This window comes from Shewanella sp. Sh95, from assembly GCF_001308045.1.
Lineage (GTDB): Bacteria > Pseudomonadota > Gammaproteobacteria > Enterobacterales > Shewanellaceae > Shewanella > Shewanella xiamenensis.
The window spans coordinates 1-57,671 of sequence record NZ_LGYY01000108.1 but is presented as its reverse complement, the minus strand read 5'-3'; the positions used below and the strand labels follow the sequence as shown (position 1 = coordinate 57,671).

Annotated in this window: 46 protein-coding genes (1 of these 46 running past the window's edge); 18 read left to right on the top strand and 28 right to left on the bottom strand. The window is 47.4% G+C overall.

All coding sequences use genetic code 11. The features are described from left to right. Positions 1-134, top strand: partial view of an alkyl hydroperoxide reductase subunit C gene (gene ahpC, locus AEA42_RS07835; protein WP_011621596.1) — the final stretch only. The gene continues 436 nt to the left of window position 1, outside the view; only the last 134 of its 570 coding nucleotides appear in the window; its start codon lies beyond the left edge, outside the window; it ends in the stop codon at positions 132-134. Between the two features lie 108 nt (positions 135-242). Further along, positions 243-1,820 carry an alkyl hydroperoxide reductase subunit F gene (gene ahpF, locus AEA42_RS07830; protein WP_055647420.1) on the top strand — a complete coding sequence of 526 codons (1,578 nt, stop codon included), beginning with the start codon at positions 243-245 and terminating at the stop codon, positions 1,818-1,820. Positions 1,821-1,893: 73 nt separating this feature from the next. On the opposite strand, the gene AEA42_RS07825 is transcribed toward ahpF, so the two are convergent. The 6 genes from AEA42_RS07825 to brnQ form a co-directional block, all read right to left on the bottom strand. Continuing rightward, positions 1,894-2,313 carry a GNAT family N-acetyltransferase gene (locus AEA42_RS07825; RefSeq protein ID WP_055647419.1) on the bottom strand — a complete coding sequence of 140 codons (420 nt, stop codon included), beginning with the start codon at positions 2,311-2,313 and terminating at the stop codon, positions 1,894-1,896. Between the two features lie 13 nt (positions 2,314-2,326). Then, positions 2,327-2,656, bottom strand: a complete 330-nt coding sequence (locus AEA42_RS07820; RefSeq protein ID WP_011718131.1) for a hypothetical protein — start codon at positions 2,654-2,656, stop codon at positions 2,327-2,329. 38 nt (positions 2,657-2,694) lie between these two features. Continuing rightward, complete coding sequence (gene recJ, locus AEA42_RS07815) at positions 2,695-4,419, bottom strand: single-stranded-DNA-specific exonuclease RecJ (protein ID WP_055647418.1); 1,725 nt, start codon at positions 4,417-4,419, stop codon at positions 2,695-2,697. A 91-nt stretch (positions 4,420-4,510) separates the two neighbouring features. Then, complete coding sequence (gene dsbC, locus AEA42_RS07810; protein ID WP_011621591.1) at positions 4,511-5,236, bottom strand: bifunctional protein-disulfide isomerase/oxidoreductase DsbC; 726 nt, start codon at positions 5,234-5,236, stop codon at positions 4,511-4,513. A 150-nt stretch (positions 5,237-5,386) separates the two neighbouring features. Next, on the bottom strand, positions 5,387-6,289 hold the full coding sequence (xerD, locus tag AEA42_RS07805; protein ID WP_055647417.1) for a site-specific tyrosine recombinase XerD: 903 nt from the start codon (positions 6,287-6,289) through the stop codon (positions 5,387-5,389). 82 nt (positions 6,290-6,371) lie between these two features. Continuing rightward, a complete protein-coding gene (brnQ, locus tag AEA42_RS07800) occupies positions 6,372-7,787 on the bottom strand; it encodes a branched-chain amino acid transport system II carrier protein (RefSeq protein ID WP_055647416.1) in 1,416 nt (471 codons plus the stop codon). Between the two features lie 526 nt (positions 7,788-8,313). On the opposite strand from brnQ, the gene AEA42_RS07795 reads away from it, so the two are divergent. Beyond that, positions 8,314-9,039: a methyltransferase gene (locus AEA42_RS07795; RefSeq protein ID WP_055647415.1), complete on the top strand. Its 726-nt coding sequence runs from the start codon at positions 8,314-8,316 to the stop codon at positions 9,037-9,039. Positions 9,040-9,096: 57 nt separating this feature from the next. Here the strand turns inward: AEA42_RS07795 and AEA42_RS07790 are convergent, their stop codons facing one another. Together AEA42_RS07790 and AEA42_RS07785 are read right to left on the bottom strand one after the other, a co-directional pair. After that, the gene (locus tag AEA42_RS07790; protein ID WP_055647414.1) at positions 9,097-10,092 is read right to left on the bottom strand and encodes a two-component system response regulator; all 996 of its coding nucleotides are present in this window, start codon (positions 10,090-10,092) and stop codon (positions 9,097-9,099) included. Between the two features lie 2 nt (positions 10,093-10,094). After that, positions 10,095-13,448: an MHYT domain-containing protein gene (locus AEA42_RS07785; protein WP_055647413.1), complete on the bottom strand. Its 3,354-nt coding sequence runs from the start codon at positions 13,446-13,448 to the stop codon at positions 10,095-10,097. Positions 13,449-13,848: 400 nt separating this feature from the next. Here AEA42_RS07785 and srmB point away from each other — a divergent pair, with 400 nt between their 5' ends. The 5 genes from srmB to AEA42_RS07760 all read left to right on the top strand — a co-directional run bounded on the left by srmB (position 13,849) and on the right by AEA42_RS07760 (position 23,058). After that, positions 13,849-15,108, top strand: a complete 1,260-nt coding sequence (gene srmB, locus AEA42_RS07780; RefSeq protein ID WP_011718139.1) for an ATP-dependent RNA helicase SrmB — start codon at positions 13,849-13,851, stop codon at positions 15,106-15,108. Between the two features lie 267 nt (positions 15,109-15,375). Next, the gene (locus AEA42_RS07775) at positions 15,376-16,593 is read left to right on the top strand and encodes an efflux RND transporter periplasmic adaptor subunit (RefSeq protein ID WP_055647412.1); all 1,218 of its coding nucleotides are present in this window, start codon (positions 15,376-15,378) and stop codon (positions 16,591-16,593) included. Beyond that, positions 16,593-19,796, top strand: coding sequence for an efflux RND transporter permease subunit (locus AEA42_RS07770; protein WP_055647411.1), 3,204 nt, complete (start codon positions 16,593-16,595; stop codon positions 19,794-19,796). Before AEA42_RS07775 ends, AEA42_RS07770 begins: the two co-directional genes overlap by 1 nt. 189 nt (positions 19,797-19,985) lie before the next feature. After that, complete coding sequence (locus tag AEA42_RS07765) at positions 19,986-20,690, top strand: TatD family nuclease-associated radical SAM protein (protein ID WP_055647410.1); 705 nt, start codon at positions 19,986-19,988, stop codon at positions 20,688-20,690. Positions 20,691-20,823: 133 nt separating this feature from the next. Then, positions 20,824-23,058: a PAS domain-containing protein gene (locus tag AEA42_RS07760; RefSeq protein WP_055647409.1), complete on the top strand. Its 2,235-nt coding sequence runs from the start codon at positions 20,824-20,826 to the stop codon at positions 23,056-23,058. Here AEA42_RS07760 and AEA42_RS07755 read toward each other — a convergent pair. The 3 genes from AEA42_RS07755 to AEA42_RS07745 form a co-directional block, all read right to left on the bottom strand. After that, positions 23,042-24,439 (bottom strand): hypothetical protein, encoded by a 1,398-nt coding sequence (locus AEA42_RS07755; RefSeq protein WP_055647408.1) that lies wholly within the window; start codon positions 24,437-24,439, stop codon positions 23,042-23,044. The two genes, AEA42_RS07760 and AEA42_RS07755, sit on opposite strands and share 17 nt — an antisense overlap. An 84-nt stretch (positions 24,440-24,523) precedes the next feature. Next, positions 24,524-25,054: a hypothetical protein gene (locus AEA42_RS07750; RefSeq protein ID WP_011627108.1), complete on the bottom strand. Its 531-nt coding sequence runs from the start codon at positions 25,052-25,054 to the stop codon at positions 24,524-24,526. After that, positions 25,047-25,790 carry a helix-turn-helix domain-containing protein gene (locus AEA42_RS07745; RefSeq protein WP_011621578.1) on the bottom strand — a complete coding sequence of 248 codons (744 nt, stop codon included), beginning with the start codon at positions 25,788-25,790 and terminating at the stop codon, positions 25,047-25,049. The genes AEA42_RS07750 and AEA42_RS07745 overlap by 8 nt, the downstream gene beginning before the upstream one ends. A gap of 444 nt (positions 25,791-26,234) precedes the next feature. Between AEA42_RS07745 and AEA42_RS07740 the strand changes: the two genes are divergently transcribed. Both AEA42_RS07740 and AEA42_RS07735 read left to right on the top strand, forming a co-directional pair. Next, positions 26,235-27,056, top strand: a complete 822-nt coding sequence (locus tag AEA42_RS07740; RefSeq protein WP_041408969.1) for a hypothetical protein — start codon at positions 26,235-26,237, stop codon at positions 27,054-27,056. A 10-nt stretch (positions 27,057-27,066) separates the two neighbouring features. Then, on the top strand, positions 27,067-27,591 hold the full coding sequence (locus tag AEA42_RS07735) for a hypothetical protein (RefSeq protein ID WP_055647407.1): 525 nt from the start codon (positions 27,067-27,069) through the stop codon (positions 27,589-27,591). Between the two features lie 61 nt (positions 27,592-27,652). On the opposite strand, the gene AEA42_RS07730 is transcribed toward AEA42_RS07735, so the two are convergent. The 8 genes from AEA42_RS07730 to tkt all read right to left on the bottom strand — a co-directional run bounded on the left by AEA42_RS07730 (position 27,653) and on the right by tkt (position 37,407). Beyond that, the gene (locus tag AEA42_RS07730; protein WP_055647406.1) at positions 27,653-28,201 is read right to left on the bottom strand and encodes a hypothetical protein; all 549 of its coding nucleotides are present in this window, start codon (positions 28,199-28,201) and stop codon (positions 27,653-27,655) included. Beyond that, positions 28,194-28,943 (bottom strand): helix-turn-helix domain-containing protein, encoded by a 750-nt coding sequence (locus tag AEA42_RS07725; protein ID WP_055647405.1) that lies wholly within the window; start codon positions 28,941-28,943, stop codon positions 28,194-28,196. The genes AEA42_RS07730 and AEA42_RS07725 overlap by 8 nt, the downstream gene beginning before the upstream one ends. Before the next feature lie 166 nt (positions 28,944-29,109). Beyond that, positions 29,110-30,579, bottom strand: coding sequence for a sodium:proton antiporter NhaD (gene nhaD / locus AEA42_RS07720; protein ID WP_055647404.1), 1,470 nt, complete (start codon positions 30,577-30,579; stop codon positions 29,110-29,112). Positions 30,580-30,819: 240 nt separating this feature from the next. Continuing rightward, positions 30,820-31,557 (bottom strand): DUF481 domain-containing protein, encoded by a 738-nt coding sequence (locus AEA42_RS07715; RefSeq protein ID WP_037414718.1) that lies wholly within the window; start codon positions 31,555-31,557, stop codon positions 30,820-30,822. 136 nt (positions 31,558-31,693) lie between these two features. Further along, entirely contained in the window at positions 31,694-32,761 is a 1,068-nt protein-coding gene (gene fba, locus AEA42_RS07710; RefSeq protein WP_011071213.1) for a class II fructose-bisphosphate aldolase, read from the bottom strand. A 198-nt stretch (positions 32,762-32,959) separates the two neighbouring features. Next, positions 32,960-34,135, bottom strand: a complete 1,176-nt coding sequence (locus AEA42_RS07705) for a phosphoglycerate kinase (protein ID WP_055647403.1) — start codon at positions 34,133-34,135, stop codon at positions 32,960-32,962. Positions 34,136-34,261: 126 nt separating this feature from the next. After that, positions 34,262-35,284, bottom strand: a complete 1,023-nt coding sequence (gene epd, locus AEA42_RS07700) for an erythrose-4-phosphate dehydrogenase (RefSeq protein ID WP_055647402.1) — start codon at positions 35,282-35,284, stop codon at positions 34,262-34,264. 128 nt (positions 35,285-35,412) lie between these two features. Beyond that, positions 35,413-37,407 carry a transketolase gene (gene tkt / locus AEA42_RS07695; RefSeq protein ID WP_055647401.1) on the bottom strand — a complete coding sequence of 665 codons (1,995 nt, stop codon included), beginning with the start codon at positions 37,405-37,407 and terminating at the stop codon, positions 35,413-35,415. A 476-nt stretch (positions 37,408-37,883) separates the two neighbouring features. Here tkt and metK point away from each other — a divergent pair, with 476 nt between their 5' ends. Together metK and AEA42_RS07685 are read left to right on the top strand one after the other, a co-directional pair. Then, positions 37,884-39,035: a methionine adenosyltransferase gene (metK, locus tag AEA42_RS07690; protein WP_055647400.1), complete on the top strand. Its 1,152-nt coding sequence runs from the start codon at positions 37,884-37,886 to the stop codon at positions 39,033-39,035. Between the two features lie 130 nt (positions 39,036-39,165). Continuing rightward, a complete protein-coding gene (locus tag AEA42_RS07685; RefSeq protein WP_055647399.1) occupies positions 39,166-39,612 on the top strand; it encodes a hypothetical protein in 447 nt (148 codons plus the stop codon). A 6-nt stretch (positions 39,613-39,618) separates the two neighbouring features. Here the strand turns inward: AEA42_RS07685 and AEA42_RS07680 are convergent, their stop codons facing one another. The 3 genes from AEA42_RS07680 to AEA42_RS07670 form a co-directional block, all read right to left on the bottom strand. Further along, positions 39,619-39,963, bottom strand: coding sequence for a hypothetical protein (locus AEA42_RS07680; RefSeq protein WP_055647398.1), 345 nt, complete (start codon positions 39,961-39,963; stop codon positions 39,619-39,621). Continuing rightward, positions 39,953-41,965 carry an EAL domain-containing protein gene (locus tag AEA42_RS07675; RefSeq protein WP_231570533.1) on the bottom strand — a complete coding sequence of 671 codons (2,013 nt, stop codon included), beginning with the start codon at positions 41,963-41,965 and terminating at the stop codon, positions 39,953-39,955. The genes AEA42_RS07680 and AEA42_RS07675 overlap by 11 nt, the downstream gene beginning before the upstream one ends. 125 nt (positions 41,966-42,090) lie before the next feature. After that, complete coding sequence (locus AEA42_RS07670) at positions 42,091-42,651, bottom strand: GNAT family N-acetyltransferase (RefSeq protein WP_055647433.1); 561 nt, start codon at positions 42,649-42,651, stop codon at positions 42,091-42,093. A 153-nt stretch (positions 42,652-42,804) separates the two neighbouring features. On the opposite strand from AEA42_RS07670, the gene AEA42_RS07665 reads away from it, so the two are divergent. Further along, entirely contained in the window at positions 42,805-43,818 is a 1,014-nt protein-coding gene (locus AEA42_RS07665) for a GGDEF domain-containing protein (protein WP_055647397.1), read from the top strand. Between the two features lie 15 nt (positions 43,819-43,833). Here the strand turns inward: AEA42_RS07665 and AEA42_RS07660 are convergent, their stop codons facing one another. Beyond that, positions 43,834-44,064 (bottom strand): hypothetical protein, encoded by a 231-nt coding sequence (locus tag AEA42_RS07660; RefSeq protein WP_037414628.1) that lies wholly within the window; start codon positions 44,062-44,064, stop codon positions 43,834-43,836. A 70-nt stretch (positions 44,065-44,134) separates the two neighbouring features. Here AEA42_RS07660 and AEA42_RS07655 point away from each other — a divergent pair, with 70 nt between their 5' ends. Further along, complete coding sequence (locus tag AEA42_RS07655; RefSeq protein ID WP_047539874.1) at positions 44,135-44,551, top strand: META domain-containing protein; 417 nt, start codon at positions 44,135-44,137, stop codon at positions 44,549-44,551. A gap of 68 nt (positions 44,552-44,619) precedes the next feature. On the opposite strand, the gene AEA42_RS07650 is transcribed toward AEA42_RS07655, so the two are convergent. Then, complete coding sequence (locus AEA42_RS07650) at positions 44,620-45,942, bottom strand: dicarboxylate/amino acid:cation symporter (protein WP_055647396.1); 1,323 nt, start codon at positions 45,940-45,942, stop codon at positions 44,620-44,622. A gap of 162 nt (positions 45,943-46,104) precedes the next feature. Further along, positions 46,105-46,401 (bottom strand): DUF4234 domain-containing protein, encoded by a 297-nt coding sequence (locus AEA42_RS07645; RefSeq protein ID WP_037414621.1) that lies wholly within the window; start codon positions 46,399-46,401, stop codon positions 46,105-46,107. A 218-nt stretch (positions 46,402-46,619) separates the two neighbouring features. Here AEA42_RS07645 and AEA42_RS07640 point away from each other — a divergent pair, with 218 nt between their 5' ends. Further along, positions 46,620-47,063: a GNAT family N-acetyltransferase gene (locus AEA42_RS07640; protein WP_037414619.1), complete on the top strand. Its 444-nt coding sequence runs from the start codon at positions 46,620-46,622 to the stop codon at positions 47,061-47,063. A 58-nt stretch (positions 47,064-47,121) separates the two neighbouring features. Here AEA42_RS07640 and AEA42_RS07635 read toward each other — a convergent pair whose 3' ends face one another. Further along, entirely contained in the window at positions 47,122-48,414 is a 1,293-nt protein-coding gene (locus AEA42_RS07635; protein WP_055647395.1) for an HAAAP family serine/threonine permease, read from the bottom strand. 448 nt (positions 48,415-48,862) lie between these two features. Then, positions 48,863-51,430 (bottom strand): acylase, encoded by a 2,568-nt coding sequence (locus AEA42_RS07630; RefSeq protein WP_055647394.1) that lies wholly within the window; start codon positions 51,428-51,430, stop codon positions 48,863-48,865. Between the two features lie 267 nt (positions 51,431-51,697). Here AEA42_RS07630 and yjjX point away from each other — a divergent pair, with 267 nt between their 5' ends. From yjjX to AEA42_RS07615, 3 genes are all read left to right on the top strand, one after another. Beyond that, complete coding sequence (gene yjjX / locus AEA42_RS07625; RefSeq protein WP_055647393.1) at positions 51,698-52,237, top strand: inosine/xanthosine triphosphatase; 540 nt, start codon at positions 51,698-51,700, stop codon at positions 52,235-52,237. Between the two features lie 151 nt (positions 52,238-52,388). Then, positions 52,389-53,318: a bifunctional helix-turn-helix transcriptional regulator/GNAT family N-acetyltransferase gene (locus AEA42_RS21770; RefSeq protein WP_082389620.1), complete on the top strand. Its 930-nt coding sequence runs from the start codon at positions 52,389-52,391 to the stop codon at positions 53,316-53,318. 267 nt (positions 53,319-53,585) lie between these two features. Beyond that, entirely contained in the window at positions 53,586-56,036 is a 2,451-nt protein-coding gene (locus AEA42_RS07615) for an ankyrin repeat domain-containing protein (protein WP_055647392.1), read from the top strand. Positions 56,037-56,194: 158 nt separating this feature from the next. Here AEA42_RS07615 and AEA42_RS07610 read toward each other — a convergent pair whose 3' ends face one another. Then, positions 56,195-57,388 carry a serine hydrolase domain-containing protein gene (locus AEA42_RS07610; protein WP_055647391.1) on the bottom strand — a complete coding sequence of 398 codons (1,194 nt, stop codon included), beginning with the start codon at positions 57,386-57,388 and terminating at the stop codon, positions 56,195-56,197. Positions 57,389-57,671 lie beyond the last annotated feature (283 nt).

The window sequence follows — 57,671 nt, the reverse complement described above, 5'->3', positions numbered from 1 at the left end:
GCGCTCAAGAACTGGTTCGTAAGATCCAAGCGGCTCAATACGTTGCGACTCACGATGGTGAAGTTTGCCCAGCTAAATGGCAACCAGGTGACGAAACCCTAGCACCATCTTTAGACCTTGTTGGCAAAATCTAATCTCGCCTAAAGGTCAACCCCGCCAATCTGACTCCCCCCTGCATGAGTCAGATTGGCACCCTCGCGTTTTTCAATATTTTTCAATTTTTACGCTGATTTGGAGTCATCATGTTAGATGCGAATTTAAAAAATCAACTGCAAACCTATCTGCAAAACCTCAAGAGACCAGTTGAACTTGTCGTGTCAGCAGATGAAAGCAAGAAGTCTCAAGAATTAAAAAGCTTAGCCAATGACATCGTTAGCCTTTCAACGTTCGTGAGCCTCAAAGAAGCTCAAGGCCAACGCACGCCAGCGATGACAGTGGTAAACCCAGAACTCAATACTCAGATTAGCTTTGCTGGTCTGCCTATGGGTCACGAATTTACCTCACTCGTGTTAGCCCTGCTGCACACGGGTGGACACCCCATCAAACTCAGCGACGAAATTATTGAGCAGATCCGTAATCTGCCTGGCAAATATGAGTTTGAAACCTATGTGTCACTCACCTGCCAAAACTGCCCTGATGTGATTCAGGCGCTGAATATGATGGCGGCGATTAATCCGAACATCACCAACGTGATGATCGACGGCGCCCTGTTCCAAGATGAAGTTGCCAGCCGCAATATCATGGCCGTACCCTCTGTGTACTTGAACGGTGAAGTGTTTGCCGCGGGTCGCATCAGCATTGGTGAGATTTTAAATAAACTCGATACTGGCGCAGCCAGCCGCAAAGCGGAAGAACTCAGCCAAAAAGCCCCATACGAAGTCTTAGTCGTCGGTGGTGGCCCCGCTGGTGCTGCGGCAGCGATTTACGCTGCCCGTAAAGGTCTGCGTACCGGTGTGGTGGCCGATAAATTCGGTGGTCAAGTCGCCGAAACCGTCGGGATCGAAAACTTTATTTCGGTTAAAGCGACCGAAGGTCCAAAACTGGTGGCTAACCTTGAAGCCCATGTGCGTGACTATGAAGTCGATATCATGGATAACCAAAAAGCCGTTAAACTGGCGAGCGATGGTTTATTCGAACTCGAACTGGCAAGCGGCGCTAAACTGCGCAGCCGTACCATACTACTGGCAACCGGTGCCCGCTGGCGCGAAATGAATGTCCCCGGCGAGAAAGAATACCGCGGTAAAGGCGTAGCCTACTGCCCACACTGTGACGGCCCATTATTTAAAGGCAAACGTGTTGCAGTGATCGGTGGCGGTAACTCAGGTATCGAAGCGGCAATCGACTTAGCCAACATCGTTGAGCATGTCACAGTACTCGAGTTCGATAGCAAACTGCGCGCCGATGATGTGCTGCAACGTAAAGCGGCCTCTATGGGTAATATCCATATCATAACCCAAGCGATGACCACTGAAGTGACTGGTGACGGTACCCGTGTTAACGGCCTGAACTACACCGACCGTGCAACGGGTGAAAGCCACCATATCGCGTTGGCAGGTATCTTCGTCCAAATCGGTTTAGTGCCCAATGCCGAATGGTTAAAAGGCACTGTGGATTTGACTCCTCGCGGCGAAATCATTGTCGATGAGCGCGGCCAGACCTCAGTACCAGGCGTATTTGCCGCAGGTGACGTGACTAACTCACCTTACAAGCAAATCATCATCGCCATGGGTAGCGGTGCCAATGCCTCACTGGGTGCATTTGATTACTTAATTCGCCATAGCGATGACAGTACCGAAACCACAGCGACTAAAGCGGCTTAATCGTTAACGATTAATCCCTTCACTAAAAAGCCAGCTTATGCTGGCTTTTTGTTTTAGCGCCAACAATCCTGTTCTACAGGTAAGCATTCTCAAGCCGAATTTGCATTAGGGTTTCTGGTGTATCGACCACTTTAAAACCAAACTGCGCATAGAGTCCATGGGCATCGCGGGTGGCGAGTATTATGCGTCTTAATCCTTGCAGATCAGGATGTTCCATAATTGCAGCCATCATCATCTTACTTAAACCTAAGCCACGGTGAGATTCGAGGACAAACACATCGGCAAGGTAGGCAAAGGTGGCTTTATCAGTAATCATGCGCGCAAAGGCAAGCTGTTGATTATCCCTATTAAACACTCCAAAACATAAACTGTTGCCAAGCGCCTTGCGTAAGAGTTCAGGCGGCATACCCTGTGCCCAATAACTGTTGGAAATAAAACCATGGATAAGCTCAAAATCCATTTCCGTTTGCGCTGTGCTGACCCGGTATTCCATCACTCGCCTCGATTTAGCTGTTGTTGACGCTTACCAATAGCATGAAAGCCATGGCAAATAACACTAATTTAGCTAATGAATACAAGGCTCCCGCGAGCGTGCCACCGCCATGGTTAGTAAATGCCAAGTGGCGATTGATTTCATATTTAAATAAATGGGCGAGATGACGATAAGCCAAAAAATAAAGCAGTGAAGCCGCAGGCCAAATGCCGATAATCAGCATTTGGCCCTGTTCCTTGGTCGTCAAAAGCGCTGACAGAAAGGGGATACTCAAACATGCCGCGTATATCCAAGCGAAACGCTTGAGTAACTGACGAATTTTTTTATCCGATAACGGCTTCAACTGAACTCCTTTTCATCTTACCTCCACGCAATCACTGACTACATTGGCTCGATTTGCTCGACCATCAACTGCAGGGTGAAATTACCGCGATATTCGTTCACATCCAACTTATAGACGATGCGCGCATGTTGAATCGTCGCATCGGGCCAAGTGTGTAAATCCACATTAAAGGCAATCGCATCTAACATCACGGTACTGCATGGGGTTTCAAGCACTAATTTAAGGTGGCGCTCCCCCACAATCCGCTGCTGGATAATCTTAAAATAACCATCGAATAATGGCTCCTCGAAGGACTGACCCCAAGGTCCCGCATTACGCAGTAACTGGGCGATTTCGAGGGTAAGTTCCGTCGGCGTTAATTCGCCATCAGACCAAAGCTCACCCGTGAGCTGCTCAGGCTTTAACAGTTCACGCACCGCATCATCATAGGCTTTAGCAAAGGTTGCGAAGCCACCGGACTTTAAAGTTAAGCCTGCCGCCATTGCATGGCCGCCAAATTTGCTGATAAGCCCAGGATGGCGCGAGTTAACTAGCTCCAGCAGATCGCGCATATGCAAGCCTTTGATGGAGCGCGCCGAGCCTTTAATTTCATCATTACCCGCATCGGCAAAGGCGATAACGGGTCTGTGGTATTTATCTTTAATCCGCGAAGCAAGAATACCGATAACCCCTTGGTGCCAATCCTCTTGAAAGAGGGCAATGCCCCACGGAAGTTGCTCTTCATTAAGTTTTAGATATTCAAGACTTTTCAGCGCCTCTTGCTGCATCCCGACCTCAAGCTCACGTCGCTCTTGGTTGAGACTATCGAGCTCTGCCGCCATCCGCCTTGCATACATGATGTCTTCGCACAGCAGGGTTTCAACGCCTAGCGCCATTTCATCCAGCCTACCGGCGGCATTAAGCCTTGGGCCTACGGCAAAGCCAAAATCCGAGGCAACAATGCGAGCTGGATTACGTTTGGCCACTTCGAGTAAGGCGGTAATGCCTACGCGGCATCGACCACTGCGTACCCGCTGCAATCCCGCCTCGACTAGAATACGATTGTTGGCATCGAGCGACACCACGTCGGCCACAGTGCCAAGGGCAACAATATCCAGCAGAGTGCCGAGGTTAGGCTCGGCAATGCCGCGGGCTTGATACCAATGACGAGCGCGCAGCTCTGCCCTAAGCGCCGTCATCAGATAAAAGGCAACCCCGACGCCAGCAATGGATTTACTGGCAAACTGACAACCGGGCTGATTGGGATTCACTATGGCATCGGCCGCCGGTAACTCATGGCCGGGTAAGTGATGGTCAGTGATCACCACCTGCATGCCAAAGGCTTTGGCGGCGGCTACACCCTCAATCGAGGAAATGCCGTTATCAACAGTAATCAGTAATTCTGCCTGTTTGGATGCCACCACGGCGACAATCTCAGGGCTTAGGCCATAACCGTAATCGAAACGATTGGGGATCAGATAATCGACCTTGCTCGCGCCCATCATCCGCAGCGCTAGCAAACACACACTGGTAGAGGTAGCGCCGTCGGCATCAAAATCGCCGACGATCAGTATCGACTTATCCTGCTGCATCGCATCGGCAATTAGCTTAGCTGCTTGTTCTAAGCCCTTCATTGTATCGGGTCTTAACAGGCCTTTGAGCACCAGTTCGCATTCGTTGGGCATAACACCACGGCGGGCGTAAAGCTGTCTTAATAACGGCGGAAGGTGAGCGGGTAAATGGCTATCATCAACGGTTGGACGACGGACTATCTTATGGATCAAGGGAGCAAACTCTTAAGCAATCATGGGGCTAAGATAACAAAAAGGTGAGCCTTAAGCTCACCTTTAATGGGATAAATTTATCCGAAATGGATTATTTGCGAGCTTCTAAGGTACGCAGTAGATCGGCAGGTGGTTGATATCCTGGGATCATATTACCGTCTTCCAATACGATTGCAGGCGTGCCGTTAACGCCAAAGCTGGTGCCTAGCTCGTACTGCTCAGCAATCTTGGCATCACAGGTCGCGGCGGATACTTTTTTGCCAGCCTTAGCTTCTGTCATGGCCTTTAATGGGTCCTTAGCACACCAAATAGCCTGCATCTCATCGGCATTGGCAGATGGTACACCAGCACGTGGGAAGGCTAAGTAACGCACGGTAATACCGAGCTTGTTGTAGTCGGCCATTTGGCTATGTAACTTACGGCAGTAGCCACAGCTCACATCGGTAAACACAGTCACAACGTGTTTTTCATCCTTGGCTTTATATACCAACATATGATCTTCAAGCGGCTTCATCATCGCCAGACGAGGTCCTGCAAGCGCCGCTTCCGTCAGGTTTTTCATGCCCTTATCAATATCGTATAAATTACCGTGGAACAGTTTTGAACCATCGCGGCTGATATAGAGCACGCCACGGTTGGTCATGGCTTGATATAAACCTTCGATCGGTGAATCCTGCATTGAAATCACTTCAACGTCTAACATCTCGCTGAGTTTTTGCTTAATCGCAGCTGTGTCGGGAGTGGTCGCCGTAGCGGCGCTGGCCAGAGGCGCAACAACAAGCGCGAAAACTAAAGATAATGCTCGGGTCAACTTCATGGGACTTCCTATTAAGTAAATCGCTACTGCGACATATGGGTCATCTTATTAGACCCTGTATGGGGGCAAAAAGTTACAGACAAGCTAGATAGAATGCAAATTTATACTGTAACTAAATTCAACCATTCGCGGTTTTGTGAAGGATACAACTTAACCGCGAGGATGATGCTGTTGGTGCAACTCTTGTAATCTCGCTCGCGCCACATGGGTATAAATTTGAGTTGTCGATAAGTCACTGTGACCTAAGAGTAATTGTACCACCCTAAGGTCGGCGCCATGGTTGAGTAAGTGGGTGGCAAAGGCATGACGCAGGGTATGGGGTGAGAGTTCGGTTTCGATGCCGGCGCGGCTCGCATAGAGCTTGATCCGATGCCAAAAGGTTTGCCTCGTCATCATCTGTGCTCGCTTCGAAGGAAATACCACATCGGACTGGATATTGCCCAAGAGTTCGTGGCGTGCAAAGCTTAAGTAGTGCTCAACCTCGGTAATGGCCAGCTCGCCCATGGGCACTAACCGCTCTTTACCGCCCTTACCCACAATCCGCACTAAACCTTGGCGCAAACTCATCTGCTCCAGGGTAAGCCCAACCAGCTCACTCACCCGCAATCCTGTGGCGTATAAGAGTTCAAGCATGGCTTTATCACGGCACTCGACGGGGTCGTCCACATTGGGCTCGGCCAGCAATCTATCGACCTGTGACTCACTTAAAGAATCGGGCAACTGCCGACTCAATTTGGGCGATTCAATCAGCGCCATAGGATCGCCAGCAATCTGTTTGGTCTGCAATAAATAAGTATAAAAGCGCCGTAAACTGCTAAGTAGGCGTGCGCTACTGGTGCGGGCAAATTGTTGTTCGACGCGGTAGGCTAAGTAAGCGCGCACATCGGCTTGCCCCACCTCGATTAACCGCAGGCCTTGGCTTTGCAGATAGCGATCAAAATGGCGTAAATCGGTGCGATAGGCACTCAAGGTGTTATCACTTAAGCCCTTACTGGACCAAAGTTCATCGAGAAAGGCATCGATAAGCGGATCGCACTGATAGGTTTTAGCCACAAAAACTCCATAAAAAAACGGCGTATTCTAAGGATACGCCGTTGATATTAACTCAATTGTTCTGCTTGTGGCAGCGTCTTGTTTATGCCGCGCTGACCGCTTTCGCACCGCCGCGGCCAAACAATAAACACAGCACGATCACGACTAAGGTGGGCAGTAACCACGCCATGCCTTCTTCGTACAGTGGCAGGATAGACAGTGTCGGAGACATACCGCTGACGAGATCGATAAAGCTCTGCGCCGCTTCGGTGATGCCTTTACCGTCTTCACCAGTGAGGCCTTTCGCTGCGACTTTCATCCCATCGAAAATACCAAATAGCAGGGCTACAGACAGTGCTGCACGGTGGGCAAACTGTGGACGCGGGAAGTGTTCGGTCAAGAAGGTCACCGCCACTAAGGCAATCGCCACAGGGTAAACCGCCATTAACACTGGAATACTGATAGCAATTAACTGAGACAGGCCCACGTTTGCGATCAAGGCGCAGATGGCGCTCAGCAAAACCACTAAGAAACGGTAAGACAGCTTTGGCATCAGCTCATTGAAAAACTCAGAGCAGGCACTCACTAAACCGACCGCCGTGGTTAAGCAGGCTAAGGTCACAACGGTAGACAGTAATACCGTGCCTAAACTGCCAAACTCACGAGTCACATAGTTAGTTAAAATCTCGCCACCGTTTTTAGCACCTACGGCAATATCACCCGCCGTCGCACCTAAAAAGAACAAAGAAACATAAACAAAGGCCAGACCTGCCGCCGCAATAAAGGCTGCGCGGATCAAGTATTTAGTCTGCGCGCTAGGTTGGTCGATCCCCTTTTTACGCAGCAGATCGATAATCAACATACCAAACATCAAAGATGCTAGGGTATCCATGGTGTTGTAGCCTTCGAGGATACCTTTGGTTAGCGGATGGTTTTGGTAGTCACCCACGGCCACGCCAACTTCTGCAGCGGGCAAAAACACCACAGACAGGGCTAAACCCACCAGCAATAACAACAGGATAGGCGTTAGTACTTTACCGACGCTGTCGAGTAATTTACCGGGGAACAATGCCAGCAGCATAGTCACAGTAAAGAAGCACAGGGTATAGATAAGTTGCGACAAATTAAGCGACAAACTGCCGAGCATAATGGTCGCGCTAGTGTTGTCGATAAAGGGCTTAGCACCGATTTCATAGGCCACAAGGCCCGTACGTGGCGCCGCAAACGCAGGCCCAATAATGATATAAATCGCGATGGCCAATGCGGTTGCCGCAAACACTGGTAGCATTGCCATAACCTTACCTTGAGCCTTAGCAACAGCAATGAGCCCGACTAAAGGTAAACCTACGGCAGTGATGAGAAAACCTAACATGGCAAGGGGCATATTCTCCCCGGCCAACATGCCCGCAAAGGGTGGAAAAATTAAGTTACCCGCCCCCAAAAAAAACGCGAAGGTCATAAAACCTAAGCCTAATGTATCCCCGATACTCATCTGATTGTCTTGCACGGAAAGCCCCATCTTGTCTTATTGTTTTTAATAAACTTAAGTGATTATGTGTCGATTAGCCATAGCTAAAACAAAGCCCATCCGGAGTGCAAATCTATGTTTACACAATTCCGTGGTAAATATGTGCGATATCTGCTGAGTTTATAAACAAAAATGAACTAAAAATTGGCTTCACTGCCGATTTATTCACCTAAAAACCCGTTCACCTATCCGTTAATCATAAAATTGATTAAAAATGGGGGCGAAACTAATATCAGAATTTAAAAACCAATACAACAGACAAGATTGTTTTCACCTAAAAAAGCCCTGCAATGCTAATTAACTGCTAACAATGCGTTACCGGGGTAATAAATTAAACCGTTAATTAAGTGAACTTCGACTCAAAACAGCATAAAAAACACAAAAACTAGATCTAAATGGAAGAATGAACTTATTTGTATCAGGCACAAAAATCTTAGCGAATATGCGTTATGCCCTTTAAAATAACGCCAGCCCTTATGGGCAAGCTCTTTATTATTCACTTAATGATGTAATTCCCATGGCATTTACCTTTAAACAATTCCACATTGACGACCTTAATTGCGGCATGCCCGTCAGCACCGACGGCGTGATATTAGGCGCATGGGCTCCCCTATCGCAGGCTAAGCATATTCTCGATATTGGTGCGGGAAGTGGATTGTTAAGTTTAATGGCGGCGCAGCGTAGCCAAGGGCAAATCATCGCTGTCGAGTTAGAAGAAAACGCCGCAGCGGCCTGCAAATACAATATGACGCAAAGTCCGTGGGCGCAGCGCTGCCAGCTTATACATGGCGATATTCAGCACGTTTGTCAACAACCTGAGTATCAAGGGCATTTCGACCATATCATCTGCAACCCGCCCTACTTTGAGCATGGCCCCAAGGCAAACGAGCAACATAGGGCAATGGCGCGCCACACTGACACTTTAGGCTTTACGCCCTTACTCGAAGCGATAAATCAGTGCCTATCGCTTGAGGGTTACGCCAGCCTTATTTTGCCCATCCAAAGCCTGACGCGCTTTAAGGCTTGCCTAGATCAGACTGAATTTTATCTTGCGGAGGAAGTGAGGGTTAGCAGTGTGGAGAATAAGGCCGCCAATCGCGTGTTACTGCTGTTGGCTAAGACTGCGCAGACTAGAAGTCACGATGAACCTTGCCAGCACACAGAGCTCACTCTACGCCGAGAAGATGGCCGCTATACCGAGCAAATGATTGCCCTGACCAAAGATTTTTATCTAAAACTGTAATTCAAACGAGTGATAAGGCTCCCAGCAAGAGCCTTATCTTTTGTCGCTAATCTAATATCAGCTATCTATCCATTTATTTTTAATCTCTAGCACTTTATCTAAGTTATCGGTAAATAAGCGCACCAACTCAGGGTCGAAATGCACCCCGCTCTGCTCCTGGATATAGTCCATGGTCTTCTCAACTGACCAAGCCTCTTTATAGGGGCGTTTACTGGTCAGGGCGTCAAACACATCGGCGAGGGCAACTATGCGTCCTTCTAAGGGAATGGCTTCGCCTTTCAATCCATTAGGATAACCAGTGCCGTTCCATTTCTCGTGGTGAGTTAAAGACACGGATTTCGCTAACCGTAGCAGCTCAGAATCCGCCTCACCGATAATCTCGGCGCCGATATGGGGATGGGTTTTCATAATGGCAAACTCTTCATCGGTCAACTTTCCCGGTTTGAGCATAATGCTATCGGGAATACCAATCTTACCAATATCATGCATAGGTGCTGCATGTAATAAGTCATCCGCCTGTGCCTCACTAAGACCATAGGCCAACGCCAAGATTTGAGCATAGTGGCTCATGCGCATTACATGGGTGCCGGTTTCGTTGTCCTTATATTCGGCGGCGCGACCTAAACGTTGGATCACTTGCAAGCGAGTGCGGCGCAATTCATCGGCCTGCACTAAGGATAAATGGGTTTTCACCCGCGCCTTGACTACGGTGGCCGAAATCGGCTTCACAATATAATCCACCCCGCCCACGGCAAAGCCCGCCGCTTCATCGTGCTCATCATTCAAAGCGGTGACAAAAATCACAGGGATCGACTGAGTCTCTGGGATATTTTTCAGCAACTGACAGACTTCTAACCCCGTCATATTGGGCATCATAATATCCAGTAGGATCAGCGATGGCAGCTCAGTTTGCGCGAGGCGCAGGGCTTCTTCGCCACTTTTGGCAAAGATAAGATGGTAATCCTGATGTAAAACTTGCTTGAGCACCCGTAAGTTAACGGGCTCATCATCCACCAACAATAAGGTTTTCTTATGTTCAGATGTAGACTGCATTGCTACTCCTTATTCGCGGTGATAGAACGCCGTAACTCGGTCAATTCGTTATGGGCAATATCAAAATCAAAGTTGTCTAAGGCTTCGGTAATCATGGCCACATGAAGGCGCAGATGCTCATCAATACGAGCGGTAAGCGCCTCAAGATCAGACTCTTCAAAACTATGGTGCGCAATCGATGCTAGCAAGGCATCAATATGCGCTAATAATTCTGCGGGATCGCTTGTCCCCACATGGACGGCGGATACGCTGGCCGATGGCATTGTGGTGCCCTCGATATAATCCCCAATCTCGACGAGGGAGTCGCTTACCTTAGCAACAATGGCCTCCATGGCTTCACGCGAAGGTGACTGAGCTTGCGCCAACTGCTCTAACTGTCCAAAGTGCGCCATCCACTGCAATAGACCCAAATTCCCACTGACGCCTTTCAAACTATGGCTTAGGAGCTTAATGGTCACAGTATCTTGGTCACTTATCGCCTGTTGTAGCGCTTGATTTTTCTCTGGCCATTGGGCAATAAACTTCATCAACTCTTTGATAAATTGCGGTTTAGAACCCCACAATTTCACGCCCTTGGCTTCATCGACTAATTGCGTGCTAGCAGGCTGCGAAGAGACAAATTCGGCCTGAGGCGGATTAAGCTGCAACACTCTGGCAATTTCCCGCGTCAGCAGCGCAAAATCGATGGGCTTATTCGCAAAGCCATCCATACCGGCTTGCTCGGCGGCGCTCTTATCTTGCTCTAGCACGCTCGCGGTTAACGCAATAATTGGCATTCGGGGTAATTGAGATGCGACTTCTTGCTCGCGCCGCATCTTCGCCGCCGTCAGACCATCCATGACAGGCATTTGTAGATCCATCAGCGTGATATCGATGTCGGCTTTTTGCATCCGCAGCAGCGCCTGTTCACCATCGCGGGCGGTGATCACTTTATGCCCTTGGCGGGTTAACCATACGGACAGGAGATCGATATTCTGCTGAATATCATCGACCACTAACATCGTCAGTGGCGGTAATGACCAGTTATCGTCGTGCTGGCTCGATAGCGGCTCAAAGCTAGGTTGCAAGGGAATAGTAAAGCGGAATGTACTGCCTTGGCCGAGGGCACTTTTCGCCTCAATCTTACCGCCCATCAACTCAACCAACTGTTTACTGATAGTCGTGCCAAGCCCTGTGCCACCGTATTTTCGGCTCATGGACACATCGGCCTGGGCAAATGCCTCAAAGACCCGATTTAGCTGCTCGGGTGACATACCAATTCCGGTATCGACAATCTCGAAGCTAACCAGAGACTCATCCTGCGGGAAAACGTTGACCGTGACTTTGCCTTCGCAGGTAAATTTTACCGCATTACCAATTAAGTTGATCAGCACTTGGCGGATGCGCTCCGGCGAGCCAATAAAGTTCGCCGCCATCGTCGGCGCGATATTAACCTCGAGGGATAAGCGCTGTTTTTTCGCCTGCAACCACAGGGTTGAAATCACAGTATCGATTTCATCGGTTAAACAAAACACGCGGTTTTCTAACTCGAGTTTGCCCTTGTCGAGCTTGGCGCTGTCGAGCACATCGTTGAGTAGATGCAACAAGGATTTGGCGGAGCGATTGATGGTGGAGAGCTGTTTTTGCTGATCAACATCTAATACTGACTCCAACAGAATATCGCTAAAGCCGATGATGGCATTCATTGGCGTGCGGATCTCATGGCTCATGTTGGCTAAGAAGGCCGCGCGGGCCGCAGCCGCCTGCTCGGCATTATTCTTCGCCGTCACTAGGTCCTGCTCCATCTCCTTACGCTCGGTGATATCCATCAGGAAGCCGTCAATCCACACCTCTTTGCTGGTTTCATCGAGAATATAATTGCCGTGCTCGAACAACCAACGCACCCCGCCATCTGCGCGGATAATGCGATATTCCATCGAAAAGGTCGGCGGCTGCGCTTGGGCGTAAATGGTTTCAATATCGTCCGGATGATAGAGATCCGAGAAGAAACGTTTCGGATGGGGAAGCTCGAAATCCTCAGCGGGATAGCCAGTGATGTTTTGCACCGCGTCGCTGATAAACACCATGGGCCAGCCCTCAGTGCTTTTACAGCGATAGGCAATGCCTGGAATATTAGTGATCAGCGAGCGAAACTTGGCCTCATTGTTTTTAAGCTCTTGTTCCATCTCATTACGTTGGCTGAGATCGGAAATAAAGCCGACAAAGTAATGGGCTTTGCCCTGCATCATATGCCCAATACCGAGGCGGACGGGCACTAAATGGCCATTTTTATGCTGCGCCAGCACCTCTCGTCCCGTACCAATAATCTGTGCATCACGGGTTTTAACATATTGAGCGATATAACTATCATGCTGGGGGCGAATGGAGGCAGGCACAATTTTTTTGACATTGCTACCAAGTAACTCTGTCGAGGGCCACCCCAAGATACGCGTCACTGCTTGGTTTACGCTAACGATAATACCTTGACCATCGATGGTGATAATGCCATCCACTGCGGTATCCATCATAGCCAGCATTCGATCTTCGTTTGATTTAGCGAGTAAAGACAGATCTTTATATTTAAAGATCACATTCACAATCAGCACTAAGCAGATAATGACGACGGTAATAATCGATACCCCGAGCGCAAGATAAAACGAAATTTCAGACGTTTGTTCGCTAAGCTCTAGTCCAGCGGGTTTAACGAATCGCGCCGCCGCCATGCCAGTGTAATGCATGCCCGAAATCGCCAGTCCCATCACGATACTGGCGATAAAATTACAGCTAATGCTATTCATGTTGGAGGAAATAAGCTGATTCAGCCCAGTGCGCACCCACAGCGCAATAATGGCGAGTAGCACGGCGACTACGATAGACAGCGCAAAAATCCATGGGTCATAACGCAGTAATGGTGCCATCTCCATGGCCGCCATCCCCACATAGTGCATAGTGCCAATCCCAGCGCCCACTAAGATGCCGCTAATCAGCACTTGGGAAAGTTGAAAACTCGGCTTAGAGAGCAAATTCAGCGCCACCCATGAGGCACCAATACTAGGCAAAAGGGATAGTACCGTGAGCCCAAAGTTATAGGTCACGGGCGAACATAAATCGAAGGCCAACATACCGATAAAATGCATCGACCAGACACCGCCGCCAAGGACTAAACTCCCTGTCAATAACATGATCTGCTGGCGTGCTCTCGATTGGCTCTGCGCCGCTTGAGTCGTCACCTGAAAGGCCATAAAGGCTGCAAAAATCGCAATCAGAATAGAGATAGTGACTAACAGGGGATTGTAGTAGACATTCAGCAATAGGCTGTCGTGGGAAAAAATAAAAAACTGCGATAACCAATCAAAAGCCATATGTTCCAAGCCCATGTTTTAGAAACGTAAAACCTAATCGTAACCAACATTTTGTACGCTAATCCAAGCAGGGCTAACACTTGGGTACTATGGGATGACGCTCATCAACCATCAGCACAATTTATTGTTAAGACTCCAGCTAACATCCCATCAATCCTTCGAACTCTCTCAACAAAAGCCAATATTTTTACAATATTCTCTTTATCTTATACATCTTTTGCAAAATGTCTGCCTTCAAATGCAATCGAGTACGGTAAAATCCACTCCCAACGGCAACTGTTAACGGCCTTGAAGTAGACAGACCCGTACTGCATCGGCCAAACCGCGTAAAAGTAAAGCCACTTCCGATTAAATTATTTAAGTTAACGGTTATAACCTTTATAATGCTTGGCTATTATTCGTCGAGACGCCGCGCATGCAATTTGAAGATTTTCAGCTTGACCCTAGCTTATTAGAGTCACTTAAAGCCATGGGGCACCTGTCGCCCACCACCATCCAGCAAGAAACCCTGCCTCATGCCCTCGAGCAGCGGGATATTTTGGCGCGCGCCCCGACGGGTACAGGTAAAACCGCCAGCTTCTTATTGCCAGCACTGCAACACTTAATCGACTTTCCCCGTCGCTATTCTGGCCATGCACGAATTTTGATCCTGACGCCAACCCGCGAGTTAGCCAGCCAAATTCACCGTTATGCCTGCCACTTAGCCACAGGCCAAGGGCTGAATATCGCCATTATCACCGGCGGTGTGCCCTATGGTCCGCAGGAAGAAGCCCTAAAAGACAATATCGATATTCTGGTGGCGACCCCAGGCCGTCTGATGGAATATTTAGATAAAGGCAAATTCAGTGCGGAATCGGTCGACATACTGATCATCGACGAAGCCGACCGCATGCTCGATATGGGCTTCTCCGCCGTAGTTAAAGCTATTGCCCTCGAAGCCCAAGGTCGTAAGCAAAATATGCTGTTTTCGGCTACCCTCGAAGGCAGTGGCGTTATCCGTTTTGCCCGTGAAGTACTTAACGATCCAATCGAAATCGATGTCGACGCGCCGCGTAAAGAGAAAGCCAAGATCCACCAATGGATCCACCTTGCCGACGATAAAGAACATAAGATTGCTCTGCTGTGCTATCTGCTCAAGCAAGAAGATGTTAAACGCGCCATCGTATTCGTGAAGACTCGCGATGTGGTTTCTAGCCTCGAAGGCCAACTGCTTAAAGCCGGTATTCCCTGCGCCTTTATGCGTGGCGATATGGAACAGAAGAAACGCTTCCAAGCCTTAAGCCGCTTTACCAAAGGTGAAGTGAATGTGTTACTCGCGACCGATGTGGCTGCCCGTGGTATCGATATCGACGATATCAGCCATGTGATTAACTTCGACATGCCACGTTCTGCCGATAGTTACATCCACCGTATTGGTCGTACTGGCCGTGCGGGTGCAAAAGGAACGGCAATTTCATTGGCCGAAGCCCACGATATGCGGATTGTCGGTAAGATTGAGCGTTATATAGAGCAGCCACTTAAACGCCGTATCATTGAGGAACTGCGTCCAAAACATAAAGAGGCGCGCGTGCCGACCAAGAAAAAGGCCAAAGTAAAAGCCAAGGAAGCCGCGAAGCGAACCAGCAAAAAAGAAGCAGCTAAAAAGGCCAGTAAAATTGCACGTAAGAAGCAATAATACAGGTACGAGAAAAGCCGCATAATGCGGCTTTTTTTATGGGCTGATGGCACAACGCTCTTGTGACTACGATGGAACTCACAACCGCCAAACCTCTCTAATCACAACAAATTAAGGTGGTAACTCGGGAAGTCACCAAACTCGATAAGCCCTACGCCATTCGATATCACCTTTAGACACATTTTATTTACAAAAATAAATTTATTGCGCTGCCTGACTCTGATATTTTAGGCGCATTAAGCGATTTAGCACGGATGTAACAATCATATGATGAAAACTTTACTCAGGAGATTATCTCCTCTGTTTATACTGCTGTTATTTGTTGTTGGCGCGATAGCACTGATGTCAACCAAGGAAGCCCCCGAACAAAAGCCAGAAGAAATGCCCGTGCCTATCGTGGATGTGACTCAGGTTGAGCAGCAAACGGTATCGCTTAATCTTCCTTCCTACGGCGTGGTTACCCCTAAATATAAGACGCAACTGGTCACCGAAGTCCAAGGGCGGATGCTGAGCATTTCCCCGCAATTTGTGGCCGGTGGCATAGTGAAGAAAGGCGACCAATTAGCCCAAATCGAACCTTCGGATTACGAAGCCGATTTAATGCAAGCCGAAGCGACATTGGCTCAAGCAACCGCAGCACTCAATGAGGAAATCGCCCGCGGCGAAGTTGCCAAAATTGAGTTTAAGGGTTACGACAAAGGATTGCCGCCTGAACTCGGTTTGCGCATCCCTCAATTGAAAAAAGAACAAGCTAACGTTAAATATGCGCAGGCGGCTTTAGCTCGCGCCCAGCGTAACTTAGAACGTACCGTTATTCGTGCGCCCTTTGATGGCATTATCAAGGCGAGAAATGTCGATTTAGGTCAGTACGTTACATTAGGTACTAACCTAGGCGAGCTTTACGACACTAGCATTGCCGAAATTCGTCTGCCTATCTCTAACGATGATTTAGCCTATTTAGAATCCGTCGATCACCCCGATACCCAAGTCACCTTAAGCGCCTCTTTGGCGGGTAAGGAAAACACTTGGATGGGTAATATTATTCGTAGCGAAGGCGTGATTGATGCCGATAACCGCATGGTTTACCTCGTGGCCGAGATTAAAGACCCTTACCTGCGTGAGCACAAAACCCAAGGCAGTTTACCGCTGAAATACGGCAGCTTTGTCAACGCCGTAATTAAGGGGCGCACCGTCGATGGCATAGTCAAGTTGCCTCGTCACGTGGTGCGTAATGAGCATGTTGCCTTGGTTAACGAGCAAAATATTGTCGAGATGCGCCATGTGAATGTGGTGCGTAGCGATCTTGAAAATGTGTTTATCAAGGACAGTTTAAAAACCGGTGAGCGCGTTGCCATCACTCACTTTAGCAATATGGCGAATGGCCAGTTAGTCAAAATCATAGGTGAAGATGCCAAGCCAGTGCAGACCCCCACGCCTAAGGAAGATGCTCCTGAGTCGAGTCTTGCGGCCGCTGGAGTAAACTAATGGATACACAAAAAGGGATCTTAGCCTGGTTTGCCCGCAATAGCGTGGCAGCCAACCTGTTGATGTGGGCGCTGCTGATTGGCGGTCTATTTAGCACGGTGTTGATTAATAAAGAGGTCTTCCCCTCTTTTAACCTTAACTTATTGAGCATTACCGTTGCTTATCCCGGTGCTGCGCCGCAGGAAATCGAAGAAGGCATCAACATTAAGATTGAAGAAGCCATCCAAGATATCAACGGCATTAAAAAAGTCACCTCGGTTGCCAGTGAAGGCGTCGGCGCCATCACGGTCGAAGTCGAAGATGACTACGACGTGCAAACCGTACTCGACGAAGCCAAGTTGCGATTGGACGCCATCTCCACCTTTCCGGTAAACATCGAAAAACCGCAAATCTTTAAAATCGAACCCGAAAACAACGTGATTTGGGTGTCGGTCTACGGTGATATGTCGCTGCACGATATGAAGGAACTGGCCAAATCGGTACGTGATGATTTGACCCAACTCCCTTCTGTGACCCGTGCGAAGGTCACAGGGGTGCGCGACTATGAAATCGGTATCGAAGTCTCGGAAGATAAGCTGCGGGAATACGGCTTGACCTTCTCGCAAGTCGCCTTGGCGGTGCAAAACTCTTCTATCGACTTGCCGGGCGGCTCGATCCGCGCCGAAGATGGCGATATTCTGCTGCGCACTAAAGGCCAAGCCTATACTGGCGATGATTTTGCCAATATCGTCGTCACCACGCGCACCGATGGTAGCCGAGTGATGTTGCCTCAGGTGGCAACCATTAAGGATGATTTTGAAGAACGTTTAGAGTACACCCGCTTCAACGGCAAGCCTGCGGCGATTATTGAAGTGACCAGCGTTAACGATCAAAACGCCCTCGATATTGCTCAACAGGTTAAAGACTACGTCGAGAAACGCCGTGCCACCCTGCCAGCCAATGCACAATTAGACACTTGGGGAGACTTAACCCACTACCTCAAGGGCCGCTTAAACATGATGATGTCGAACATGTTTTACGGCGCTCTGTTAGTGTTTGTAATTTTAGCCCTGTTCCTCGACCTCAAACTCGCCTTCTGGGTAATGATGGGGTTACCCGTTTGTTTCCTCGGCACTATGCTGATCATGCCGCTGGAACCTTTCTCCATGACCATTAACATGCTGACATTGTTCGCCTTTATTCTCGTCTTGGGGATAGTCGTCGACGATGCAATTGTGATAGGTGAAAGTGCCTACAGCGAGGTTGAACGGCACGGACACTCGATTGATAACGTGATCCGCGGTGCGCAAAAGGTGGCTATGCCAGCCACCTTCGGGGTGTTAACCACTATCGCCGCCTTTATCCCTATGTTGATGGTCTCTGGCCCAATGGGGATTATTTGGAAATCCATCGGCATGGTGGTCATCATGTGTCTGGCATTTTCACTGGTGGAATCTAAATTTATCCTGCCAGCGCACTTAGCCCATATGAAGTTTAGAAAGCCAGGGGAACCCACGGGTTTCTTTGGTCGCTTCAAGGACAGATTTAATAATCGCGTTCAACACTTTATTCACCATAGTTACCGCAACTTCCTCGAGCGCTGTATCCAACATCGCTACAACGTAGTCGCGGCCTTTATCGGTGTGCTGATTTTATCCATAGCCTTAGTCGCCAGCGGCAAAGTGCGTTGGGTGTTCTTCCCCGATATTCCATCGGACTTTATCCAAGTACAGCTAGAGATGGATGAAGGCAGCTCAGAGCAAAACACCCTCAAGGTGGTACAGGATATTGAAGAAGCCCTGTACAAGATGAACGCCAAAATGGAGAAGGACAACGGCAGCGAAGTAGTGAAGCACAGCTTTATCAACATGAGCTCGCGCACCTCCGCCTTTATCTTTGCCGAACTGACCAAGGGTGAAGACCGGGATGTGGATGGTGAGACGATTGCCGCCGCGTGGCGCGAACAATTGCCAGAATTACTGTCGGTGAAGAAGCTCGATTTCAACGCCAGCGGTAACGGCGGAGGCGGTGGTGACATCTCCTTTAGATTGACTTCGAGCGATCTCGAAGAGTTATCCGCAGCCGCCCGTGAGCTTAAGCAAAAGCTCGCCACCTACGAAGGTGTGTACGACATTGCCGATAACTTCTCCTCGGGTAGCCATGAGATCCGCTTAAAGATCCGCCCCGAGGCCGAAGCGCTGGGCTTAACCTTGTCTGATTTAGCACGCCAAGTCCGTTATGGCTTCTATGGTTATGAAGCACAACGCATTTTGCGTAATAAAGAAGAAATCAAAGTCATGGTGCGCTACCCCTTAGAGCAGCGCCGTACCGTTGGCTACCTCGAGAATATGTTAATCCGCACGCCGCAGGGCAAGTCGGTGCCATTCTCAACTGTGGCTGAGGTCGAAAAAGGCGAATCCTACGCCTCAATCACCCGTGTCGATGGCAAGCGGGCAATTACCATTATTGCCAATGCCAACAAACACAAGGTGGAGCCTTCCAAGGTTGTGAATGAAATCCAACAGGATTTCCTGCCGCAGTTACAGGCCAAGTATCCGAAGATCCAAACCACCCTCGATGGCGGCAGTTTGGATGAGCAGAATGCCATGGTCGGTCTAATGCAGGGCTTCTTCTTTGCGCTGTTTACCATTTATGCCTTAATGGCGGTACCGCTCAAGTCATACAGCCAGCCGCTGATCATTATGTCGGTCATCCCCTTCGGGATTATCGGCGCCCTGTTTGGACATTTGATCCAAGGCCTTGCCATGAGCGTCTTGAGTCTGTGTGGTATCGTCGCGCTCGCTGGGGTGGTGGTAAACGACTCCTTGATCTTAGTGGACTTTGTTAACCGGGCGCGGGAGCAAGGGCAATCGGTCAGACAAGCGGCGGTGGATTCAGGCTGCTATCGTTTCAGGGCGATTATCTTGACTTCATTGACCACCTTCGTCGGTCTTGTGCCTATTATTCTTGAGCGCAGTTTACAGGCGCAGATTGTGATCCCTATGGCGACCTCCCTCGCCTTCGGGATCCTGTTCTCGACTGTGGTGACCTTAATTTTGGTGCCTTTGCTGTACATCATTCTCGATGATGTTAAACGTACTTCTAGCCGCTTTTATCATTGGTGGTGGCGCCCCAAAACATCGCAGGAAAGGCATTTACCTGCCAATGAGAGTCACAAGGTATCCTTAGATGCCTTTAATGCTCCTGACTATAAACAGGATTAGTGGTCGTACAGTCATCATCCTAACCCCATAAAAAAGAGAGCCTAGGCTCTCTTTTTTATCTCTAGCCTGCCCTGACGAGTAAAGCGCGTTGTGCGATCTAGGTGGCAGTTATCAAGGATCGCATTCGTTACACTCAACCTAAGTGACCGCCAAGATGCCAATAAAGTCGATAGTATGAAAACAGATCGGATGCCACACTCACATTCTGCTTCAATCCACCCTGCACCACTCAAAGCCACTGAAACCTTAGCCAATGGCAACACAACGGCGGAAGTGTGCACCAATGAAACCTGCGCCAACGAAACCTTAGTCTATGATATTCGCAGGAGTCGTTATCTGAATATCACCGGCCGCTGCACCCTACGCTGCGCCTTCTGCCCGAAACATAATGGCAGTAAACAAATTCACGAGTATCAATTGGCATTGACCCACCAGCCTAAGCCAGAGGAAATCATCCCGCTGTTAGGCAAGGTGGAAGACTTTGAGGAATATGTGTTCTGCGGTTACGGCGAACCGACGATGAATCTGCCGACCCTGCTGGCCGTTGCCAAGGAAATCAAACGCCTTGGCGGCCGTGTGCGGGTCAATACCGATGGGTTAGGCAACCTAGTTCACAGGCGCAACATTCTGCCCGAGTTAGCGGAGTGCGTGGATGGATTATCCATTTCCCTCAACGCCGACAATGAGGCCGCCTATAACCAACATTGCCGCCCAAAACTGGCGGGCTCCTACGCTGCAGTGAATGCCTTTATCGCCCTCGCCCCCCACTATATTGAGCGCGTTCAAGTCTCGGCGATTGAGGGATTAGAAGGGGTCGACATCGATCTTTGCCGCGAACAAGTACTCGCCTCGGGCTGCGAGTTTAAGCACAGAGTGCTGGGCGCGCTCGGTTAATAGATCCGCAGAATAGCCGTTGGGTTGATGCATTGCTCGGCATAACAGAGTCGCCGAGCAACTTGCCACTGTCGTAACATTTCATTCGTGTTAACATAGCCTAATTAACAGTTAATCAACCCCAAATCGGCCCATGCTGAAAAAGAACCCTAACCTACACCCACTCGCGCCATTACTTTCATTGACCCAAGGGCTGCATTGGTCTCACCAACGCCTCTTGGCTGTCGCGAGCCAGTTATCGATGCTGGTGATAGGTATGATTATTTTAACTAACTTAATCATTACCTTAGGTGAACGTAGGTTACAAGAAGAATGGGCAACCCAAAGATATAGCGAACTACAAACGATAGGCACGCTGATCACAGATAAGGTCGCCTTCCAGCAATTTCGCACTCAGCTATTTGCCAAAGACGAATTACTCAAGCAGTACCTCAAAAATCCAACGGCCTCGTCTCAACAAAAATTACAGGCAAGTTGGCAGGAGCTAGTACAGCATATTCCCGAACTCCTCGGGATTGCCCTGTTCGATCCCCAAGGTAATTATAAGTTTGCGACACCTTCAAACTTCAGTCAGGACGCGCTACCTGCCGCCCTGTTAGGCTCAAGCCGCAACTTAGGTGGCAAAGAAGTCTTTACCTCGCCCTTAGAGTTTGTGCCCCTTAATGGCATGCTCGAACCCTATATGTATCAAATGACTTGGCTTGAGAAACCCGATCAAAGCTCCATGGGTTATTTGATTACCTATAACTCGATTGTGCAGATGCTAGAAGCGATAAAGCCTGCATTTTCAAGCAATAAATCACCGATGCTAGTGTTAGATACCCAAGGGTTACTCTATGCTGGAGTGAGTGAACTCGCGCCCTTAACCCATATTCCCGATACCTTAGGCGCCAGTTTGCGCCAGAGTTATCCGGCGCTGTGGCGGGAAATGTCGATGAGCAACTTTGGCCAATTCCATGGTGAAGATGCCACCTTCGTGTACCTCAAAGTCGAGTTAACTAACCAGCCTGAACTGCGCCGCGAGTACTTTTTACTCTCTTATATTCGTAACGATGATATCGCCTCTAAGTTTTCCCAGTGGCAAAACATCGTCATCGTCGCCGCGCTAATTCTGACCTTACTGGCCGCTTGGGTGATCTTACTCAGCCATATGTATCGCCTGCAGTATCGCTCGCGCCAATACAGTATCGATGTGGCTAATGCATTATTTAACAATGATATCGGCTTTATCCTCGCCAATGAGCAGGCACGGATTATCAGTGCTAACCCTAAGGCGGCCGAGGCGACTCAAGTGCCGCAGGATGAGCTCACTGACCGCAGCCTGCAGCGCGCCCTTAATCTCGATGACTTGACCCTAGCGCAAATGCTCGACCAGGTGCATCGACAAGGTGAATGGCAAGGCAAGCTGTCGCTAGACAATGATAAGGGCTCAAGACTAAGAGTGTGCGTACGCCAAGCGCCAAGATTGGGGCGCGGTTTACCGCATCTGCTAGTCTCCCTTGAAGATATTAGCGCCATGATCGATTGCCAGAATCAAGCCTTCTTAAGCGACTTACTCTGCGATACGACTGTGGCCACGGCGTTGACGGATGCCAATGGTAAGCTGATAAAAATCAATCCAGTATTCGATCAGTTGATGCAACTTAATGGCGATTTGAACCATGATTTAGCCTCACTGCTCGCCAACGATCTGGGTAACCAGTGGCAGCGGATCACCGCCCAAATCAGCATGCAGGGTCAATGGCAAGGGCAGATCCTCTGCTCGCCCAATCTGCGCCATTCCAATTGTTTACAGGCCACCTTGAAGGGCCATATGGCTTCTGACGGTGAGATTGACTACATCATCTGTACCTTAGAGCAAGCCGCCGATAGCCTAAGGGGCACCGAGCCGCGCAGCTTTGTTCCACATCGCAGCACCATTTTGCAGCATCTCTCCGATTTGGAACGCTATTTTGCTTCGCTATCGCCCCAAAGCCGCAATCACTCAAGCTTGCTGGTGATGGATATCAACCCTGAGGGCTTACTCAGTCATATGAGTGATATCGACCAACTCGAGACACGCCAGCAAGAAGTGGAAGTACAGCTCTTGCTCGAAATCCCAACCCATTACCAAATCCTTCACTGGCAACTCGGTAAACTGTTGTTATTACTGCCTGATACCGATGCCACGGCGGCACATCACTTCGCCCTCAATACCATAGAAAAGCTCAACAGCAATGGCTTAGGTGAAGGGATTAGCATTGGGATTGCCAGCTATCAGGAAGGACAAAGCCTAGAGCAATACCTCAGCAATGCCGAGGTGGCGCTCAAACGGGCAAAGCAGAATAACGATCAGAATATCGGCCAGGCCTTTACTCGTCAGCCTTAGCGGGCGGATTAAAGGAATCGGGTAACTGACTTTGGGTGATCTCGATAATGGCCGAGCGATTCATAGTGATTTTGTAGCGCGCGTATTGCGGTTCTTCGCGGCCATCACGCAGCACTAAAATCAGATTCACTTGGTAGCGACGCTCGACCGACTCGTGGCTGATCTTGCCCTCAATTTCCTTATAAATCTTTGCCTTGCCCCGCTCTAAGTAGCGGGCAAAGGGCACAAAACTAAAGTTTACTTGCTCTTGTATCGTCGAATATCCCGCCTGAAACTCGCCATGGTTTACCCGAGTGGCAATCTTGTAATGCAGGACTTCGGCATCGACCTTATTCTGGCTATGCCGTTGTTTTAGAATTTCGTTAACCTTTTCTGGCAAATCCTGTTGCCGCATAAATTCGAGCCAAACTAATTGTTTAGCGATTACCGACTGACTGGTGGTATCCCTTAAGATACGGCTCCAACGCGGCCGACCACGCTGAATAAAGCGCCAGAGGGCATTACGCACATCGTCCTTAAAGATTTCACGAAATCCGTAAATGACCGCCAGCGTCAGCACCAACGCTATGGTAAAGCCACTAAAGACGCCCTGCGCCTCGATGATCAGCGCCGATACCACCAACATCACCAACGCGGTCGCAAGTCCAGTCGTAAACTTTTTAAGGCCGATGCCTAAGGGTTTTAGCTCTTCTTTGAGTACCACACCTTGCTGAATTAAGCGCCGCAATAACAGCATCTTATTCGAAATTCGGTTGGGATCTTGCTTGGTCTGCGCCGAGTTATAGTTGTTGGCATCGCGGTAAGCACATTCGTTGCGGCACAGGGTCAAGACTCGTTCTTGGATGTCGGCAAAATCACTGGTGCGCGTGGCGTGGGCGAGCACTTTTAGCAGTTGCTGCTCGCAGAACCAAGAGAGATAGTTATCGGCATTCTCGAAATAGGATTTCCATTTCGGATCGCCTGGCTCATTACGGCGAAACTTTTTCAGCAATTGCGTCACTTGCTCGCACAGCTCATCGAGCGCCAGATAGAAGTGCGCCACATCGGCGATGCGATTGAGTTCTTTGACATCGTTTTCAACCGCGACGGCAAACTGGTAGGCAAACAGGTTTAAGTACAGCCGGAATTCTTCCACCGTGCGACGGTTCATACTGGCGAAACGCCCTTGCACCAGTGGCAAATGCAGCCCTTCGGAGTAGTAGGAGCGTCGTCCAACAATCGCGCTGTGGTAATACTCTTCTTCGTTTAAAGTGTGCGCGCCTATGCCCATTTCCTTTGGTAAAAAGAAATAGAGATCGAGCTGACGATTATCGCCCTTTTCCATCTGATGGCTGAACTTAATCGACAGGGATTCTTCTTGTTTGACACGTATCTTAAACACAACAACCTTATGATTGAGATGGAAGAGTCGGCATTAACACCATGGAAAATATAATCTAAACCGAAAGCGCGGCAAATTCACTGATTAAATTCGGCTATTGACGATTCTGCAGCCACAAACGGTATTACTCGGCTGAAACAAGACAACCGCGTAGTCTTGGTTGGCATCGCTGTCTAACACTTCAATACTGAGATTGTGTCGACCGGACTCACTGAAGTGCAAACTGCTGATGTAAGAAAGGTACTTCATGTGTTCGGGCCAATACTTTTTATCGACGTCTTCGGACTCAGTCTTGGTTTTGACCGACACATTGTAGGTCATGCGATTTAGCTCCATGCTCTTGACCTCGCCCTGCATCAAAATCGCCCCCGCGCTTGAGCCGTCGAGGTTAAAGTAGCGGTAATTGATCTGTGCATTGCCCGCCGAGATCAACACATCGACCAAGAGGTAAAATTTCCCCTCATCTACTTGTTGGCTATGGCGGTCAAACAGCTCGGAGCTGCAATTTAAGATCACCGCCTTATTGGAAACGGATTGCAGGTAAATTACCCCGCAGGCGACGATTAGCGCCGAGAGTATGGTGAGATTTATCGTCCACTTGAGCCACTTAGCCACAGATCCCGACCTCCAGCAGCCAGTTTGCATCAATAAATTCCTTCGGCCGTCTAAAGTCGCTGATCTTCAAGTTGCGGATCACCGATTGCCCGAGTTTATAACCTCGCATAGTAATGTTGAGCACCTGCTTATCGTGGGAGAGCGAGGAGTACACTTCGGACCAATCACTGTGGCCGCAGCGACTCAGCCCTTGGCCCAAGCGGTCGCCTAACTCAAACAACAGGGTGTTATTGGTTTTCGAATTGGCATACAAATGCAGCCGAATATGTTGCCCCGAGGCTAAGGGCAAATCGGTAGAGAGCAAAGGTTGAGTCGGTACGCTGTGGTCGATTCGGCTAAGATAAAAGCCTGAAATCGCGAGCATAAATCCAAAGACAAGCAACACACTCCACCAAGGTAAGGATTGCAGCCTAGGGTAGCGCAAACTTTTAAACCTTTGTCCTTGGGTGCTGTGCAGCAGATAGCCCTGACCTTTGACGGTTTCAATCAGCCCCTCATATTGGGGCCCGAGGAAGGAGCGGATCATAAAGACCGCCCGCGCTAACGAAGTGTCTGTAAGAGGAGGATGCGCCCCATCGCCAGTCTTCAGCTCATGCTTGGAGACCAGTTTGCCTTGATGTTCAACCAACAGGCTCAACACTTGCAACTCGGCACGGGGAAGGTGCCAAGATTCATCACGAGCCTGTTCGACAAGTAAGCCACGCTCACGGTCAAACCAACAGCCCCCCACCTGCATAACTCAAACTCCAACCTGTAAAATCATCGAATTAAGTCTATGCAAGCCTGCTAATGATTACTGTGATCCCGTTAACCCAAGGCGGCAAATAGTTAAATTTCGTGAACCAGCCCGCAAGCGGATCGCCATAAAACAAAAATCTGCGTTAGCTCACAGCGATAAATGCCATTTGCAGCGGCTTAGCTTGGTGATAAATCCGCATAAATTTACATAAATGCCACAAATAATGTGCGTTGATGCACATTGAAATCGAACATATCCACAAAACCACTTAGCAAACATCGGCTAAAACGATTGTTCTTCTCCCACCGCCAGCGATTTGGGGAGACCAAATATCCCCGGCCGCAAATCACACTATTTATTGCTGCAGTTTCTAGAATGATGCCATCAACCAATGGTTACTGATTGATAAATAAAAGCAATTAATAAAAGAGGATATTCATGATGAGCATTAATCGACGCCAAGCATTAACTCGCATTATCGGTATCAGCACGGCGGCTGCGGGCGCAACTTTAATGGGGACGTCAGCATTTGCGGCGACCAATGCCGACGGTCAATATCAATTAGCCCTCGGGGAAAAACTCAAATATGTACCACTCGATGCCATGGCGACCGCAAAACTCGCCTACGAGACGGGTGGCGGCTGTATGCACCAAGTGTTTCATTCGGTTATCACTATGCTAGCGCAATCTAATAGTGCCGATGCCGACAAATTTAAAACCATCCCCACCGCTCTGGCGGGTTATGGATTTGCCGGGGTCACAGGCCAAGGCACACTTTGCGGCAACCTCAACGCCATCGGCATGTTAGTCAATATCTTAGATGATATTAACGGCCAGAATAGCGCAGTGATTGCCAATGCCTTCCGCTATTATGAAAACACCACCTTGCCACTATCAACCCCTGAGTTCGTTGCCGGTATCGGCTCGACAGCGGAAAAAACCGCCCTCGTAGGCAGCTCATCGAAGGCCATGAGCGTATTGTGCCACTCTTCCATCAGTAACTGGTCACGGGCTTCAGGCCTGCCATTCGCCAAGAAAGGTGAGCGCTGCTACCGCCTATCAGCCTCTATGGCCTATTACTTGGTGGAACTGCTAAACCGTGCCTATCAGGGCGAGAATATTGGCGCCCTGCCCGGCAGCAAACCCTCACTCGAAGCGCAGGATTGCCAAGTCTGCCACGGCAGCACTAGCACCTTAGGTTCGGCGGCAAGTGTTAAAACCGATATGGAATGCACCACGTGCCACACTGGCCACTTCAATTAAGGAGGCAGTGATGAAATACCCATTACTCGCATTAACCCTAGGTACACTCGCCCTTGTTGGCTGTGGTAGTGACGATGATAAATCCGAAGAAGTAACTCCTCCGCCGCCACCGCCGCCAGTAGAAACCACGGTGAGTATCGATGAGGCCAGCCAGATTAATCTGGCGGTAGAACAGTTTGACCCCAATACTGGCAGCTTAGTCTTCTCATTAACCGATGCTAACCAGGCGGCCATTACCGCCGCCAAGAGCTATGACATTTATTACTTTGGTTTCCCTAATAAGGATAAAGCCTCGGCCAATCCTAAGGCATGGAAGCGCTGGCATGTCACCCAAAGCTATCGCTGTCAGAGCCAAGGGGAATGTACGGGGCAGCTGACCGAAGTAAAGAATGGCCAATATCAGTTTGAAATCGCGGGTCTCGATTGGCAACAACAGGACCCAAGCGGCGCTGTGTCCCAAATCAAGGTCGCCATTCAGATTTATGGTGCTAAAGCCAATAATGAACTGACATTAGTCCAAGTCACACCGCAGTAATCCCATCATCGCGCCCAAAAAAAGGCATCCAATTGGATGCCTTTTCTACTTCTTAATAACGCTATTTGCTCTGGCAAGCCCATAAATGGCCGCTGGGATAAAACTTGATCAGTACGTAATTGTTTAAGGTATCCATATCCACAATCTGCATATCAAAACTCATTCCGCCCTGCTCAAACAAGGCCTTACGGGATTTTTGCACTTCCGCACGCATTAAGTCGGGCACCTCGGTTTGCAACAAATCCATTTTTAAATTGGCCTGATCTAAGTTGAGCTTATAGGTCATAGTGCCAGGCGCTAAGGCGCTGACTTTTCCTTCGTAAATTAAGGCGGCAATATCCTGGCCATTCTGCCCGTAGCGGTAACTTAACTTGGCATGATTAGCCGCAATCTTCACATCCAGCGCCAAACTTTGACTAAACGTGGGCAAAGACTCCGCCTTAAAAGGCGCCTCATACAACTTGGCGCGGCAACTCAAATTTAACTGTTTGCTGTTAAACGTCATCGCATAGGCCCCCAAACCTATGCCCACTAACACCAGCACTATGGCAATCACATGCCAGAGGCGTAGTCGGCGGTTGTGGTTTTTTATTTCTGTCAGTTTAAGCACAGATCCCCACCATTTTTAGCCATAGCTCATCAATCACATCGACATTGAAGTTTTCCGACATCATTTTGATGGTTTCAAACTCGAGTCCATTCGCATCGTTATTTTTCAGTACCAGACTAACAAACCTTTGATCCGTCGAAATAGTCGCCGCAATGGATTGCCACGGAAACACAGCACAGGCAGAGACTTGCTCTAAAAAGTGATCGACTAAGGGCCGCATCGAATGGTCCGACGGCTGACCGGTATAGAATTGAATTTCCGAATAATGCCCGTCGTGCGTCAGCAACTGCTTCGCATAATTCGGCGCGATACTTGTAGGGTGAGTGATATGCGATCCCACCCACAGCAGCGCAGCTAAGGTCAGGAGCGTGAGCACCATAAACTGTGGCATACTCAGCTTGAACAGGGGCGAGTTCAGCGCGGTACGTGAATGTTTTCGGGGCGTGGCGTAGAGGATATAGCCTTGATTGGCGATACTCACCAACAAATGAGCGGCGTCGTCACCGAGAAATAACCGTAAGCGGCGAATAGTACTATTGAGCAATTCATCGGCACGCATAGACAACTTGAGGTGCGGCGAAATCACTTGCAACAACTCCATGCGTGAGACCACTTTGCCACGCTGCGCACTCAAGAGTGAAAGCGCTTGGAATTCGTCCGTACTCAATAACCAGCTACGTCCTGATGCTGCATCGACCAGCACTTGTTCCTGTGCATTAAACCAACAAGTGCCTATTTGCATCTCGGCCCCTTTCACTATTTGATGTGGGGCCGAGTATACAATTTGAACGAAAACAACGCAGTGATCTTATCGCCACCTAACAGGGTTAGATGAATAATCTGTGAATTGCATCAATAAAACATTTAATGCTAAAAACAATTAACGATACACTATGTTTCATTTGTTTTTAGAACATTGCAGCATTGAGCCACATATGTACCAAAATGCTAGCGATATAGCCTAGTGCGATCACAGGTGTCCAACGTAAATGGGCGCCAAAGGTGTAAATCCCCCTCGCCTGTCCCATCAAGGCGACCCCTGCCGCACTGCCGATGGACAACAAACTGCCCCCAACACCCGCAGTTAAGGTCACCAGTAACCATTGGCCAAGGGCCATCTCAGGGTTCATGGTCAATACGGCAAACATCACCGGAATGTTATCGACAACCGAAGACAACAGACCGATGGCTACGTTGGCAAAGGTCGCATCCCAATGGGAATACAAGGCCTCAGAAACGAGACTTAAATACCCCATAAAACCAAGACCACCGACGCATAACACTACCCCGTAGAAAAACAGCAATGTATCCCACTCAGCACGGGAGATCCGGCTAAACACATCGAAGGGCACCACGCTGCCAAGCTGTTGCAGACGTTGCTCATCGCGGCGTAATTCCGCCTTCGCCCGCTCACGGGCAACCGATTTGTCGAAGGTCTTACGCAGGTAGTAACCGAAGAACTGTAGAAAGCCTAGACCCGTCATCATCCCAAGGACTGGTGGCATGCCGAAGAAGGAATGCGCGCACACAGCCGTCGCAATGGTCAGCAGGAATAACGCCACGATACGTTTCGCGCCAGGTTTAGTGTACACCAGCTCTTTTTCAGGCTCGGGCACATAGCTTGGGATAAACACGCTCATGATGGCCGCGGGTAAAGCAAAGTTAACCAAGGCGGGAATAAACAGATGGAAGAAGTCCGCAAAGTGCACTAAGCCCTTTTGCCACACCATCAGGGTGGTGATATCGCCAAATGGACTAAATGCACCGCCCGCATTCGCCGCGACCACAATGTTAATACACGCCAGCGTAATAAATTTGCGCTGCCCTGCACCCACTTTCATCACCACGGCACACATCAATAACGCCGTGGTTAAGTTATCGGCCACTGGCGAGATAAAGAACGCCATAAAGCCTGTCAACCAGAAAACGGTTCGTAAGCTAAAACCACGTCCCACTAACCAACCGCGAATGGCATCGAATAAATTTCGTTCTTCCATGGCATTGATATAGGTCATCGCCACCAATAGGAAGAGTAATAACTCGGCATATTCCAATAAATTATGCTTAAAGGCTGCTTCAGAGACCTCTGACATACCATTTTGCACATACACAAAACCTATCATGCCCCAAATAATGCCAGCTGCGACCAATACGGGTTTGGATTTACGCAGGTGCAGCGCCTCTTCGGCCATCACCAAAATATAGGCAAGTACGAAGACACAAATGGCAAGATACCCCACTGCTGCAGCGGTTAAATCGAGCCGTTCTGTTCCTTCGGTCATTGCCCAAACTGCTGGTGAGAATCCGCTCAATATTGCAACACAGAATAGGCTAAATAATGCCATTCCACTGTTTCTAAACCACCGCTGTAATTTCATCTAAATTCATCTCTGCAAGGGAAATCAGTTCGCAAATTACCATAGCTCGGGTTCTGTAAATTTTGATAAAACGCAACTTTCTATGTATTTCCCGATAACCAAAGGCACTTACAACATTAATTTTTGTATAACTACAGGCGAAACTAATAAAGATTTAACTAACTTTGTTTCAAGTTAGTCTAAAAACAGCCAATAAAAAAGCACCTCTCGGTGCTTTTATGTTGATATCAATCACATTGATTAGAACGAATAGAGCAAGGTCATATTGGTTTCGGTATCGGTGCTCTTTTTATTGTCCAGCGGCTCGCTGTTATAACGCACGATAATGGCAAACTTCATTGCCAAGGCGCCAATAATATTCGCAGTGAGTGAGGTTTCCGAACGCGCATCTAATTTATCACCATAGTCGGCGACAAAACGCTGTTGGAATTTTGAGGTTTCTGTGATTTCAGTTTCGAAGTTAATCACACCGTGGGCAACCACACTGTCATTGGAATCTGTGCCCTCTAACAGAGCTTGCTCTGAATCGAGGCGTTGATAGATATAACCGGGACCGATTTCAACATCTAAGAAAGTCTTGCTGGTGTCATAGAGCCTATGACCATAACCCGTCGCGCCAGATACTGTGTAGTCATAACCGGTAAAAGGGTCAACTTCGTAGTTAGCGTTAGCAAATAGATAGCTGCGGTCAGTCATCTTATAGTTGCCTTGTGCCCCCGCTAAATAGCGCTTAGCCGTAACCTCGCCAGTATCCTCTTTATATAAACCTTCTAAAAGATATTGGTTTTCCCAATCACCTAATTCGTGTTTGAAGTTTAAGCGACCTTTGTAAGATGAGGTATCTGTGTTGCCTGTGGTTAAGGTTGCACCTAGCTCGGCTTCGCCCGCGAATGTTTTATCGCCTTTAACAAAATCGGCTCCCGCATTCGCCATAAATGGCGCCGTCATCAATAGTGCAGCGGTCAGTACTTTCTTCATGTTTATCCGTTCCTGTTCCGTTTAATCCCCTAAAAATCTGCGTAATACTAACATTTACGATTGAAAAATAAAAATTCATCGATTTTTTGCATAAAAAAGCCCGCTAATCAGCGGGCTTTGAAAAGTGATTTAAGGCTTACAGGTTGATCTTAGGGTCTAAAGCACCTGATTGATACGCTTTGTACATTGCTTGTAAAGACAAAGGCTTAATCTTAGAGGCTTGACCCGCACAACCAAAGGCCTCGTAGCGAACGGTACAGATGTCTGCCATCGCTTCCATAGAGGCTTTCAGGAACTTACGTGGGTCGAACTCGCTTGGGTGTTCGGCCAAGTATTTACGTACCGCACCAGTAGACGCTAAGCGCAGGTCGGTATCGATGTTCACTTTACGCACGCCGTGTTTGATACCTTCAACGATTTCTTCTAATGGCACGCCGTAAGTTTCAGGAATTTGACCACCGTATTGGTTGATGATCTTAAGCCATTCTTGCGGTACGGAAGATGAACCGTGCATTACTAAGTGAGTGTTAGGAATGCGGGCATGGATTTCTTTGATGCGGTCGATACGCAGTACATCACCCGTTGGTTTACGGCTGAACTTGTATGCGCCGTGGCTGGTACCAATTGCAATCGCTAGCGCGTCAACATGGGTATCAGCAACGAAGCGTGCCGCTTCTTCTGGGCTGGTCAGCAGTTGGTCGTGGCTTAATACGCCTTCAGCGCCCACACCGTCTTCTTCACCGGCAGTACCGGTTTCTAAGCTGCCTAAACAACCGATTTCGCCCTCGACAGACACACCACACGCGTGGGCGAATGCAACAGTTCTGCGAGTCACATCAACGTTGTACTCGTAAGAAGCAGGGGTTTTACCATCCGCCATTAATGAGCCGTCCATCATTACTGATGACATACCTAATTGGATAGAACGCTGACAGATATCAGGGTCAGTACCATGGTCTTGGTGAATACAGACTGGGATATCGGGATACTGCTCAAGAGCAGCCGTCATCAGATATTTTAAGAATTGTGGACGCGCATATTTACGCGCACCCGCAGAGGCTTGCACGATAACAGGGCTGTCGGTGGCTTCTGCGGCCTGCATGATGGCGCGCATTTGCTCAAGGTTGTTTACGTTGAACGCTGGCACGCCGTATCCATGTTCTGCCGCGTGATCGAGTAGTTGTCGTAGGGAAATTAACGCCATTTTTTTAACTCCAATAATAGGGTGACTTCACATTAACGCTGGGTCACCGAGGTCGCTATCGTTTGGATGGATTTTTATGCTCAATCGCTCTAGTGATGTGTCAATCCCTTTAGAGAAGGAGCGGTTTTTTTATAATTTTTTATCATTTTTTGTGCTGTCGCGGCGCAGTGCCGCGACAGCGCAATACCTAACTCAATGTTAGGCACCGCGTTTTTTCAACATAGCTACAGCGGGTAACTCTTTGCCTTCGAGGAACTCGAGGAAAGCACCACCACCAGTAGAGATGTAAGAGACTTTATCGGCGATACCGTATTTATCGACCGCCGCTAAGGTGTCACCACCGCCAGCGATAGAGAAGGCTTTAGAATCAGCGATTGCTTGCGCGATACGCTTAGTGCCTTCACCGAATTGGTCGAATTCGAACACACCCACTGGGCCGTTCCATACGATAGTACCAGCAGACTCAATGATTTTCGCTAACGCTTCGGCGCTGTCGGGGCCAATGTCGAAAATCATGTCGCTATCGCCAACATCACTCACTGCTTTTAAGGTCGCAGCAGCCGTTGGGCTAAACTCACCCGCCACAACCACATCGGTAGGTACGGGAATATCACCACCGCGACTTTGGGCGTTCGCCACTAAGCGCTTAGCTTCATCAATTAAATCCGCTTCGTATAAGGATTTACCCACGTTGTGGCCCGCCGCAGCGATAAAGGTGTTGGCGATACCACCGCCAACCACTAATTGATCCACAATGCCGGATAAACTTTCTAATACGGTCAGCTTAGTTGACACTTTAGAGCCACCAACGATGGCCACTAATGGGCGCGCGGGGTTGTCTAAGGCTTTGCCTAACGCTTCTAATTCTTGTGCTAATAATGGACCAGCACAAGCGATGGGCGCGTATAAACCAACGCCATTGGTTGAGGCTTCTGCGCGGTGAGCTGTGCCAAAAGCATCCATCACATACACATCACATAACGCTGCCATTTTCTTTGACAAGGCTTCGTCGTTTTTCTTCTCGCCTTTGTTAAAGCGAACGTTTTCAAACACAACCACTTCGCCTACCGCAACTTCAACGCCGTCTAAATAGTCGGTCGCTAAACGGACGGTGCAAGACAGGGCTTTGGCCAAGTAATCGACTACAGGTTGCATGGAGAATTCACTGTTGTACTCACCTTCAGTTGGACGACCTAAGTGAGACATCACCATTACCGCCGCGCCTTTGGCAAGGGCTAACTCGATAGTGGGGAGTGAGGCACGCAGACGTGCATCACTGGTGACGACGCCGTTGCTGACAGGCACATTGAGATCTTCACGAATAAGCACTCGCTTACCTTGGAGATCTAAATCTGACATATTGATAATTGCCATGGTAACGCTTCCTTTTATAATCAAAAAACAAACTGGTTTTTCATCAATCGGTTAGTGTAGATGGCGATTCGGCACTCGACATCCCGTCGAATTGGCCACTACGCTTTAACCCATTGGTATCAATTCTTATCTTCGGCTTTGTTTAGCTGCAATCATCGCCAAACTGGTATCTAACATGCGATTGGCAAAGCCCCACTCGTTATCGCACCACAGCAACAATTTAACCAACTGCCCTGCGCTCACCCGAGTCTGGGTGCCATCAACAATACTGGAGCGCGGATCATGGTTAAAATCACAGGATACCAGCGGCTCGTCAGTATAGCCTAAGATGCCGTTAAATCGTCCATTGGCGGCCAATTCTAACACTTGATTGACGGTCGCAATATCCACTGTTTTATCTAATGTTACCGAAAGATCGATAGCGGTTACGTTGATCGTGGGAACGCGCACCGAAATCGCCTCAAATTTGTCCTTCATGTGCGGCAAAATCCGCTCAATACCGCGGGCAAGTTTGGTATCGACGGGAATAATCGATTGCCCAGCCGCTCGGGTGCGGCGTAAGTCATCATGATAGGCATCAATCACTTGCTGATCGTTCATCGCCGAATGAATGGTGGTAATCGCGCCGCTTTTCACACCAAAGTGTTTATCGAGTACATCAATCACAGGCACGATACAGTTGGTGGTACAAGAAGCATTGGAGACCACGGTATGCTCGGCGCGCAGTAAGTCTTGGTTCACACCGTAAACGATAGTGCCGTCAACATCGGCCGATGAAGGATGACTGATTAAGACTTGTTTGGCACCCGCGTGGATATGGGCTTCGCAGCTTTGGCGATCTAAAATGGCACCTGTCGCTTCATAGACAATATCGATGTCCATCTCGCGCCAAGGTAGCTTGGCTGGATCAGGTTCATGGAGAATTTTGATGGCGTCATCGCCAATCAGCATCTGATCATCGACTAATTTGACTCTGGGCTGAAATCGACCGTGGGTAGTATCGTACTGGGTCAAATGGACAATGGCTTCAGGCTTAGCCAACTCATTGATTGCGACAATTTGGATTTGCTGGCGTTTTCCGGACTCATATAAAGCGCGAAGGATTGAGCGGCCAATACGACCATAACCATTGATTGCGACTCGGATCATTGAGGTCTTTATTTCCTCTTAACAATACTGCATATACAAAAACGGCCTGCAAACGATTGCAGGCCGCATTATACAGATTAACCTTTCAAAAGTTTAACCTTTTGTCAGTAATCCCATCACCTAAACAATTAGCCTAGTGATTTTGCAGCGTTCAGCACATTTTCAACGGTGAAACCGAAGTGCTTCAGCAGCACGTTGCCTGGCGCAGACTCACCAAAGGTAGTCATGCCCACAACAGTGCCTTCAAAACCAACATACTTGTACCAGAAGTCAGTATGGGCCGCTTCGATAGCGATACGTTTAGTCACCGCTTTTGGCAGTACAGATTCTTTGTAAGCAGCATCTTGCTTATCAAACTCAGTGTTTGATGGCATAGAAACCACGCGAACTTGTTTGCCTTGTTCAGTCAGCGCAGCCGCAGCTTCTACCGCTAATTGCACTTCACTACCGGTTGCAATCAGGATGTACTCAGGCGTACCCGCGCAGTCTTGCAGTACGTAAGCGCCTTTTGCCACATTGGCTAATTGCTCAGCAGTACGTGCTTGAGCCTTCAGGTTCTGACGGCTAAATACCAGCGATGTTGGAGCATGGCGACGTTCGATAGCCGCTTTCCACGCTACTGCAGTTTCAGCCGCGTCACATGGGCGCCATACCGCCATGTTTGGCGTCATACGCAGGTTAGCTAATTGCTCAACGGGTTGGTGCGTTGGACCGTCTTCACCTTGACCGATAGAGTCATGGGTATAAACGAAGATGTTTTGAATTCCCATCAGTGCAGACATACGTACAGCGTTGCGTGCGTATTCCATGAACATCATAAAAGTCGCACCGTAGTTGATGAAACCACCGTGCAGAGACACACCGTTCATGATGCCGCTCATACCGAACTCACGCACACCGTAGTACACGTAGTTACCCGCTGGATCTTCTTGAATACCTTTAGAACCTGCCCACAGGGTCAGGTTAGAACCTGCTAAGTCAGCACTGCCGCCCAACAGTTCTGGCAGCATAGCGCCAAAGGCTGCAATCGCGTTTTGTGACGCTTTACGGCTCGCAATGCCTTCGCCTTTGGCTTGGCATTCTTGGATAAAGGCTTGTGCTTTGGCTTCGAAATCAGCTGGTAATTCACCTTTCAGAACGCGGCGCTCATATTCAGCAGCTAATTCTGGGTAAGCAGCAGCGTAAGCGGCAAACTTGTCGTTCCATGCAGCTTCACGCTCAGCACCCACTTCTTTCGCATCCCAACCAGCGTATACGTCGGCAGGAATTTCGAATGGCGCATGTGGCCAACCTAAGAATTCACGGGCTGCAGCGATTTCTGCATCACCTAATGGTGCGCCGTGGCAATCGTGGCTGCCAGATTTGTTTGGCGAACCAAAACCGATAATGGTTTTGCAGCAGATCATGGTTGGTTTGTTGGTCACAGCTTTTGCCGCTTCGATAGCTGCGCGAATGGCATCGCTGTCGTGACCATCGACGTTAGCAATTACGTGCCAGCCGTATGATTCGAAACGTTTTGGCGTGTCATCGGTAAACCAGCCTTCAACATGGCCGTCGATAGAGATGCCGTTGTCATCCCAAAATGCGATCAGTTTGCCTAGGCCTAAGGTACCTGCCAGAGAACACGCTTCGTGGGAAATACCTTCCATCAAGCAGCCATCGCCGAGGAAGCAGTAAGTGTAGTGGTCAACAATCTCATGACCTTCACGGTTAAACTGTGCCGCTAAGGTTTTTTCTGCAATAGCCATACCCACAGCGTTGCTGATCCCCGCACCTAATGGACCCGTGGTGGTTTCAACACCTGGGGTGTAACCATATTCTGGGTGACCTGGGGTTTTAGAATGTAACTGACGGAATTGCTTCAGTTCATCCATTGGCAGATCGTAGCCAGTGAGGTGTAATAAAGAGTAGATCAGCATAGAGCCGTGACCGTTAGAGAGGATAAAGCGGTCTCTATCTACCCATTTCGGATTGTTCGGGTTGTGCTTAAGGAAATCATTCCACAGCACTTCAGCAATATCTGCCATGCCCATTGGGGCGCCTGGGTGGCCTGAGTTTGCTTTTTGAACTGCATCCATACTTAACGCACGGATTGCGTTGGCGAGTACTTTACGGGAAGACATGCTCTCTCCTGCTTAATTTGTGGGGTCTAGCGGGCAATTTGGACGCATATTTTCCCCTACATAGCGAAGCGACGCAAACGAAAATTCATCACAATCTCGCCTTACCATCGCCAATAGAACTTTTTGCGATAAAAAATGGCTTAAGGATGAACTATTCAAGCCAATGATTCGTAGTTTAAGTCGCTATGACAATACTCTGTACAATTTCCCCCAAAGCACGTCTCGGTGGAAAAGAGGAAATGCCGCCGCGTATCCTTAACGGAATTAGATGGATTTTAAACACTTTTAATTAATTATTTTCAATCAGTTAAATGACTAACATGCTTTTTAGTTCAAATTTTAAAGCTGAGATTTACCTCACTAAGTACAGAAATATTTAGCTTTGGGGGTGTCATGGCGATGAAATTCCACTAAAATAGCCGTCTAGATGTAGATGCTTCTACACGTTTGATTGCTAACAACGAGATTTTCCTACTATGGCAAAGCACTTGTTTACTTCTGAGTCGGTCTCAGAAGGTCATCCCGATAAAATTGCAGATCAGATTTCTGATGCTGTGCTAGACGCGATTCTGGCCCAAGATCCCAAAGCACGTGTCGCGTGCGAAACGTATGTCAAAACTGGCATGGTATTAGTAGGTGGCGAAGTGACCACCTCTGCCTGGGTTGATATTGAAGAGCTGACCCGTAAAACGGTTCGTGAAATTGGTTATATCCATTCTGATATGGGCTTCGATGCCGATTCTTGCGCCGTATTAAACGCGATTGGTAAACAGTCTCCAGACATCAACCAAGGTGTTGACCGCGCGGATCCAAAAGAGCAAGGTGCCGGCGACCAAGGGTTAATGTTTGGTTATGCCAGCAACGAAACTGACATTCTGATGCCAGCGCCTATTACTTTTGCACACGCATTAGTGAAGCGTCAATCTGAAGTGCGTAAAAACGGCACTCTGCCATGGTTACGCCCAGATGCGAAAAGCCAAGTCACCTTCGCTTACGAAGACAACAAGATTGTTGGTATCGATGCGATCGTACTGTCTACCCAACACAGCCCTGATATCGCCCAAGCGGATTTGATTGAAGGCGTGATGGAAACCATCATCAAACCAGTTCTGCCAGCACAATGGCTGAGCAAGGACACTAAATACTTCATCAACCCAACTGGCCGTTTCGTGATCGGTGGTCCTATGGGTGACTGTGGTTTAACCGGTCGTAAGATCATCGTGGATACCTACGGTGGTATGGCGCGTCACGGTGGTGGTGCATTCTCTGGTAAAGACCCATCAAAAGTTGACCGTAGTGCTGCTTACGCTGCCCGTTACGTTGCGAAAAACATCGTAGCAGCGGGTCTGGCAGACCGTTGTGAGATCCAAGTGTCTTACGCTATCGGTGTAGCTGAACCGACTTCTATCAGTGTTGAGACTTTCGGTACGGGTAAAGTATCTGAAGAAGTCTTAATCAAGTTAGTCCGTCAACACTTCGACCTGCGTCCATACGGCCTGACTGAGATGTTGAACTTAGCTCGTCCAATTTACCAAGCGACAGCCGCTTATGGTCACTTTGGCCGCAGCGAATTCCCATGGGAAGCGACGGATAAAGCTGACGCACTGCGCGCCGATGCAGGTCTGTAATCTACATTAAGCTCATGCTTTTACAAGAAAAAACCGCCTAATGGCGGTTTTTTTTATGCTTAGGATGTATTGCCTAACCCCATTACTCTCAACAAAATGGCTTTCACTGTAGGCAAAAGACAGAGACTCAATGAAGCCGTTAATCGCACAACTCCAATTCTGCTCTTGGGCGACCAAGGTAGGCCATCACGAGCCCATGGCCAACACCTTAGGCAGCCTAGACATAGCCACTTGCCTTGAAAGGGAGCCCGGCCGTTTTTTCGAACCGCCCTACACTGAACCCTATGAAAGCTTATGTGTTAGCGACCATCAACAAGCCAACAGATTAAAGCCCCAAGTATCTAGTGAAATCGTCGCTCAAATAGCGAAAACCGCCTATCTGGAAACGTGGAAAATAATGACCGTTGCCGAGATTTGCGCACTAGTCGCAGATGATGCCGATACCTTAGCCACCTTATTGTTAGCCGAAGTCACGCTCTGTGACTTCACAAAAGAACGTTTTGCCTGGTACTTGCAGGGACGGCTTCCTTTTGGCTATCAAGGAAATTACCCGACGGGGGAATGGTTAATTCTGTGATCCGGATTAACAGTGGTCAAAATGGGCGTTTTGCATACACAGCAGGTTTATCTGCGCGGCGGATAACAGTGCACAATCTTGTTCGCCAATTATCCTTGCACCTTGAACGACCTCAGGCGTTAAACATACTATAGCCGCACTGTAAGCATTGGTGCGGCCGCAATCGAGCCAACAATCTTCAATCTGTAACCAATAATGGGGGCGACTATCTTCGCAATCGACTTCAAATCCTCGGGCCTCACATTGCTGCAAGGCACACTCGGATAATAATACGCGCAGGTTGTCCCACGCCGATAAACTAGTCTGGGCATAGTTAGTCAACAAGATATTGACCAAGGATTTACTCACCATTTATCTCCAACCAAAAGGCTTTAGCATCGGGTCCTGGCATTGCCTTGGCATATAACCAACCTTGCACATAAGCAACACCAGCTTCTTTTACAAACTCGGCTTCAACACAGGTTTCAACACCCTCAGCTGTTAAGCTAAAACCTAAACTACTACAAAGTTTGCAAATTTGCAGATATAAAGTACGACCTTTAGGCTCACTGGCATTGGCGAGAATACTGCGATCTAGCTTAATACCATCGACATTGATTCGACTCAGTAGACTTAAACTCGAAAACCCAGTACCAAAATCATCCAACCAAAAACGGAAACCACACTGCTTAAGCTGTTTGATACAGCTATCAATGCGGCTTAGATCCAACATGAATGCCGATTCTAACATCTCAATTTCGACCTGATGAGCAACACTACCTAATCTATCATTCATAATCGCTAATAATTGACTATCGGTGATGTTATTGGGGTCAATATTGATACTGACCTTAGGAAAAAAGCCCTCTAATGCCCAACGAGCAAGATCTTCTGCAACGGTATTAATTACAAAACGATCAATAATGTGGGAATAGCCCGCACGTTGAAACGCATCAATAAAATAAGGGCCTTTTAAGGCCCCATACTCATCCCGAAGACGAATAAGGGCCTCAAATCCAACCACTTTACCATCAATTAAAGCAATCTTAGGTTGATAGTGAAGCTGCAATTCACCGGCTAACACCTCTTTGATGGTTTTCTCTAAATTAATTTCAGCCTTTAAAGACTCTGACTGTTTTTTTAGATAATGTGTTTCATTCATCAGCTCAATATCTGCTTGAAATTGAATCCTTTTGATAAGCTCACGATCGAACTCATAGTGTTCACTCATTAAAGAAAATCGCTGTACAAATGGTAGATAAATCAACACACCGATAGCTATCAAAAAGCATTGAAATATTACAGCACTAAAATGCCCACTCGCCATATAAGCATTAATAAATGGAGGTGTTATCCAAGGAAAGCTATGAGCATCAAATTCTAGAATACCTATACTGATGGCGCTATAGGCCAATATAAAATTAACTATGGGTGAGAGTATAAATGGCAATAATAATCTAGGGTTAAAAATAATAGGTAAACCATAAATCAATATTTCATTGATATTGAAAAATGCAAAGGGTGTTGCAATCTTAGCAATATGGCGTGTTGCACTGTCTTTAGAACTAATGAAAATAGCAATAATGAGCGATAAAGTCGCCCCGCTGCCACCGTAAAGAATAAACAAATCCATAAATTGACTAGCGGTTAGATTAGGTACAACCTCAGTCAAGCCATTATCGACACCTATTAACAGTAGATATGCATTATCACCGTGCACTCCGAAGCTCCAGAGCACATGGGTTAATAAAATACGGATAAACAATTGGATCCCAATACTCGCGGTTTGCAAAGTATCAATTAGTGGCGAAAAAAACCAGCTAAGTAAGGCAGATGCTTCAGTAACAAGCATCAATATAACCATAAAACAAATAACTACTGGCAAAAAAATATTCAGATGCTGTTTTAAATATCGACTCAATGCTTTTCCTTTTACTAAGTCTAGCCATCGCCAAGTAACCAATATGCGCAATAGATATGCCGTTAAAATCGGTAATAAAACCACCCGAGGATCACCTAAAACCACATCAACATAATCAATGCTAAGTACTTCCTCTGTGGTTGGCACATGCAAAGCCAGTAAGATGCTAAAGGAGATTGAGCACACAACAATCGCTGAAAGCTGAAGATATTTGGCAAAATGGAAGGAAAGAGAAATAAGCGCAAGCAACGGAAATATCTTTGCAAGCTGCACTGAAAAAAATGTTAAGCCATAAAAAAATGCCGTTGTTTGCCATTCCGGGATCCAACTACTTAATAACGCTATAACCAGTGATAGTAGTGAGTTAACAAGAATAAATGGCAGTAACGCGATAAAGGACTCACGTACAGAGATAAGAAAACTTCTGTCCAGAAAATTTCGAAGTTCAAACATGATATCAGGGTTATTATTGCTAACTATTTAATAGAACATAGTCGATCAATCTTTTAGGACACAATCAACCTAAAAAATACTGATTTTTGAAAGCAGAACAACGCAACATATGGCGGGAAAACGAGTTAACGATGAGCGAGTGCATATGAGCGAATATCAACACTCATAATATAATAATCCCTATCAGAAAAAGTAAAGAAATCTGCAACTTGCATTTTAGCTTTACGAGTATGCGCCGCCAAAGAACGCTCATTTTCATCAGCTATAAACGTCACCAGATAAGTAAAACTAGGCGCAACTTCTCGGTAAATGCGAGTAACAAGTGCCTCAAAAACGCCTTGGCCACGATATGCTTTATCAACCCAGATGGGACCGTATTGACAGCTGTTTTGCATCGTTAATTGAGGACCATCGCCATTGATTCGATTCAATCTTTTCAACAAATTGCGATAAATTGGCCAGGTCTCAAAAAACGACCAACGTCCCGCAATCACATAACCTATAATGCGTCCGTTAATTTCAGCGACCACAATCCAATGCTTATCAATTAGCTGAGTTAATTCATTACGATTAAATGCTTGCCCTTCCAAATTGACACCATTAGACATTAACTCATCATTGAGATGCTGGCGCTCTAACGCGGCCAATATATCAACATCTTGTTTAGTTGCTAATCGCGTTTGCATCAGAGGTATGTCCAAGTTGAGCTTATCGCTAGATTTTAAGCGCGTCAGTATACTTAAATAAATACTAAAGACTTTATCTTTTAGGAAAAAATTTGCTAATAACGCTATTGTTTCCCACACTTATTGAATTGTAGGTCATTCACTCGCCATTTTATGCTGCCAGAGACTATCAATCCCCAAATCAGTGTGCTTGACAACGATCTACTTCAAGTTAATTTAGGTCGTTGGATGCAACAATGCGAATTAATAAAAAGTTACTACAGCGCTACCCACGTGTTTGTATTACAGATAACGCAATCGGGTTTTGAAGTGATCGTCAGTTCTGTCAGCGAAACGCCGCTTTTTACTTCTGGCACGCTTTTTCCAAATAACTTCCCGCTCTTTGAAGCATTAAAAAATAGCAACATAGACGGAGATTATCTCAATTTAAGCCGCTTTATGCTCGATGAACTTCCAAGAGATTTTGACGGAATTCAATACATTCTGTCCCGCCCTATTGCATGGCCAGATGGCAGTCAATTTGGTTCACTATGCGTGTTAAACCCCCATATGGCCGATCCTTTAAGCAACAGCGCCATGCTTGAACCTTTCCAAATCCTGCTTCAGCAGGAATTATCCCTGTTATGTCAAAACCATAGAATCGAATCGCTATCAATGCGCGATCAAGAGACCGGCATGCTCAACCATTACGGCTTTATGATGATGGCTCCTAGGCAACTCAATCTTGGACGACGCTTTGGCGCCCATGCGGGGATTCTTTTCTTCGAATTGATTGAAGCTGACTCGCCGGAAAAACGCTTAGAAGAGAAACATCACAGGCTCCTCGGCAATTTAGTTCAAGATACCATCCGCACCGCCGATGTAGCAGCCCATTTCAGCGCGACTCAGTTTGTGGTGTTAGCCTTTGTCGATAGCGAACGCGATATATTGCACATTATGAAGCGGGTCGAAAAACAATTAGAACAGCAAAATCATCACCTTAAACTCGATTCCAGTTACAGTTTCTTTACCCCTGAATCGACGGCTAAGTTAGCGCCCATGATGGAAGATGCTCGCTGTAAACTAAAATCTATGTTGCAAGAGTCAACACAATCGAGCAGTAATCAGGCAAAAGGGATCAATGCCGAGCTTTATAACAACCCCGCTGCAGACTCGGCCGAGTTGTAAAAGTCGCAAACGCTATTATTTTGGCAACTCATCCTGACGCTTCGCCCATTGGATAAATAACACCACAGGATAAGGTGACATCAACACTAAGCCTAAGCCAATTAAGCTTGCGATCAATAACATCCCACTGATTTCTAGACTCCATTGAGTCAACATATAAAACCCAAGTCCACAAACTAACATCAAAACCCCTAACCAATGTAAAAACTTCAACAAATTCATAGTGCTTTTAATGCTATCTTGCATATAAACCTCTTTTTATCTCTCGCTAAACTTGTACACTATTGCCATGAATATCGAAAAAGGAACTGAGACAATGTTAAAACAAACATTTCTATTAAGCGCATTACTTTTTGGCTTAACGGCTTGTCAGAGTACTGACGTCGCCCATCAAGACACTGTGTCATTACAGGGAAGCTGGCATATTGAAGCAGTCCAAGGGCAACCGACTGTTGATTACAGCCCAGCTCAAATCACCTTCGATGCTGAAGGTAAGCTTTCTGGCAATAACAGCTGCAATAACTTTTTTGGCCAATATAACCAGCAAGGGCAGGAGTTGAAAATCATCCCTGGTGGCAGCACCATGAAAGCCTGTGTCGATTCATTGATGCAGCAAGAGCATAAAGTCATGCAAGCACTACCACTGGTCGCTAAGGCCAAATTAGTGCAAGGACGTCTGACATTACTCAGCAGCGACGATAAACCTGTTTTAGTGTTAACCCAACTGAAATAAAAGTTTATCGATAATAAAAAACCGCCGATTGGCGGTTTTTTATTCGAGTCAAATCTTAACTCGATCGATTAACTCTTAGTCGCAGCACTTTCATTTGCGGCATTTTGCTCTGCAATCACGGCGCTTTGCACCATATCAGCATTGTAATGCTCAACGTCGAGTTCATCTTCCGATTTGGCAATTACAGTTGTCGCTACTAAGTCACCAGAGACGTTCACAACAGTTCGCGCCATATCCAAAATGCGGTCAATCCCCGCAATCAAGGCTACACCTTCTAAGGGTAAGCCCACAGTCGAGAGCACTAGAGTCAACATCACTAAGCCTGCGCCCGGTACCCCCGCGGTGCCGATTGAGGCTAACGTCGCGGTTAAAATAATCGTTAGATAGTCGACCCACGTTAAATCAATCCCAAAGGCCTGCGCCACAAACAGCGCGGTCACGCCTTGGTATAGGGCTGTACCATCCATATTGATGGTGGTGCCTAAGGGCAATACAAAACTGGAGATCTTCTTGTTTACCCCAAGATATTCGCTCGCACATTTCATACTTGCAGGTAAAGTGCCTGCCGAACTTGAGGTGGTAAATGCCACCGCCATCGCATTGCTGATCCCCTTAAAAAAATGCAACGGATTAAGCTTGGCAAATAGGCGCAGCACTATGCTGTAGAAACCTAACACATGGATAATACAGCCAATATAAACGGCAATAATGACTTTAATCAGTGGCCATAGCATGTCGACGCCATACTCACCCGCAACCCATGCCATTAGACCAAACACACCATAGGGCGCAAGCTTCATCACCATATCGGTCAACTTGTACATGGCCTCGGCAAGGCTCTCAAACACCTTAATCGCAGGTTTGCCATGGTCGCCAATCAATACCAATGCAATCCCAAGTGCCACGGCAAACACAATGACTTGTAGGATCTGGCCACTCGCCAATGCAGCGACAGGGTTGGTGGGCACTATATCAATCAGCGTTTGCATCACCGAGGGTACTTCTTTGGCCGTACTTACCGCCTCGTGTTGCAACAAAGGAACACCCGCACCAGGTTGAATCACATAGCCCACCACTAAGCCTAGGCTTATCGCAATCGCCGTAGTACAGAGATAAAACGCAAAGGATTTAAAACCAATCCGGCCCATTTTGGCGGTATCTTCCATTGAGGTGACACCAACAATCAAGGAACAAAAGACTAAAGGCACAATCAGCATTTTGATGGTATTCACAAACAGCGTGCCAATAGGTTTTAGGTAGGAAGCCTGCTCGCCTAAAGTGACCCCCACCAGAATCCCGAGCACCATACCAACGAAAATTTGTAGCCACAGGGGCACTGACATCCAAGCAGACCAGATCCGGCCTAAGGCTGATGACCTTTGTTTTGACATGTTTATAACCTTGAATTTGAAATGATGATAGGGCGAAGCCTTATCCTTGGCGGGACTAACCTTCAATTAGCCAGCCGCCGAGTCTACCATAAGCAATAAAACTTTAAGGATGATCTATATCACGTTGATATCAACCGCGGCAAAATCCAGCGAAAGCATCGCTTAGGCCTCGAATTGCGCCGTATTGTCTGACGGAGCAAAACGTTGACGATACAACGATGCAGGCGGCTGCTCGCACTCGATAAGGTAGCTCCAATAGTCATCATCGAAACCGCTAAAGAGTGACTGATTTTCCCCCTGAGATTTGAGGATCAAATACCACCAAACCAGCCCCCATAAGCCAAAGGTAACTAAAGTTAGCATAAAGTGCATCCCATGGTTAACTTGAAGATCTTTATGAGCATCATAAGGTTGTAAGAATATTGGTTTAAACCGACGAGTTGATTTAACGAATCCCATAATCGCGCCACTTCTGCTAGTGAAAACCTTATTCAAGCCTAGCAGATTAGACTTTAGTCGTACAAAATTTAGCCGCAATTAAATGGCGATAGGGATCTGTGCTCACTCGTTCTGGTGGGAGGTTCCGTGCTACAGTGTATGCCTAACTCATCCCGATACATCAGCGTCATCCCAAACACAAGAGCGGTAAATGCCATTAACCGCCGAGGAGTTGTTAAATGTTGATCCGTAAAGCTAAAGTGCAAGATCTTAGCGCCCTAGTCCAATTTAATCAGGCAATGGCGCAAGAGACAGAAGGTCTTGCCTTAGATGAAACCACGCTTATCAAAGGCGTCAATACCCTACTTAATCATCCCGAAAAAGGCTTTTATCTGGTAGCTGAAATCGAAGGAGAAATTGTCGGCTCGCTGATGGTTACCTTCGAGTGGAGCGACTGGCGCGCCAAAGATTACTACTGGATCCAGAGCGTATATATTCGCCCGCAAAATCGCCGTCAGGGGATTTATGGCAGACTCTATGCTGAAGTAAAACAATTGGCCGAGGCCAATGGTGGCGCCGCCAGCTTCCGTTTATATGTCGAGCAGGAAAACCTCGCAGCCCAGCAAACCTACCAAGCCTTAGGGATGAAGCAAAGTTACTATCTAATGTACGAAGAAAAGTAATAAAAAAGGATCGAGCAATGCTCGATCCTTTCATTTAAACCGCTTATATATCTCAGTCTTAACTGAGTAGACCAAATAGAATCGCCGTCATCGCCAGTAAACCCGCAATCACCACAAACACATTGCTGATACGGTGACGATAAGCTTTTGGTGCCGGCACTTTATACACAGCATACATTGGCATTAAGTACAAAATCGCCGCAATCACTGGGCCGCCTAGCGCCTCAATCATTCCCAGAATACTTGGGTTTTTAATCGCAACGCCCCAAATGGTGGCAAACATAAACACGAGGATAAACTTGTTCAGCTTATTGTCACAGACTTGCTTATTGCTTGAGCGTAATTGCTTAACAATAATGCCCTTCATACCTTCAGTCGCGCCCATATAGTGACCAAAGAAGGAAGAAACAATCGCGATAAAGGCAATGAAAGGCCCGAAATAACTGACAAAACCGCTATCATGCACGTTTGCTAAATAGGACAAAATCGGCAGGTTCTTTGCCTTCGCTTCGGCCAATTGTTCAGGCGACAATGACAACACGCAGGAGAACACAAATAGCATCACAAAGCCGACTAACATCATTGACGTATTACGCAGGATCACATCGGCCTTACGTGCGGCATTGCCGCCATGGTCGCGCTTAAGGGAAACCGAAAATTGCGAAATCGCCGGAGAATGGTTAAAGGCAAACACCAGTACAGGGATGGTTAGCCATACTGTGCCTAAAAAGGCGCCGGTTTCAGGCACAACTTGCAGTGCATCCATTTTCCATTCAGGAATAAGATACAAAGACATAAAGGCCAAAATCCCTACCAGCGGATACACCAGCAGTTGAGTCACCTTCAACATAAATTGCTCACCGGCTACCATCACGGCCATCATGCCGAAAATCAAGATACCAGAAAGCAGAAAACGCGGCGGTGATGCCATGCCCAATTGGTTGACGATAAAACTATCAACAGTATTGGTGATCCCCACGCCATAGATCAGCACAATCGGATAGATCGCTAAAAAATAGAGCAGCGTAATCGCCTTGCCCGCGCCAATCCCAAAGTGTTCTTCAACCACTTGGGTAATGTCACTGCCAGGAATGCTCGATGAACAAACAAAGCGTGAAAGACCACGGTGGGCCAAATAGGTCATAGGTCCGATGATAATGGCCATCAAGACTAAGGGCCAAAAACCACCCATACCCGCATTGATAGGTAGAAAGAGAATGCCCGCCCCCACAGCGGTACCAAATAAACTCAGCATCCAAGTAGTATCTTGGCGCGTCCAAGGTAAGCGTCTTGTTGTGCTTTCTTGCGTGCTTTGAGGTGTTTCTAAAACACTGATCGCATCTTTTTGCATAGTAAAATTACCTTACGGTGAAACCGCATAAAAAATTCGGCGTAAGGATAGCGAAAAAGCTTAAGCAAAAGTTGATCTAAAACCATTTTAAGTAATGGAATTTCAAATAAAGCTGGGATTGAGATCTAGATCTATGAATTTATGTAATAAATTTTCAATGTCGCATCAAAGTGATCACAATTAATCACCAAGAAAGTACAGTAAATTTACCCTTAAGCTTAAATGGCGACATTACTCTGCCGTCGATAAAAGCCACAAAAACGCGCTAAGTCACAAAAAACTGATAAATAAGACTAGATTCAAACAACCACTATAAAAACTTGAACTAGATCACTAGCGACATTGTTAAATTTTTACATTTTGTAACGTTGAACAACCTATAAAAAGCCCACCCAATAAAAAGGCCCACCTAAGTGGGCCAATGAATCACCACCCGACTAGCGCAGCATTATTGGGCTTTTTGCAGCACCAACTCAGTGGTTGAGACTACGGCTGGCGCAATATCAGCTTCCTTAAACAGTAAAGGACGGAAACTCTTACTGCTGGAATACAGATTGCTTTGGTCGGTAAACGAAGGCGACAGTATATTGCTCGACTCAGAATAAGTGAGTATGCCGCGCGCAACAGGGCCCTCATCGGTAAAGCTCACCGCCATCATCCAACTTGAACCATAACGTATTTGATATCCCTTCGCCGTTAAGCCAGAACCCATGGCTTTGCCTGTAACGACGTCCATCAGAGGCGCATATTTATGTTGTGGAATTAACGTATCGTCGCCTGACAAGCTAGTTGAAAACACGTTAAAACCACCCTCAGCGTTGTGACTCCCTGGCCAAGGCAAACGCGCTCCGCTGGCAGTGCCATCGGGAAGAGACTTCTCGACAAACTGCACATCACCTAGCGGTGCATCTAAAGCAAAACCTGCGGCTTCTAAATTCAGCGCCGCATGAGCAAGCGCCACTAATGCACTGCCGTCGGTAGCCAGTGTATTCGGAGTGGTCGCCGCATTCGCGGGATCAAATCCCTTGGTCAACATCGTCTTTTGATTAAACTGATGGGCAAATTCGCGCAGTAAGGCGCCGCCTTTGCTGTCATTATCTTGCTTACCATTCCAGGCTTTTAACGCCGCACAAGCTGAGGTGAGATCTTTTGATAAACTGGCAGACACTACCACAGGCGTACTGCCTTGTGCCTCACATTGGGCAATTAATGCCGGCAAGACCAGTTCAGCCAAGTAACTACGATTTGATAATACGGCAGCCTCCAACTCTTGGAGATTGAACTTACCATCGCTGCCTGCCGCATCCTGCATTAGCGTTAATCCCATACGGGTACGCAGTGATAATTGCCCTGCTTCTGGGCCATACATTGGCGAGAAGTAAGTCAATGGTTCATTCAGGTTAGTTGACCAGAAGGAATCATTAGAGTTTTGCACAAAGTCGCTGCGCTCAAGCTTAGGCGCCCGCTCATAGGGATTTGGGCCACTAAAGCTAAACAAAGAGGTATTACCGGGCAAAATAGTAAAGCCCGCTTTCTCTTTTGCCGCCTTAATATCGGGCGAAGTCTTTAACAGCACAACGGCAGACTCGGACAAACCGGGTACTGTCGAGTCGTCGATATAGAAGGCATTACCCTCTTTATCGGCATACATAGTGTTGTTGAAAATAACCCCGTCGTAATCTTTAAAGGCTTGTTGAAATTCGTCTTTATTGGTCGCTAAGTTCATGGCGAGCCAGTGATCGACAGGATCCATTGTCGCCATATTGGCATCTTGGATCATAAAGGCACTGCCATCATCCCAACCAAAAGGCGCAAGCGTAGGTGGCGCCTCAACCATAGGGCCTTTGGCCGTGGTGTAAATATCCTTTTCAGCCACTAACATGCCCGCAGGACCGGCGTTCACTATGATAGAAACCGTCTCTTTATTGATCGGCATGGGCTTACCATCAAACAGATATTGCAATCTATCGCCCGAGACCAACTCAAGGTTGTACATCACAAAATGCTCAGCGGTTGAGAAGGTATGAGTCCAAGCTAAGTCTTTGTTAAAACCTATATTGATCGGGCCAGGCATCCCCACCAGCGAGCCACCCATCATATCTAAATGCCCAGGGATGGTAATATGGGATTGCCAAAAACGCAGGTTACCCGTGTGCGGGAAATGCGGGTTGCCCAGCACCATACCGCGACCATTTTCGGTCTTATCTTTACCCAGTCCCCAGCCGTTAGATCCTAAATCCCGAGGATTGGTTTCTGGCGTGGTAATACGGGCAGCACGGGCTATCAATTTAGACTGCATATCGCTAACAAACGCGGTCTGCTCTTGGCTCGGCGCAGGCCCCACGATACGTGGCATATATTCCTGCGCATCCCCAGGATTAGCGTAGAAAATCAAATCGAGGAAGTTAGCCGCTCCGGGTAACAATGCAATGGAAAACAAATAAGTGACCACATCTTCAGGCACGATAGGTTTTACCCAAGGTTGGCCGCCACAGAAAGGTTCTGCTGTTTGTTTGCCCGCCTCCACATCCGCAAGATACTGGTTATAACCCGCGGTAAAACCTTGGATCAATGCACGAGAGCGTTCACTAAACTGCGGCCACTTAGCTTCGGCTTGCTCACGGATTTTTAAGGCTTTGTAGGCAAAATCGGAGATTAAGTTGCCATTATCTTCGGCGGTAGGTAGCCCTGTGGTGAAATCTATCGACGCATGGGGGCCAAAGTACATAGAGCGCTGGGAATTCGCCTTAATGAAACCATCGGCGAGCACGCAGAGGTTGTCCTGCGCTTGTGCGTAACCGCTACCAAAACCTAGGCTTTCTAAATTGTCGGCTTGGATATGGGGTACGCCGTAGGTGGTTCGTCGGATATTGGCTTTGAGTAAGCCATTAGGGGCAAAGGTTTGCAGTTGGGTTTCAGGTTCGGTAGGTGGAGTACTATCTTCGCTATCGTTACAGCCTGTGAGCATCACCCCGCAGGCCATCCCCATCGCGATCATGAGTTTGTTGAATTTCATTATTATTATCTCTTAATTTTGGTTCCTTCAATGACATCGCTTTACTGCTTAAATCAGCTAACTTACTGAAGGAGCAATAATGGCATGTCGCTTCCTGATGCTCGGCTATGGCTATTTGCTCCCCAAACATTTGCTTTATCGAGCTCTTTTTACTGAGTCATAGCAATGAATATGGCAGAATAGAAAACCCATAGGCGAGACACCTCCGACCATTTAAGCAATGATCCATATGAGCGTCCACTTTAAAAATCAAAATAAATAACTTATATGCAACAAAATATTATCAAGGTAATCGTTGGATCGAAAAACCCCGTCAAAGTGAATGCTGCGACTAATGCGATGAAGCTGCTGTTTCCTGAATACCAGATTGAAACCCTCAGCATGGACGCACCTTCTGGCGTCCCCGCCCAGCCCATGACAGATAGCGATACCCGCCAAGGTGCAGTGAATCGCGTTAACTATTGCCAACGACATACCGAAGCTGATTATTATTTTGCGATGGAAGGCGGCGTCGACCATTTCGAGTTTGGCCCAGCAACCTTTGCCTATATTGCAATTGCTCACCAGCAACGCTTAAGCATTGGCCGTGGCGCACTGTTACCGCTGCCGATGCAGGTTTATCAGGCACTTGAAGCGGGTGAAGAATTAGGCCATGTGATGGATAGATTATTTAACACTGTTAATATCAAACAAAAAGGTGGCGCAATAGGCCTGCTCACCCACGGCCACGCTACTCGTGAAAGCAATTATACCCAAGCAATCATCCTCGCGATGGCGCCGTTTTTAAATCCCGAGATTTACCCATAAATTTGTTAATAAAATATTGCAAAACAACGCAAAGCCCGCTAATTTAGTTGTAACTTGCAACTAAATTATGCGATATAAGCCTAGCTAGCCCACCGGCTTGCAATACTCGTCAGGCTCAACGTTGCATAACGTAAAGGCGTTTAATTAAACTATGGCAAATGATTTAGACTCATCTAGCCAACTTCGGCAGCTCTCTCGCTATATGGTGAGGCATCTAGGCATGCTTAACGCAGCAGTCGGTGATTTACCTCTCTCCCCCGTGCAAGCCCATGCTTTGCTTGAGATCGGTAATCAACCGCAAACCATTAAAGATCTCGCCTGCAAACTAAGTATTGATAAATCCAATGCTAGCCGAGCAATAAAGCACTTAATCGATAAGCATCTCGCCCAGAGCCAAATGCACCCTAAGGATAGTCGTTGCCTTGTCGTACAACTGACGAGCGCGGGTAAAAAGTTACTCGCAAAACTCGATAACCAACAAAATCAGCTTTTTCAAGAAATCTTAGCGCAACTCACACCTGATCAAATTCAACATATTGAGCAGGCGCTGATGCAGTACAACCAAGCAATAGATAAAGCCAAACAGCAATCGGGCTATATTATTCGTGCAGCCTCTGCCGCCGACGATGCCGCCATAGCCCAAGTTATCCGCGATGTATCTGCCGAATATGGTTTGACCGCAGATAAAGGCTATAGCGTGGCCGACCCGACCTTAGATTGTTTAAGTCAGATTTATTCGCAAGCGGGTGCTCAATATTGGGTTGTTGAATATGAAGGTACAATCGTTGGTGGTGCAGGCATTGCCCCACTTGCCAATAATGCAGGCATTTGTGAACTACAAAAAATGTACTTTATGCCCGAAATCCGCGGTAAAGGCTTAGCTAAACGTTTAGCATTACTCGCTCTCGACTTTGCCCGTCAAACGGGTTACCAAAGCTGCTACTTAGAAACGACTGCGATATTAAAAGAAGCACTCAAGCTCTATGAACACTTAGGTTTTTCCCCTCTGAGCGCACCACTAGGAAATACCGGCCACGATGCCTGTGAGATCCCGATGTTATTACCATTGCAACCTAAATAATTCCATTTAGCAGACCACGGATGGTCTGCCAACCGAGTAAATCCCCGCTATATTCTTCGCTAAACATCCTGCCTGATAATAAGCGGCAATCAATGCCAACCAACACAGTTAATCACTTATTCAACTAAAATCAGTCTTTAATTCTCCTTATTAGCATAGAGTTTTAGTGGCTAACCATATTAAAATACACACAAAATCACTCCGTTAAATGATGTGTATTTGAAATGATTTTGCTGCATTATTGTTAAGCATTAAATAGGTAAGCCCATGCTAAATTGGATTTTTGGTGATAATAATCTCACCCTGCGGGAAATATGTGTTAATAACGAGCTGTCTACAGCCAAGAAAATTCAAAAAATTAATAAGTACCTCGCCAATGGCGGTGATATTAATTTTATTGATCCCGATATTTCCCCCTGTAATGTGTTAGTCCCGCTTTCTCGTAGCCCTGAATCCGACCTCGAATTGATACAATATCTGCTGGATAATGGCGCTCAAATTGAATGCAATGGCTTTAGTGCCCTGCACGCAGCAATTGAGTTTAATAATCCTGAGTTGGTAAAGCTCTACCTCAAGGCTGGTGCTAACGTTTACTATCAAAATCAATTTAATAACTGCTGGTTAAACTACTTATTTCATCCAAATCCTCAGTATATCTACCAAGACAGTCAGCGTATTGCCATGATCGACCTCTTGCTTGAACTGGGATTGGATATCAATCATTCAGTGAGTTTTTGGACCAATGGCGAGTTAAATCATCCCTTAGAAATCCTTTATGCTGAGCGCAGTAAAGATGTCTTTTTACATCTCATTAATAAAGATCTTTATTTGGACATTGGCCAATTAAGCCTGATTGAAGAGATTATTTTTTCCAGCGACTTTTGGGGAGTTGAAGCCTTCGCGCCATTAGTAAAACGCTATCCTGAGTTTAAAAAGTCCCGTTATATTATGGCCAACGATAGCAGCTTTTGGGATGACGCCAATTTACTCGAACTCTGTGTCTATGCTAAATCACAACAATACACTGAATATCTGCTAGATCATTATCCGCAGCTCAAAGCCGACTCCCACGCTAAAAGTTTGCTCTACGCGGCATTGACCTCAGAATTTCACCTCAGAATTATCGAAAAATTGATTAAGGCGACCGTCGATATCAATCGCATCTATAGGATGACACCGCCTGACGCCGATCATTCACCCGTGCTCAACCAATTTATTAATAACGCCCAATTTACCGATGTGAATCAACGGGAATATATCTATCAAGCACTAGAGCTGTTGCTCAAATATGGCGCGGATCCCAATTCTGTATTTATGAATGCGGGTAAACCCTACGAAATGTTGGCCTGGTCGAACTTGCGACTATTGGTTTATCCGATGGTCGAGAAGAAAACCTTTCTACCGGAGTTTCTCGACCTCTTCATAAAATATGGTATGGATATCAATAAAAAATTTGGTGCGGTGGATGAACCAAGCTTGCTGACTATCTGCCAACGTGGTTCGGGTAAAGAAGATCAAGCAACACTTATCCAAGTGATGGAATATCTGCTCACCAAGGGACTCGATTTAAACCTTACCAATATCTACAACACTAACTATGTGTCCGCTGCGGCCATCGCCTGTCGAACCCAAGTACTTGAATGGCTGATTAACCAAGGCGGGGATATTTTTACCCATTGCGGCCATGATAATTCGCCTATTCTGCACAAGGCGATTTCGACCTACTGGTGGGACCAAATCACTGGCCCGATGCGGCGTAATACCGTGGAACTATTACTACGCCACGGAGCCAAAATTGAAGAATTCTCAGTAGATGAACAATTTACACCACTGATGTGCGCCTGCTATTACGGCGCACAATCCTGCGTTGAAGTGTTACTCGAACATGGCGCCAACCCCAATGCCATCAATGCCGAAGACACCACCCCAGCCCTTTGCGCCGTGATGGGCGGCAGCTCGAATGAGTTTCCTCGCTTTGAGTCAACGGCGGTGCGGATCTTAAGACTATTGCAGCAATATGGCGCTGATTTAACCGTAACTAATAGTGTCGGTAATAGCCCGCTGAGCGTGACTATGGAGCAGGAATATAAAGAGATTTTCGAAGTACTACTGCAAATCGTCCCCTACAGTGAGTCCCAACTTGAGCAAGCTCTGAGTAAAGCTCAGCCACAAAGTTATTTCCAACGTCGGCTATTACAGAAGCTAGGGCGTGAAATACCAGCAGCACCCACAGTTATCGACCATCACGTAGCGAAGCCAGAAGTCGCATCGCTTACGCTTGAATGTGGCACAACCCATGTGGAGGCGCCAAAACATGCACATACTCATAAACCCAGATTAGAGGTCAGTGATGCGGCGGTGGATAGAAGCCAAATCCCGACGCTATTTGATCTCAAAAACAAAGTGCTGCATTTCTTTAAGCCGATAGCCAGCGATCCAAGCATCACGGCTCAACAGTTAAACTCAGTTAAAGAACAGGTTGAACTATTGATTGAAAAGCTCGACAACTTTAGCTTTTTCCGCAATCAAGCGACAAAAGCCGAATTTGAAGAAGGAGTTCAGGACTATCTCGATGAAATGGTTGATGAAATCAACAAGGTTATCGGGGATGATTATCCCGCACTTACCGAAGCCTTAGTCGATTCCGTCTGGACGATTTTGCAATACTTTAGAGTAGAGATTGAAATCGAAACTGCGCTAAGAAAGCGCTTTTGGTAACAGTTAGCACCTTAGCTAGCAACCCAAGATAAAGCCCCTTTTATATCGTCACTTAAAGGGGCTTTATACTTTCGAGGTTAAGCCTAACCACGCATCAGCAGACTTAGCAGTCTATTCGCCAACATAATGGCGAAAGCTAAGGCTTAAACATCAGAGACTTAAACATTAGAAGCTTTAGCAAGCAGCAACTGGCTACAGATAATTTGACGGATCTGATTATGCAGTTCAAATACTCGAGCGCGATCATTAAGATTTAGCGATAGATTTTCCAGCATCACCAAATCCAAATTAAATTCGGGATAATGCAGCGTCATCGACATATAACCGGTTAAATAACCCGTATGACTGTATTCGACGATGCCATCGTCCTTATTGATCCTTATTCCATAACCATAACGCATATTCGGCCACAAAAATTGGATCTCGGTATACGCCGTTGTCATCCTTTGATAACTCTCTGGACTCAACAACTTGCCAGCATGTAATTGCTGCTGAAAGTCGGCATAAGTGGCCGCCGAGGCAATTAATCCACCAGCGGGCAATAACGCTTCATCAATTACCAGCTCAGCAGGTGCAATCACTTCGCTTTCCTGTAAACCAACGGCGAGTGAAGGCACTTTGGTGTGAATCACCTCAAGACTACCCTGCTCAGCACTCAGGCCATTAAGCTGGTATCGCGCAGCAAATTGCGCCACTTGCTCGGCAAAGGATTGGTGATTGACCTTTTCAAGCACTTGCCCAAGCAGTGAATAACCAAAGTTGGAATATTCAAATTGGCTACCCGGCTCAAATCGATTGGCCTTACCTAGCTTATCGACACCCGATGTATGCGTCAGCAGTTGATGCAGCGTAATCCGCTCATCATATCGACCGGGATTTAAAGCGTTTGCACTTGAATTTGTGCCCGCCACAACGGCTTTTAATGCCTTGTTATCTCCCTTCGTATCGCCAAAAAGGTAATGATTTAACGTTTGATTTAAATCGAGTTTTCCCGCATCGACCGCCTGTAATATCAAGGTTGCAGTGATTTGTTTAGAGAGCGATGCCATCACAAAGCGCGAATCTTTACTAATACCTTCACCCTTTTGCAATTCAAGCAGTGGTTTCCCCCGCTCAAGCAGAATGACACTGCCACTAAATGGCTGCGGCGAATCCATTATCGCCGCTTGGATTAAGCTCTTAATCTCCGCAGTCTTTGAGACAGAGGATGCTGTTTGGCTTTCAAGCTTAACTGACTGACCGCCTTGCGCGCTTTCCGACACAATCGCAGTTTCAAACGACTCACCAACACTATTGGCACTTGGGAATAATAACAACCCCGATAGCAGGGAGCCGATAACACTCAAACGCATGGGTTATCCTTAACTTAATTAGCAAATACTGCCTGATTAGAAAGCGGCCAGCTTATCATAAGTTTTCATAGTGTTGCGGCGTTTGAGATGAGCAATCAAAGTATGGATTGAGTTTTTAATATAAAGTCATTCACAAACCTTGACTGCCACTCGGCACTGAAGGATCCCCTCATAAATCAGCCATAGCATAGCCATATTTGAGCAACTGATTGGCGAATAATACCCAGGCCGCCAGCAATTCTTTCTCCGTGATTTGATAATCAGGCCGCCTGAGTACCTCCAA

What these genes read in the sequence shown, in the direction of transcription:
- AEA42_RS07655 (WP_047539874.1), top strand. Translation starts at nt 44,135, where the DNA reads ATGTTAAAACAAACATTTCTATTAAGCGCATTACTTTTTGGCTTAACG.
- AEA42_RS07660 (WP_037414628.1), bottom strand. Translation starts at nt 44,064, where the DNA reads ATGCAAGATAGCATTAAAAGCACTATGAATTTGTTGAAGTTTTTACAT.
- AEA42_RS21770 (WP_082389620.1), top strand. Translation starts at nt 52,389, where the DNA reads ATGGCAAATGATTTAGACTCATCTAGCCAACTTCGGCAGCTCTCTCGC.
- ahpF (WP_055647420.1), top strand. Translation starts at nt 243, where the DNA reads ATGTTAGATGCGAATTTAAAAAATCAACTGCAAACCTATCTGCAAAAC.
- AEA42_RS07760 (WP_055647409.1), top strand. Translation starts at nt 20,824, where the DNA reads ATGCTGAAAAAGAACCCTAACCTACACCCACTCGCGCCATTACTTTCA.
- AEA42_RS07775 (WP_055647412.1), top strand. Translation starts at nt 15,376, where the DNA reads ATGATGAAAACTTTACTCAGGAGATTATCTCCTCTGTTTATACTGCTG.
- fba (WP_011071213.1), bottom strand. Translation starts at nt 32,761, where the DNA reads ATGGCGTTAATTTCCCTACGACAACTACTCGATCACGCGGCAGAACAT.
- AEA42_RS07640 (WP_037414619.1), top strand. Translation starts at nt 46,620, where the DNA reads ATGTTGATCCGTAAAGCTAAAGTGCAAGATCTTAGCGCCCTAGTCCAA.
- AEA42_RS07785 (WP_055647413.1), bottom strand. Translation starts at nt 13,448, where the DNA reads ATGGGCTTGGAACATATGGCTTTTGATTGGTTATCGCAGTTTTTTATT.
- AEA42_RS07735 (WP_055647407.1), top strand. Translation starts at nt 27,067, where the DNA reads ATGAAATACCCATTACTCGCATTAACCCTAGGTACACTCGCCCTTGTT.
- AEA42_RS07745 (WP_011621578.1), bottom strand. Translation starts at nt 25,790, where the DNA reads ATGCAGGTGGGGGGCTGTTGGTTTGACCGTGAGCGTGGCTTACTTGTC.
- AEA42_RS07685 (WP_055647399.1), top strand. Translation starts at nt 39,166, where the DNA reads ATGAAGCCGTTAATCGCACAACTCCAATTCTGCTCTTGGGCGACCAAG.
- AEA42_RS07615 (WP_055647392.1), top strand. Translation starts at nt 53,586, where the DNA reads ATGCTAAATTGGATTTTTGGTGATAATAATCTCACCCTGCGGGAAATA.
- AEA42_RS07765 (WP_055647410.1), top strand. Translation starts at nt 19,986, where the DNA reads ATGCCACACTCACATTCTGCTTCAATCCACCCTGCACCACTCAAAGCC.
- AEA42_RS07650 (WP_055647396.1), bottom strand. Translation starts at nt 45,942, where the DNA reads ATGTCAAAACAAAGGTCATCAGCCTTAGGCCGGATCTGGTCTGCTTGG.
- nhaD (WP_055647404.1), bottom strand. Translation starts at nt 30,579, where the DNA reads ATGAAATTACAGCGGTGGTTTAGAAACAGTGGAATGGCATTATTTAGC.
- yjjX (WP_055647393.1), top strand. Translation starts at nt 51,698, where the DNA reads ATGCAACAAAATATTATCAAGGTAATCGTTGGATCGAAAAACCCCGTC.
- metK (WP_055647400.1), top strand. Translation starts at nt 37,884, where the DNA reads ATGGCAAAGCACTTGTTTACTTCTGAGTCGGTCTCAGAAGGTCATCCC.
- AEA42_RS07680 (WP_055647398.1), bottom strand. Translation starts at nt 39,963, where the DNA reads ATGGTGAGTAAATCCTTGGTCAATATCTTGTTGACTAACTATGCCCAG.
- AEA42_RS07770 (WP_055647411.1), top strand. Translation starts at nt 16,593, where the DNA reads ATGGATACACAAAAAGGGATCTTAGCCTGGTTTGCCCGCAATAGCGTG.
- AEA42_RS07705 (WP_055647403.1), bottom strand. Translation starts at nt 34,135, where the DNA reads ATGGCAATTATCAATATGTCAGATTTAGATCTCCAAGGTAAGCGAGTG.
- AEA42_RS07610 (WP_055647391.1), bottom strand. Translation starts at nt 57,388, where the DNA reads ATGCGTTTGAGTGTTATCGGCTCCCTGCTATCGGGGTTGTTATTATTC.
- srmB (WP_011718139.1), top strand. Translation starts at nt 13,849, where the DNA reads ATGCAATTTGAAGATTTTCAGCTTGACCCTAGCTTATTAGAGTCACTT.
- AEA42_RS07740 (WP_041408969.1), top strand. Translation starts at nt 26,235, where the DNA reads ATGAGCATTAATCGACGCCAAGCATTAACTCGCATTATCGGTATCAGC.
- AEA42_RS07790 (WP_055647414.1), bottom strand. Translation starts at nt 10,092, where the DNA reads ATGCAGTCTACATCTGAACATAAGAAAACCTTATTGTTGGTGGATGAT.
- AEA42_RS07825 (WP_055647419.1), bottom strand. Translation starts at nt 2,313, where the DNA reads ATGGAATACCGGGTCAGCACAGCGCAAACGGAAATGGATTTTGAGCTT.
- epd (WP_055647402.1), bottom strand. Translation starts at nt 35,284, where the DNA reads ATGATCCGAGTCGCAATCAATGGTTATGGTCGTATTGGCCGCTCAATC.
- brnQ (WP_055647416.1), bottom strand. Translation starts at nt 7,787, where the DNA reads ATGGGGCTTTCCGTGCAAGACAATCAGATGAGTATCGGGGATACATTA.
- tkt (WP_055647401.1), bottom strand. Translation starts at nt 37,407, where the DNA reads ATGTCTTCCCGTAAAGTACTCGCCAACGCAATCCGTGCGTTAAGTATG.
- AEA42_RS07725 (WP_055647405.1), bottom strand. Translation starts at nt 28,943, where the DNA reads ATGCAAATAGGCACTTGTTGGTTTAATGCACAGGAACAAGTGCTGGTC.
- AEA42_RS07670 (WP_055647433.1), bottom strand. Translation starts at nt 42,651, where the DNA reads ATGCAAACGCGATTAGCAACTAAACAAGATGTTGATATATTGGCCGCG.
- dsbC (WP_011621591.1), bottom strand. Translation starts at nt 5,236, where the DNA reads ATGAAGTTGACCCGAGCATTATCTTTAGTTTTCGCGCTTGTTGTTGCG.
- AEA42_RS07635 (WP_055647395.1), bottom strand. Translation starts at nt 48,414, where the DNA reads ATGCAAAAAGATGCGATCAGTGTTTTAGAAACACCTCAAAGCACGCAA.
- AEA42_RS07645 (WP_037414621.1), bottom strand. Translation starts at nt 46,401, where the DNA reads ATGGGATTCGTTAAATCAACTCGTCGGTTTAAACCAATATTCTTACAA.
- AEA42_RS07715 (WP_037414718.1), bottom strand. Translation starts at nt 31,557, where the DNA reads ATGAAGAAAGTACTGACCGCTGCACTATTGATGACGGCGCCATTTATG.
- AEA42_RS07665 (WP_055647397.1), top strand. Translation starts at nt 42,805, where the DNA reads ATGCTGCCAGAGACTATCAATCCCCAAATCAGTGTGCTTGACAACGAT.
- AEA42_RS07795 (WP_055647415.1), top strand. Translation starts at nt 8,314, where the DNA reads ATGGCATTTACCTTTAAACAATTCCACATTGACGACCTTAATTGCGGC.
- AEA42_RS07630 (WP_055647394.1), bottom strand. Translation starts at nt 51,430, where the DNA reads ATGAAATTCAACAAACTCATGATCGCGATGGGGATGGCCTGCGGGGTG.
- AEA42_RS07675 (WP_231570533.1), bottom strand. Translation starts at nt 41,965, where the DNA reads ATGTTTGAACTTCGAAATTTTCTGGACAGAAGTTTTCTTATCTCTGTA.